This window comes from Jannaschia donghaensis, assembly GCF_001403795.1.
Classification (GTDB): Bacteria; Pseudomonadota; Alphaproteobacteria; order Rhodobacterales; family Rhodobacteraceae; genus Jannaschia; species Jannaschia donghaensis.
In genome coordinates, this window is sequence record NZ_CXSU01000012.1 from 1526114 (window position 1) to 1581911 (window position 55798).

General features: G+C 64.4%; 57 protein-coding genes. 21 read left to right on the forward strand and 36 right to left on the reverse strand.

Annotation, left to right across the window (positions count from 1 at the left end):
• Positions 1-93: 93 nt before the first annotated feature.
• The 4 genes from JDO7802_RS16740 to JDO7802_RS16755 form a co-directional block, all read right to left on the reverse strand.
• Entirely contained in the window at positions 94-990 is an 897-nt protein-coding gene (locus tag JDO7802_RS16740; RefSeq protein WP_055087052.1) for a DMT family transporter, read from the reverse strand.
• Between the two features lie 40 nt (positions 991-1030).
• On the reverse strand, positions 1031-1624 hold the full coding sequence (locus JDO7802_RS16745; RefSeq protein ID WP_055087053.1) for a LysE/ArgO family amino acid transporter: 594 nt from the start codon (positions 1622-1624) through the stop codon (positions 1031-1033).
• 38 nt (positions 1625-1662) lie between these two features.
• The gene (locus JDO7802_RS16750) at positions 1663-2334 is read right to left on the reverse strand and encodes a DUF998 domain-containing protein (protein WP_245624218.1); all 672 of its coding nucleotides are present in this window, start codon (positions 2332-2334) and stop codon (positions 1663-1665) included.
• Between the two features lie 120 nt (positions 2335-2454).
• Positions 2455-3201, reverse strand: coding sequence for a YebC/PmpR family DNA-binding transcriptional regulator (locus JDO7802_RS16755; protein WP_055087054.1), 747 nt, complete (start codon positions 3199-3201; stop codon positions 2455-2457).
• Positions 3202-3287: 86 nt separating this feature from the next.
• Between JDO7802_RS16755 and JDO7802_RS16760 the strand changes: the two genes are divergently transcribed.
• Complete coding sequence (locus tag JDO7802_RS16760; RefSeq protein ID WP_055087055.1) at positions 3288-3653, forward strand: VOC family protein; 366 nt, start codon at positions 3288-3290, stop codon at positions 3651-3653.
• An 11-nt stretch (positions 3654-3664) separates the two neighbouring features.
• On the opposite strand, the gene JDO7802_RS16765 is transcribed toward JDO7802_RS16760, so the two are convergent.
• Entirely contained in the window at positions 3665-4294 is a 630-nt protein-coding gene (locus JDO7802_RS16765; protein WP_144430665.1) for a tetratricopeptide repeat protein, read from the reverse strand.
• 231 nt (positions 4295-4525) lie between these two features.
• On the opposite strand from JDO7802_RS16765, the gene JDO7802_RS16770 reads away from it, so the two are divergent.
• Positions 4526-6304: an SLC13 family permease gene (locus tag JDO7802_RS16770; protein ID WP_055087057.1), complete on the forward strand. Its 1779-nt coding sequence runs from the start codon at positions 4526-4528 to the stop codon at positions 6302-6304.
• A gap of 9 nt (positions 6305-6313) precedes the next feature.
• Here JDO7802_RS16770 and JDO7802_RS16775 read toward each other — a convergent pair whose 3' ends face one another.
• Positions 6314-7168, reverse strand: coding sequence for an EamA family transporter (locus tag JDO7802_RS16775; RefSeq protein ID WP_055087058.1), 855 nt, complete (start codon positions 7166-7168; stop codon positions 6314-6316).
• A gap of 99 nt (positions 7169-7267) precedes the next feature.
• Between JDO7802_RS16775 and JDO7802_RS16780 the strand changes: the two genes are divergently transcribed.
• Both JDO7802_RS16780 and JDO7802_RS16785 read left to right on the forward strand, forming a co-directional pair.
• Positions 7268-8062: an MBL fold metallo-hydrolase gene (locus JDO7802_RS16780; RefSeq protein WP_055087059.1), complete on the forward strand. Its 795-nt coding sequence runs from the start codon at positions 7268-7270 to the stop codon at positions 8060-8062.
• Positions 8063-8067: 5 nt separating this feature from the next.
• On the forward strand, positions 8068-8994 hold the full coding sequence (locus tag JDO7802_RS16785; RefSeq protein ID WP_055087060.1) for an AEC family transporter: 927 nt from the start codon (positions 8068-8070) through the stop codon (positions 8992-8994).
• On the opposite strand, the gene JDO7802_RS16790 is transcribed toward JDO7802_RS16785, so the two are convergent.
• Both JDO7802_RS16790 and JDO7802_RS16795 read right to left on the reverse strand, forming a co-directional pair.
• A complete protein-coding gene (locus JDO7802_RS16790; protein WP_245624219.1) occupies positions 8991-9893 on the reverse strand; it encodes a transglycosylase SLT domain-containing protein in 903 nt (300 codons plus the stop codon). The genes JDO7802_RS16785 and JDO7802_RS16790 overlap by 4 nt on opposite strands.
• Before the next feature lie 183 nt (positions 9894-10076).
• Positions 10077-10586 (reverse strand): hypothetical protein, encoded by a 510-nt coding sequence (locus JDO7802_RS16795; RefSeq protein ID WP_055087061.1) that lies wholly within the window; start codon positions 10584-10586, stop codon positions 10077-10079.
• Positions 10587-10721: 135 nt separating this feature from the next.
• On the opposite strand from JDO7802_RS16795, the gene gatB reads away from it, so the two are divergent.
• From gatB to JDO7802_RS16810, 4 genes are read left to right on the forward strand one after another with little or no spacing between them, the layout of a single operon-like run.
• Positions 10722-12236 carry an Asp-tRNA(Asn)/Glu-tRNA(Gln) amidotransferase subunit GatB gene (gene gatB, locus JDO7802_RS16800; protein WP_055087062.1) on the forward strand — a complete coding sequence of 505 codons (1515 nt, stop codon included), beginning with the start codon at positions 10722-10724 and terminating at the stop codon, positions 12234-12236.
• Between the two features lie 3 nt (positions 12237-12239).
• Positions 12240-12476: a hypothetical protein gene (locus tag JDO7802_RS16805; RefSeq protein ID WP_055087063.1), complete on the forward strand. Its 237-nt coding sequence runs from the start codon at positions 12240-12242 to the stop codon at positions 12474-12476.
• A complete protein-coding gene (locus JDO7802_RS18350; RefSeq protein WP_187298170.1) occupies positions 12466-12615 on the forward strand; it encodes a hypothetical protein in 150 nt (49 codons plus the stop codon). The genes JDO7802_RS16805 and JDO7802_RS18350 overlap by 11 nt, the downstream gene beginning before the upstream one ends.
• Before the next feature lie 57 nt (positions 12616-12672).
• A complete protein-coding gene (locus tag JDO7802_RS16810) occupies positions 12673-12999 on the forward strand; it encodes a DUF4177 domain-containing protein (protein ID WP_144430667.1) in 327 nt (108 codons plus the stop codon).
• 15 nt (positions 13000-13014) lie between these two features.
• On the opposite strand, the gene JDO7802_RS16815 is transcribed toward JDO7802_RS16810, so the two are convergent.
• A complete protein-coding gene (locus tag JDO7802_RS16815) occupies positions 13015-13851 on the reverse strand; it encodes a LysR family transcriptional regulator (protein WP_055087065.1) in 837 nt (278 codons plus the stop codon).
• Between the two features lie 347 nt (positions 13852-14198).
• On the opposite strand from JDO7802_RS16815, the gene JDO7802_RS16820 reads away from it, so the two are divergent.
• Positions 14199-15059 (forward strand): alpha/beta hydrolase, encoded by an 861-nt coding sequence (locus JDO7802_RS16820; RefSeq protein WP_055087066.1) that lies wholly within the window; start codon positions 14199-14201, stop codon positions 15057-15059.
• 20 nt (positions 15060-15079) lie between these two features.
• On the opposite strand, the gene JDO7802_RS16825 is transcribed toward JDO7802_RS16820, so the two are convergent.
• Complete coding sequence (locus JDO7802_RS16825) at positions 15080-15346, reverse strand: BolA family protein (protein ID WP_055087067.1); 267 nt, start codon at positions 15344-15346, stop codon at positions 15080-15082.
• Between the two features lie 88 nt (positions 15347-15434).
• Between JDO7802_RS16825 and JDO7802_RS16830 the strand changes: the two genes are divergently transcribed.
• Positions 15435-16049, forward strand: a complete 615-nt coding sequence (locus JDO7802_RS16830; protein WP_055087068.1) for a J domain-containing protein — start codon at positions 15435-15437, stop codon at positions 16047-16049.
• A gap of 13 nt (positions 16050-16062) precedes the next feature.
• Here the strand turns inward: JDO7802_RS16830 and JDO7802_RS16835 are convergent, their stop codons facing one another.
• Entirely contained in the window at positions 16063-17232 is a 1170-nt protein-coding gene (locus JDO7802_RS16835; protein WP_055087069.1) for a T6SS phospholipase effector Tle1-like catalytic domain-containing protein, read from the reverse strand.
• A 137-nt stretch (positions 17233-17369) separates the two neighbouring features.
• Here JDO7802_RS16835 and JDO7802_RS16840 point away from each other — a divergent pair, with 137 nt between their 5' ends.
• Positions 17370-17654 carry a DUF2188 domain-containing protein gene (locus tag JDO7802_RS16840; RefSeq protein WP_055087070.1) on the forward strand — a complete coding sequence of 95 codons (285 nt, stop codon included), beginning with the start codon at positions 17370-17372 and terminating at the stop codon, positions 17652-17654.
• Positions 17655-17698: 44 nt separating this feature from the next.
• Here the strand turns inward: JDO7802_RS16840 and JDO7802_RS16845 are convergent, their stop codons facing one another.
• Positions 17699-18115, reverse strand: coding sequence for a YbaB/EbfC family nucleoid-associated protein (locus JDO7802_RS16845; protein ID WP_055087071.1), 417 nt, complete (start codon positions 18113-18115; stop codon positions 17699-17701).
• 140 nt (positions 18116-18255) lie between these two features.
• Between JDO7802_RS16845 and cobS the strand changes: the two genes are divergently transcribed.
• A complete protein-coding gene (cobS, locus tag JDO7802_RS16850; RefSeq protein ID WP_055087072.1) occupies positions 18256-19242 on the forward strand; it encodes a cobaltochelatase subunit CobS in 987 nt (328 codons plus the stop codon).
• Positions 19243-19284: 42 nt separating this feature from the next.
• Here cobS and JDO7802_RS18735 read toward each other — a convergent pair whose 3' ends face one another.
• Positions 19285-19419: a hypothetical protein gene (locus JDO7802_RS18735; protein WP_275934865.1), complete on the reverse strand. Its 135-nt coding sequence runs from the start codon at positions 19417-19419 to the stop codon at positions 19285-19287.
• 252 nt (positions 19420-19671) lie between these two features.
• Between JDO7802_RS18735 and cobT the strand changes: the two genes are divergently transcribed.
• From cobT to JDO7802_RS16865, 3 genes are all read left to right on the forward strand, one after another.
• Positions 19672-21546 (forward strand): cobaltochelatase subunit CobT, encoded by a 1875-nt coding sequence (gene cobT, locus JDO7802_RS16855; RefSeq protein WP_055087073.1) that lies wholly within the window; start codon positions 19672-19674, stop codon positions 21544-21546.
• Between the two features lie 236 nt (positions 21547-21782).
• Positions 21783-23561 carry an aminopeptidase P family protein gene (locus JDO7802_RS16860; protein WP_055087074.1) on the forward strand — a complete coding sequence of 593 codons (1779 nt, stop codon included), beginning with the start codon at positions 21783-21785 and terminating at the stop codon, positions 23559-23561.
• A gap of 58 nt (positions 23562-23619) precedes the next feature.
• Positions 23620-23961 (forward strand): DUF427 domain-containing protein, encoded by a 342-nt coding sequence (locus JDO7802_RS16865; RefSeq protein WP_055087075.1) that lies wholly within the window; start codon positions 23620-23622, stop codon positions 23959-23961.
• Between the two features lie 103 nt (positions 23962-24064).
• Here the strand turns inward: JDO7802_RS16865 and JDO7802_RS16870 are convergent, their stop codons facing one another.
• Positions 24065-25438: an FAD-binding oxidoreductase gene (locus JDO7802_RS16870; RefSeq protein ID WP_055087076.1), complete on the reverse strand. Its 1374-nt coding sequence runs from the start codon at positions 25436-25438 to the stop codon at positions 24065-24067.
• Positions 25439-25648: 210 nt separating this feature from the next.
• On the opposite strand from JDO7802_RS16870, the gene JDO7802_RS16875 reads away from it, so the two are divergent.
• The gene (locus tag JDO7802_RS16875; protein ID WP_083481270.1) at positions 25649-27211 is read left to right on the forward strand and encodes a chloride channel protein; all 1563 of its coding nucleotides are present in this window, start codon (positions 25649-25651) and stop codon (positions 27209-27211) included.
• Positions 27208-27852 carry an NAD(P)H-binding protein gene (locus JDO7802_RS16880; RefSeq protein WP_222836417.1) on the forward strand — a complete coding sequence of 215 codons (645 nt, stop codon included), beginning with the start codon at positions 27208-27210 and terminating at the stop codon, positions 27850-27852. Before JDO7802_RS16875 ends, JDO7802_RS16880 begins: the two co-directional genes overlap by 4 nt.
• 19 nt (positions 27853-27871) lie before the next feature.
• Here the strand turns inward: JDO7802_RS16880 and JDO7802_RS16885 are convergent, their stop codons facing one another.
• The 19 genes from JDO7802_RS16885 to JDO7802_RS16975 all read right to left on the reverse strand — a co-directional run bounded on the left by JDO7802_RS16885 (position 27872) and on the right by JDO7802_RS16975 (position 49179).
• Entirely contained in the window at positions 27872-29089 is a 1218-nt protein-coding gene (locus JDO7802_RS16885) for an acyl-CoA dehydrogenase (protein ID WP_055087077.1), read from the reverse strand.
• 10 nt (positions 29090-29099) lie between these two features.
• Entirely contained in the window at positions 29100-30593 is a 1494-nt protein-coding gene (locus tag JDO7802_RS16890) for a class I adenylate-forming enzyme family protein (RefSeq protein ID WP_055087078.1), read from the reverse strand.
• The gene (locus JDO7802_RS16895) at positions 30590-31600 is read right to left on the reverse strand and encodes an NAD(P)H-dependent flavin oxidoreductase (protein ID WP_055087079.1); all 1011 of its coding nucleotides are present in this window, start codon (positions 31598-31600) and stop codon (positions 30590-30592) included. Before JDO7802_RS16895 ends, JDO7802_RS16890 begins: the two co-directional genes overlap by 4 nt.
• Positions 31597-32064, reverse strand: coding sequence for a PaaI family thioesterase (locus tag JDO7802_RS16900; protein ID WP_245624220.1), 468 nt, complete (start codon positions 32062-32064; stop codon positions 31597-31599). The genes JDO7802_RS16895 and JDO7802_RS16900 overlap by 4 nt, the downstream gene beginning before the upstream one ends.
• Positions 32061-33167: an acyl-CoA dehydrogenase family protein gene (locus tag JDO7802_RS16905; protein ID WP_055087080.1), complete on the reverse strand. Its 1107-nt coding sequence runs from the start codon at positions 33165-33167 to the stop codon at positions 32061-32063. The genes JDO7802_RS16900 and JDO7802_RS16905 overlap by 4 nt, the downstream gene beginning before the upstream one ends.
• Before the next feature lies 1 nt (position 33168).
• Entirely contained in the window at positions 33169-34362 is a 1194-nt protein-coding gene (locus JDO7802_RS16910; protein WP_055087081.1) for an acyl-CoA dehydrogenase family protein, read from the reverse strand.
• Positions 34363-34371: 9 nt separating this feature from the next.
• Positions 34372-35550, reverse strand: coding sequence for an acetyl-CoA C-acyltransferase (locus tag JDO7802_RS16915; RefSeq protein ID WP_055087082.1), 1179 nt, complete (start codon positions 35548-35550; stop codon positions 34372-34374).
• Positions 35543-37630 (reverse strand): 3-hydroxyacyl-CoA dehydrogenase NAD-binding domain-containing protein, encoded by a 2088-nt coding sequence (locus tag JDO7802_RS16920; RefSeq protein ID WP_055087083.1) that lies wholly within the window; start codon positions 37628-37630, stop codon positions 35543-35545. Before JDO7802_RS16920 ends, JDO7802_RS16915 begins: the two co-directional genes overlap by 8 nt.
• 9 nt (positions 37631-37639) lie before the next feature.
• Positions 37640-38458: an IclR family transcriptional regulator gene (locus tag JDO7802_RS16925; RefSeq protein ID WP_055087084.1), complete on the reverse strand. Its 819-nt coding sequence runs from the start codon at positions 38456-38458 to the stop codon at positions 37640-37642.
• Positions 38458-39795 (reverse strand): TRAP transporter large permease, encoded by a 1338-nt coding sequence (locus tag JDO7802_RS16930; RefSeq protein WP_055087085.1) that lies wholly within the window; start codon positions 39793-39795, stop codon positions 38458-38460. Before JDO7802_RS16930 ends, JDO7802_RS16925 begins: the two co-directional genes overlap by 1 nt.
• Positions 39795-40322, reverse strand: a complete 528-nt coding sequence (locus JDO7802_RS16935) for a TRAP transporter small permease (RefSeq protein ID WP_055087086.1) — start codon at positions 40320-40322, stop codon at positions 39795-39797. The genes JDO7802_RS16930 and JDO7802_RS16935 overlap by 1 nt, the downstream gene beginning before the upstream one ends.
• A gap of 54 nt (positions 40323-40376) precedes the next feature.
• Positions 40377-41435: a C4-dicarboxylate TRAP transporter substrate-binding protein gene (locus JDO7802_RS16940; protein WP_055087087.1), complete on the reverse strand. Its 1059-nt coding sequence runs from the start codon at positions 41433-41435 to the stop codon at positions 40377-40379.
• A gap of 184 nt (positions 41436-41619) precedes the next feature.
• On the reverse strand, positions 41620-43098 hold the full coding sequence (locus JDO7802_RS16945) for a mannitol dehydrogenase family protein (RefSeq protein ID WP_055087312.1): 1479 nt from the start codon (positions 43096-43098) through the stop codon (positions 41620-41622).
• Positions 43098-43871: an L-iditol 2-dehydrogenase gene (locus tag JDO7802_RS16950; RefSeq protein WP_055087088.1), complete on the reverse strand. Its 774-nt coding sequence runs from the start codon at positions 43869-43871 to the stop codon at positions 43098-43100. The genes JDO7802_RS16945 and JDO7802_RS16950 overlap by 1 nt, the downstream gene beginning before the upstream one ends.
• Positions 43868-44872 (reverse strand): ABC transporter ATP-binding protein, encoded by a 1005-nt coding sequence (locus JDO7802_RS16955; RefSeq protein ID WP_055087089.1) that lies wholly within the window; start codon positions 44870-44872, stop codon positions 43868-43870. The genes JDO7802_RS16950 and JDO7802_RS16955 overlap by 4 nt, the downstream gene beginning before the upstream one ends.
• Positions 44872-45702, reverse strand: coding sequence for a carbohydrate ABC transporter permease (locus JDO7802_RS16960; protein ID WP_055087090.1), 831 nt, complete (start codon positions 45700-45702; stop codon positions 44872-44874). Before JDO7802_RS16960 ends, JDO7802_RS16955 begins: the two co-directional genes overlap by 1 nt.
• A 13-nt stretch (positions 45703-45715) precedes the next feature.
• Positions 45716-46582: a carbohydrate ABC transporter permease gene (locus JDO7802_RS16965; RefSeq protein WP_055087091.1), complete on the reverse strand. Its 867-nt coding sequence runs from the start codon at positions 46580-46582 to the stop codon at positions 45716-45718.
• A gap of 144 nt (positions 46583-46726) precedes the next feature.
• Positions 46727-48040, reverse strand: coding sequence for an ABC transporter substrate-binding protein (locus JDO7802_RS16970; RefSeq protein ID WP_055087092.1), 1314 nt, complete (start codon positions 48038-48040; stop codon positions 46727-46729).
• 101 nt (positions 48041-48141) lie between these two features.
• Positions 48142-49179 carry a LacI family DNA-binding transcriptional regulator gene (locus JDO7802_RS16975; RefSeq protein ID WP_055087093.1) on the reverse strand — a complete coding sequence of 346 codons (1038 nt, stop codon included), beginning with the start codon at positions 49177-49179 and terminating at the stop codon, positions 48142-48144.
• 375 nt (positions 49180-49554) lie between these two features.
• On the opposite strand from JDO7802_RS16975, the gene JDO7802_RS16980 reads away from it, so the two are divergent.
• Both JDO7802_RS16980 and JDO7802_RS18755 read left to right on the forward strand, forming a co-directional pair.
• A complete protein-coding gene (locus tag JDO7802_RS16980) occupies positions 49555-50352 on the forward strand; it encodes a tyrosine-type recombinase/integrase (RefSeq protein WP_306455369.1) in 798 nt (265 codons plus the stop codon).
• Positions 50353-50405: 53 nt separating this feature from the next.
• Positions 50406-50717: a site-specific integrase gene (locus tag JDO7802_RS18755; RefSeq protein WP_306455370.1), complete on the forward strand. Its 312-nt coding sequence runs from the start codon at positions 50406-50408 to the stop codon at positions 50715-50717.
• Between the two features lie 62 nt (positions 50718-50779).
• Here JDO7802_RS18755 and JDO7802_RS17790 read toward each other — a convergent pair whose 3' ends face one another.
• Both JDO7802_RS17790 and JDO7802_RS18630 read right to left on the reverse strand, forming a co-directional pair.
• On the reverse strand, positions 50780-51001 hold the full coding sequence (locus JDO7802_RS17790; protein ID WP_083481214.1) for a conjugal transfer protein TraD: 222 nt from the start codon (positions 50999-51001) through the stop codon (positions 50780-50782).
• A 134-nt stretch (positions 51002-51135) separates the two neighbouring features.
• A complete protein-coding gene (locus JDO7802_RS18630) occupies positions 51136-51330 on the reverse strand; it encodes a conjugal transfer protein TraD (protein ID WP_245624221.1) in 195 nt (64 codons plus the stop codon).
• Positions 51331-51502: 172 nt separating this feature from the next.
• Here JDO7802_RS18630 and traA point away from each other — a divergent pair, with 172 nt between their 5' ends.
• Positions 51503-54496 (forward strand): Ti-type conjugative transfer relaxase TraA, encoded by a 2994-nt coding sequence (gene traA / locus JDO7802_RS16995; RefSeq protein WP_055087095.1) that lies wholly within the window; start codon positions 51503-51505, stop codon positions 54494-54496.
• Positions 54497-54616: 120 nt separating this feature from the next.
• Positions 54617-54784, forward strand: a complete 168-nt coding sequence (locus tag JDO7802_RS17000; protein ID WP_245624223.1) for a helix-turn-helix transcriptional regulator — start codon at positions 54617-54619, stop codon at positions 54782-54784.
• A gap of 321 nt (positions 54785-55105) precedes the next feature.
• Here the strand turns inward: JDO7802_RS17000 and JDO7802_RS18095 are convergent, their stop codons facing one another.
• Positions 55106-55657, reverse strand: coding sequence for a hypothetical protein (locus tag JDO7802_RS18095; protein ID WP_144430668.1), 552 nt, complete (start codon positions 55655-55657; stop codon positions 55106-55108).
• Positions 55658-55798: the final 141 nt, after the last annotated feature.

Sequence of the window (55798 nt, forward strand, 5' to 3'; positions counted from 1 at the left end):
GAATAGAACAAAGTCTGAACATGGCCGTCAGATGGAGCCATCTCGAGCCCTTCGCAACGCCTAATCTTAATGAAGGTTAACGATCCGTTAAGATCAGTGCTTCGTCGCCACGTAGTTTGGCGTCATGCCACGTTTCAGCCGTGCTTCGCGCCAAGCGATGAAACTGACCGAGGCAATGATGATCGCGGCCCCCAGGATGACGAAGGCATCGGGCGGCTCCGCAAAGACTGCCCAGCCCAGCAGAACCGCCCAGACCATCTGAAGGAAGGTCACCGGTTGCGTCACCGAAATCGGGGCGGACGCGAAGGCCCGTGTCATGGCGTAGTGGCCGGCCTGCGCGAACGCCGCGACCAAGAACATCCACGCCAGGTCGACACCGGTCGGCGTGACCCACACCGCCCAGGCAAACGGAGCCAACCCGACCGTGACCGTGATCGACAGCATCGCGACGACGACGGGGGCGGAATGACGGTCCGACAGCGGCTTGGCGAACAGATAGCTCGCCCCGAACAGCGCGGCCGTAACCAGCATCGCGACATGCCCGGTCTCGACCTCCCGAAAGCCGGGTCGCAGGATCACGACGACCCCGCAAAGCGCCGCAAGGACCGCAAGGATCCGGCGCAATGCCAGCCGTTCGCCCAAGAAAACCGCGGCCCCCAGCGTGACATAAACCGGGTTGAGGTAGTTCATCGCCGTCACCTCGGCGATGGGGATCTGCGTCATGGCATAGAACCACAGCATCACGGCAATCGTATGCGCCACCCCCCGTCCAGCGAACAGCCCAAGGTCGCGCGCGCCGATCCGCGCCGCCCTGAGGTGCCGCATGAAAGGGATCAGAAAGACGAGGCCCAGAAGATAGCGCAAGAACGCCGCTTCGGCCGCGGGCAGGTCTTGGCCCGCGTGTTTCACGACCGCCGTCACCGCAATGAAGCACAGGCCAGTGGCCATCATCCAGAGAATACCCTGAAGCGGGCGCGTCGGTGCGGTCATGCCCCAGCCTTGAGGTGGTTCGGGGCCGTTCGCAAGCCTCTCATCCCAGCATGAGGCCCGCCGCGATGACCCACATCACCACCGCGATCCCCGCATCCAGCACCCGCCACGCCGCTGGCCGCGCAAACAGGGGTCGCAACAAAGCCGCGCCATACCCCAGCGAGAAGAAGAATGTGAACGAGGCGATCACCGCGCCGGCACCGAAAAGCTGGGAGGATGCCGCCTGCGTCGAGATCGAGCCGAGCAACAGGAGCGTATCGAGGTAGACATGCGGGTTGAGCCAAGTCAGCGCCAGGCACGTCGCGACCGCGCGTCCAAGACTGCCTGCTGCCGCACCGGGATCCAGGGCAGTCGCGCCGCGCCAGGCGGACAGGGCGGCGCGGGCACCATAGACGAGCAGGAACGCCGCCCCGCCCCACCGAAAGACCGGCACGATCCACGGGACCGTGTCGACCAACACACCGAAGCCCGCCACCCCCGCCACGATCAGCACCGCGTCGGACAGCGCGCAGGTCAGCACGACGGCCAGGACATGATGCCCCCGAAGGCCCTGTCGCAGGACGAAGGCGTTCTGGGCCCCGATCGCGAGGATCAGCGAGACGCCGAGGGTAAAGCCGGAGAGAGCGGATAGCATCCGTGCAGATGGACCCAAGCCGGTCCGATTGGCAATCGTCAGCTGTGGCCGTACTCTTCCTTCACCGCATGCGCCCGGCACAGGAAGGTCCACGCCAGCGCATAGACGAAGATGAAGGTCTGCAGCCCCAGAAACCGCTCATAGAGGCCGTCGATCTCGGTGGACATGAACAAGAACACCGGGGCGGTCGGAACCCAGATTATGGTGACGCCCTTGGCGATGCGCCCCGCGAGGGGTCGGATCGCCGCCATGCCGGCGGACATGCTCCACGGGATGACCGCGAAGATCACGTAGAGCCCGAGGACGAGGTAGATGTGGATATGCCACGTGCTGTCGTCACCGTCGCCATATTCGTTGCGCGCCCCGATCAGGAAAACGATCAGACCGGCGGCAATCAGGCCGTAGATCCCAAGGCTCCACCCCCGACCGCCCAGATGCGCGTGGGATGCGGCCACCGCGCAGGCGATCAATGTCGCGGAATAGGCGTAGATGCCGATGTCGACGATGAATTCGTACCGGCCCGCGCCCAGGTCGCTGATCGTGTCGGCGATCCAGTCGTGGTCGGGCACCACGAAATCGGCGATCAGGATCGAGATCGCGAAGATGACGGGTCCGGCGAAGGCGATCACGGCCATTCCGCGCAGGATGTGCGGATGCTCCATCAGCGGTGCGCCGGGGCTGTCGGGGGTTTCGTGTGGGGATCTGGCCATGGGACGCTCCATCTGTGCGGAGCCAACGGCGGGTGCCGCTGCCGGGTTCCCAAAGCTAAAGGATCGACCGATGGAGCCGATCCAAAAACACTTTAATTACAGTGAATTACGACGCGACGTTCATTCGTCCAATTGTGCCATCACATCATCGCTGGCTTCGAAATTGGCGGTGACGTTCTGGACATCGTCGTCGTCTTCCAGCGCGTCCAACAGCTTCATCAGCGATTGCATCCCCGACAGGTCCAGCTCGGTCGTGGTGGTCGGTCGCCAGACCAGCTTGGACGTTTCCGACTCCCCCAGCTGTTCTTCCAGCGCGTTGCTGACGACCGACAGGTCGGTGTCGGCACACCAGACGACGTGGCTTTCTTCATCCGACTCCACGTCTTCGGCCCCGGCTTCGATGGCGGCCATCATCAGGTCGTCGGCGCTGCCGGTCGCGGCGGGATAGATCACCTGCCCCTTGCGATCGAACATGAAGGCGACGCTTCCCGTCTCCCCCAGGTTGCCGCCGCTTTTTGCAAAGATGGACCTGACGGAAGATGCGGTGCGATTGCGGTTGTCGGTCATCGCCTCGACGATGACGGCCACGCCGCCGGGGCCGTACCCTTCATAGCGGATTTCGTCGTAATTCTCGGTGTCGCCGCCCGTGGCCTTGTCGATGGCGCGCGTGATCACGTCCTTGGGGACGGACGACGATTTCGCCTCCTTCACGGCAAGACGCAGGCGCGGGTTCTTTTCGGGGTCGGGGTCGCCCATCTTGGCGGCGACCGTGATCTCTTTGGCCATCTTGGAGAAGAGCTTGGCCCGCAGTTTGTCTTGCCGGCCCTTCCGGTGCTGGATGTTCGCCCATTTGGAGTGTCCGGCCATGTTTCTCGCCCCCATTTCGTGCTATGCTCGCGGTGTCGCGGTATATGTCGGGCCGCCCCGCGCCCGCAAGCCCGGAGGTCTCACGGATGCGCATCGAACGGATCACACCTTTCGTCATGACCGCCGATCTGGATGCCAGCATCGCCTTTCTGGAAGGTCTGGGCTTCGACTGCGGGTTCCGCGGGGACGATCCAGGCTATGCTTTCATGCGGTGCGACGCTGGGGCGATCCGCCTGCTGGAAACGGATGCGGACCTGACGGATACGCGACGCGAACAGATGGTCTATCTCGACGTCGACGACATCGACGCCTTCTGGTCGCAACGCCGCGCTTTCATCGAGACCCTGCCCCCGGCCCAGTGGCGCGCGCCCCTCGATCAGGCCTACGGCCAGCGCGAGGTGCATGTGATCCACGGGCCGACCCTGTTCCTTTTTGGACAGGCGATTGGCTGACGCGTCTGACCTCAGCCCTCCGGCAGGTATTTGACGAAGATGGCCTTCATCCATCGTGTCCTCGGGCTATCGGGCTGCAGCGTCAGGATGTGGTCCATATCAGCGATGGCCCGCACGATATAGTCGCGGTCCCCACGTTTCTCGAAAAGGGTCCCGTAAATCATGGCGCGGCGTTCGAAATAATAGGGCCTGGGCCGAGCGGCGGTCGCTTCGATAATTTCGATCGCCCGAGTGATATCGGCCAACGCCAGGTCAAGTTCGCTGCGCGACAGATCGAGCCTATTCTTTCTTTTGAAAGTCACGAATGCCCTGTTGGCATAAACGGACGGGGACGCATCGCCCCTCGCCTCGATCACTTCGGTAAAGTCGGTGAACGCTTGGGCACGATGGTCGTCCGTCGTTCCGATATCATAGAGCGTGAGACCGCGTATGCCGACGGCCCCGATGCGATCTTCGGCCAATGTCACATGATCGTCGCAGGCGGCCAACTGCGCTTCGGTCGTCAGGTCCAGCTCAGAGGGATGCGCCACCCCTTCGATACATCCGCGCATCGCCACGATTTCCGGCGTGACTTCGAAGGGCGGTATGATGTTCAACTCCGCATGGGCCGGGTTATGCGACACGATCAGAAGGCAGGACACTAGGCGAAGACGGCGTAGGCAGGGCAAATGGTCGAGGATTGGGACCCTGCGGCGAAAATCGTTCTGTTCCATGTGCCAACCCTTATCCGGTCCGTGCGGCGAGATCCGGGCCAAACCGTGATATTGTTCAGACATCGCCGACCGGGCCCCTTCTACGCCATATCGATCACCAGCGTTTGCGCGCCGCGCACGGGCGGCATAGACCGAATGCATTCCGCAGCCGGAGCCGTCATGACCACCGATCAGATCATCCTCTTCACGCTCTTCGGGGGCGTCTTCGTGATGCTTCTGTGGGGACGGTTCCGATACGATATCGTGGCCTTTTCCGCCCTTCTGCTGGGCGTCATCCTGGGCGTCGTGCCCAAGGCCGACGCATTTTCCGGGTTCGGGCATCCGGCCACGCTGGTCGTCGCCCTGGTTCTCGTCGTCTCGGCCGGTTTGGTGCGGTCGGGGGCGGTCATGCTGATCACGCGCACCATGATCGACAGCTCCCGCAAGTTGGGCGCGCATATCACGATCATGGGGGCCATCGGCGGCGTCCTGTCTGCCTTTATGAACAACGTCGCGGCGCTGGCCCTGCTGATGCCGGTCGATATCGCCACCGCACGCAAGGCCGGGCGCAAGCCGGCGGCCACGCTGATGCCGCTGTCGTTCGCGACGATCCTGGGCGGCATGATCACACTGATCGGGACGCCGCCGAACATTATCATTGCGGGCATCCGGCAAGATCAACTGGGTGAGAGTTTCGGCATGTTCGACTTCGCGCCCGTCGGCCTGGTGACGGCCGGGGCCGGTCTGGCGTTCGTGGCGCTGATCGGTTGGCGGCTGATTCCGCGCGTCGACGATGGCGCGCAGTCGGGCGTCACGTCCGAGACGGCGAACTTCGTCGCCGAATTGACCGTGCCCAAGGATCATCCCCGTATCGGCGACACGCTGAGCGACCTTTACGATGTCGGCGACGAGACGGGGGTGCAGGTCATGGGTCTGATCCGCGACGGAAGGCGCATGTTCGGCAGCGGGCGCAACGTGTCGATCCGGGAAGGCGACGCGCTGATCCTGGAAGCCTCGCCCGAGGCGCTGGACGAATTCCGCGCATCAGAAAACCTCGATTTCGCCGACGGCCGCCGCATGACCCTGCTGGAGGCGGCGGAACACGGTCTGTCGCTGATCGAGGTCGTCGTGACCGAGAATAGCCGCATCAACGGCAAATCGGCGCAAAGCATCGGTCTGGCGTGGCGACAGCGCACCGTGCTGATGGGGATTTCGCGGCGCGGGCGCCGGATCACCGATCGGCTGCGCCGCGAAAAAGTCCGCACCGGCGATATTCTTTTGCTGCTGACACCCGCCGATTGCTCGGAAGAAGTGGTCACCTGGCTGAACGCCCTGCCGCTGGCCGACCGGGGCCTTGCCGTGACCGAAAACAAAAAGATCTGGCCTGCCGCCCTGCTGTTCGGCGGCGCGGTCCTTCTGGCCAGTTTCGGGTTGATCGACCTGACCGTGGCGCTTGGCGTGGTCGTCGTCGGCTATGTCGTCACCCGTATCGTGCCGCTGGCCGAACTCTACGACCACATCGAATGGCCCGTGGTGGTTCTTCTGGGGTCGATGATCCCGCTGGGTGCCGCGCTGGAAACCTCGGGCGGCACGCAACTCATCGCCAATCTGCTGACCGATCTGACGACGGGTCGCCCGCCCTGGGTCGCGCTGCTGGTGCTGATGGTGGTCACCATGACGCTGTCGGATGTGCTCAACAATACGGCAACGGCCATCGTCGCCGCCCCGGTCGGCATCCAGATGGCGGCGACGCTGGGCGTGAACCCCGATCCGTTCCTGATGGCTGTCGCGGTCGCCGCGTCCTGCGCGTTTCTGACGCCCATCGGGCACAAGAACAACACGCTGATCCTTGGCCCCGGTGGGTACAATTTCGGTGACTACTGGCGCATGGGCCTGCCGCTGGAGATCATCGTGATCGCAGTCGCCGTTCCGTCGATCCTGTTTTTCTGGCCGCTTTGACCCGGTGGGTCAGGGCCGCACCAGACGCAGGAGCGCGGCCCCCGCGATCGTGACCAGTGTCGACGCGACCTTGGCAAGGTCCAACCGTTCGCCCAGCAGGCCGACCCCGATCAAAAGTGCAAAGACGATCGATGTCTCCCGCAGGGCCGTGACCAGCGCGATCGGCGCCTGGGTAAAGGCCCAGACGACGATGCCATAGGCCACATAAGACGCGGTCCCGCCCAGCAGACCGTGGGTCATCGTCCGCCGGTCGCGCGACAGACGGCGCAACAGGCCGGGCTTGGTCGCGGCCGTCCAGACGACGAACAGAACGGCATTGCCCAGCGCAGCCCAGGTCCAGTACCCCAGCGCCGTGCCCGCGACCCGCGCGCCGATTCCGTCGACCAGCGAATAGGCCGCGATGAAGCATCCGGTGCCCAGCGCCATCGCCACCGCCCGCGGGTTGCGCCCACCGTCCGCCCGGCGCACCAGTGCGATCGACAGGATGCCCGCCGCGATCAAACCGACCGCCAGCATCTCGGCCCCGGTCAACACAACGCCCAGCGCGCCAATGGACACCAGCGCGACGATCAGCGGCGCGGAGCCCCGCGCGATGGGATAGACCTGCGTCAGATCGCCCACGTGGTACCCCGCGATCAGGAAAAGCTGATAGCCAAGATGCAGAGCGATGCCCGCCAAAAGCCATGTCAAGGCCGCCGCGTCCGGCAGCGGCACGAACGGCAGTACGATGAGGACGATCGGCAGATGGCCCAGAACCACGCCCGTCATCGCGGCGTGCTTGTCCGATCCGCCCTTGACCAGGGCATTCCAGACCGCGTGGAGCAGGGCCGCCAAAAGAACGGCAAGGAAGACCGGGGTCGTCATCGGCGCAGCCTAGCCGAGCCGCGCCGCGCGCCACAAGCGCCATCGGCGATGCGCCCGCGCCCCCTTGCCCCCGCCCGCCCGCCCGCGCATGAAGTGCCCATGACGCTACGCTTCACCATCCTCGGCTGCGGGTCGTCCGGCGGGGTCCCGCGCTTGGGCGGTCACTGGGGCGATTGCGATCCTTCGGAGCCGAAGAACCGCCGCCGCCGGTGTTCGATGCTGGTCGAGCGCAGCGGGCCGGACGGCCTGACCCGCGTCCTGATCGACGCGTCCCCCGATATGCGCGCGCAGCTGCTGGATGCGGGGGTCGGCGCGCTGGACGGTGTGGTCTTTACCCACGCACACGCCGATCACTGCCACGGCATCGACGATTTGCGAATGATCGTCTTCAACCAGCGGGCGCGCCTGAACATCTGGGCGGACGATCCGACCTGGGCCGACCTGGCGCAACGCTTCCGCTATGTGTTCGAGACGCCGCAGGGGTCATCCTATCCTCCGATCCTGACGCGCCACGCCATCGATGGCCCGGTGCGCATCGATGGGGCGGGCGGCGCGATCACCCTGCATCCGGTCGAAGTCGGGCACGGCGACATTCGGGCCCTTGGATTCCGGATCGCGGGACTGTGCTATATGCCCGACGTCAACACCATTCCGCCGGAGGCGGAGCTGCTGATCTCTGGCCTCGATGTGTGGGTCCTCGACGCGCTGCGCCGCACGCCGCACCCCTCGCATTTGTCTTACGCCGAAGCGCTGGCCTGGTTCGACAAGATGACGCCCGCGCGTGGCGTGCTGACAAACATGCACATCGACCTCGACTGGGCCACGGTCCAGGCGGAAACCGCGGCTCACATCGACGCCGCCTACGACGGTATGGTGATCGAGCTGGAGGACTAGGGCCGATGCTCGATGTTCTTGCCGTCACGGTCCCGGTCTTTCTGATCATCGGGGCGGGGTATCTAGCGGTCTGGCGGTCGCTGTTCACTCAGAGCCAGGTCGACGGACTGATGGTCTTCACGCAGCGCTTCGCGATCCCGTGCCTGCTGTTCGGCGCGATGGTTCGGCTGGACCTGAGCGAGGGCTTCGATTGGCGGCTTCTGGTCAGCTATTATTCCGGGTCGCTGGTCTGCTTTGTCGCCGGCATCCTCGGCACGCTTCTGTGGCTCAGGCGCGGAGCGGAGGATGCGGTGGCCGTCGGCTTCGCGGCGATGTTCGCCAACACCGTCCTGCTGGGCTTGCCCATCGCCGAGCGTGCCTATGGCAGCGACAGCCTGGCACCGAACTTCACCATAATCGCGTTCAACGCGGCCTTTTGCTACCTGATCGGCATTTCCGCGATGGAAGCGGTGCGCGCGGGGGGCAGCGGGTTCCTGGGCGGGATGCGGACCGTCGCACGCAAGATGTCGACCAATTCGCTGATGATCGGGGTGGCCCTCGGGTTGGCGGTGAACCTGACTGGCCTGTCCCTGCCTGACCCGCTGGCAGAGGCCATCGACCTGATCGCCCGCGCGGCCCTTCCCGCGGCCCTGTTCGGGCTTGGCGGCGTCCTTGTGCAATACAGGCCCGAAGGCGACGCGCGCGGTATCGTGCTGTGTTGCGGGATCGCGCTGATCCTGCATCCGGCCTGGACCTGGGGCATCGGGACGGTTCTGGGGTTGGGCGAAGGCCCGTTCCGCGCGGCCGTTTTGACGGCGGCGATGGCCCCCGGCGTCAATTCCTACCTTTTCGCGGCAATGCACGGCCGCGCCGTTCGCATCAGCGCATCGTCGGTCCTGATCGGGACTGCGGCATCGGTCGTGACGGTGTCGGGCTGGCTTTTGCTGCTCTAGCCGTCGATCGGGGCAGCGGTGACGCGGTCGGATGCGAAGTTGGCCGGATGGGTCCGCGTCAGGAAATCCTTGTCGAGCTCCCAACTGACGAACAGCGGCACCTCGTCGGCGGCACCCGCAGGCTCGCCCAGCCATTCGGGCCGTTCGACGGGCCGCATCGACGCGTGCAGGCCGTTGCAGAACGGCTGGCTCACCAGCCAGCGACGCATATCCTCGCGCTTGCGCGACGAATGAAACGGACCCCAGTCGGCGGCCACGCCCCGCATCCCCTGGCTAACGACACCGTCGCGCGGCACGGTCCGGTTCAGGATACGCACCGCACAGGCCATGTTGAGCGCGCCGTCCTTGAGCGCATCCCCGGTCCGCGCCTCGCAGCCATAGCCGCGCGCCGTCGCGGGCAGGATTTGGACCAGACCGTACCACAGCCCGCCGCCGCCCACGGCCGTGGGCCGATAGGTGCTTTCGTGCTTGGACAACGTGGACAGAAGACCGGCCCAGAACGCCTTCCGCTCCCATTCGCCGCTGTCGGCATAGGCGGGACACCACTGCTGAATGTCGCGCGGGACGGTTTCGACCAACCGTTCGCCATGATTATCCAAGGCCCGCATCGCCGCCGCCGTCCAGCGGGAGGAGCCGCGGATGTGATCCCAGCGAAGATCGGGAAGGTCCTGGACCTGCGGCCGCGATCTGGGCAGGGCGGAGGTCGTCGGCGCAAGGCCGGATTTCCGCGGCGTGGCCAGCGACATCGTGCTGAGCGTCGTGGTCAGCGCGGCGCTTTGCGTTGTCGGGACCGCGATCTCGGGTGTCGGACGAATGTCGGCACTTGCGACACCTGCGGCAAGACCAAAAATCGTGGCGAACGCGGTCACACGCGTCAGCCGCGTAGATCGATTCGTCATATATGCACCCCCCGGAGCGGACTTGAATTCACTGAAACGAACCATGCCTTGTGGGACAAAGCCGTTTCAACACTAGATATAGCGGTCCTGAACACTTGGGACAGGTGGCAGCCGATCCCGGACCTCGGGTTTCGTATCACTTCGGTCCAAATCGGCAAAGCGCCCGCCCGGCGGGGCGCGACATCACGCCGATAGAAGCGATCGTCCGGCGGCGCGAAGAAGCGCTTGGGCATAAATTTGATGCAGCGGCAGCAGCGCCCGCGCGGCGATCGGCAAATGACCGTTCCGCGCCACGACGACCGATCCGAAATGAAGGCGCGTGCCCCGTTCGAGCGACACAACCGCCAGCCACGACATCGTGTATCCACCCAGATCGGTCAGCCAGATCTGGTTCGCCGACCGCCCCGAGACCGACCAGGCGGCGAACCTGTCCGACTGGTTATCGGCCAGACGCGCGACGTCTTCGTCGGTGATCTTGCGCCACAGGGCTAGTCGAAGCACGCCGCGTTCCGCACGGAACAGGCGTGTCGCGTAGAAGGCCGCGATGAACGCCTCCAGGCGCACCGTCCGCGCAATATCCAAGGTATAGCAATCGGTATAGGTCCCCGGCACGTCCGCCGCCCGTGCGATCAGGCTCCAATCCGGCAGATCGGTCTTGCGCAACCGTCCATGCACTGTGTCGGAATCGACCACGACAAATCCTCCTACAGGTCTTTGCAACCCTGCCCCGCATCGCGGGACCCCGTCGCCGGCCACGGTGACGCACCCGCGTCTTGCCCCGCAGGCGGGCGGGGCGTAAACCGCCCCTGTTCCAGACCGGAGGCCCCCATGCTCGACACCCAACTGCCCACCCCGAAGCCCCGCGTCATCGCCGGCGAGACGCACGACTGGGAATTGGTCATCGGGATGGAGGTGCACGCGCAGGTGGCATCGAAGGCCAAGCTCTTCTCGGGCGCCTCCACCACCTTCGGGGCAGAGCCGAATTCCAACGTGGCGTTCGTGGATGCGGGCATGCCCGGAATGCTTCCCGTCATCAACGAATTCTGCGTCGAGCAGGCGGTGCGCACGGGTCTTGGCCTGCACGCCGAAATCCATCTGAAGTCGGCCTTCGACCGCAAGAATTACTTCTATCCCGACTTGCCGCAAGGCTATCAGATTTCGCAACTCTACGAGCCGATCGTGGGTGAAGGCGAAGTTTTGGTGGAGCTGGGCGACGGAACCGCGCGCCGTGTCCGCATCGAGCGCATTCATCTGGAACAGGACGCGGGCAAGTCGATCCACGATATGGATCCGTCGATGTCCTTCGTCGACCTCAACCGCACGGGCGTTGCGCTGATGGAAATCGTGTCGCGCCCCGACATTCGCGGCCCCGAAGAGGCGGCCGCTTATGTCACCAAGCTGCGTCAGATCATGCGCTATCTGGGAACCTGCGACGGCAACATGCAGAACGGCAACCTGCGCGCGGATGTGAATGTCTCGGTCTGTCGCCCCGGCCAGTACGAAAAATACTGGGAGACCCAGGATTTCGACCACTTGGGGACCCGCTGCGAAATCAAGAACATGAACTCCATGCGGTTCATCCAGGCCGCCATCGATGTGGAGGCCCGGCGCCAGATCGCGATCCTGGAGTCCGGTGGCTCCGTCACGCAGGAAACCCGGCTCTACGACGTCGAGAAGAACGAGACGCGGTCCATGCGGAGCAAGGAGGAGGCGCATGACTATCGCTACTTCCCCGACCCCGATCTGATGCCCCTGGAGATCGAGCAGGCCTGGGTCGACGACATCGCCGCCACCCTGCCCGAACTGCCCGACGCCAAGAAGGCGCGTTTCGTCGCCGATTTCGGCCTATCGGATTACGACGCCAGCGTGCTGACCGCCGACACGGACGCCGCGAAATACTTCGAGGCGGTGGCCGCGACGTCCGGCAACGGCAAAGCGTCGGCGAACTGGGTCATCAACAACCTCTTCGGCAAGCTCAAGGAAGACGAGAAGGACATCGAGGAGAGCCCGATGACGCCAGCCCAGTTGGGCGGGATCCTCAAGCTGATCGAGGCGGGCGACATTTCCGGCAAGATCGCCAAGGACCTGTTCGAGATCGTCTATGTCGAAGGCGGCGATCCGGCGCAGGTGGTCGAGGCGCGCGGCATGAAGCAGGTCACCGACACCGGTGCCATCGAAACGGCGGTGGACGAGATCATCGCCGCCAATCCCGCGCAGGTCGAAAAGGCACGGGAAAACCCCAAGTTGGCGGGATGGTTCGTCGGACAGGTGATGAAGGCGACCGGCGGCAAGGCGAACCCGGCCGTGGTCAACCAGGTCGTGAGCGCCAAGCTGGGCCTTTGAGCGGTGCGCCAGCGCGACACACTGCTGGTCTGGAACGAAAGGGTACGGCTTTTCGCGGGCTTTCTCAACGCGCTTGCCCTGGGTCTGGTGGGCTTTGCGGTGCTGCGCCCCTTGACCGAAGACGTCGCCCTGCTTTCGGGCCTGTCGGCAGGCTGGGCGGCGGTCGGGCTGGCAATTCACGTCGCGGCACACTATGTTATGGGACAGTTGAAGAAGGAGGACGTACCCGATGACTTATGAAATCGCCGTGCCGATCTTCGCACTGGCCATCGCCATCATCGGAGCCGGCTACTTCAAATGGGCCGGTGACCGGCTGGAGGCACGCCTCGACGCGCGCGATGCCGAACGCCGCAACAAGCGGGATCATCCTGCCGAATAGGGTGTGACGTCGTCAAACCTCCGGGCTTTGACCACATTGCTGCCACGACTACGGTTCATGCCACGTAGTATGAGCCAAATGCCGCAAATCTCCGATGTCATATACGAATACGACGTCATTCCCGCGCCCAAAAAGCCGCAGCGCATCGCTGGCCTGACCCGCGAGGATGACCGCGTCGCCCACGAACTCAGCGAACTCTTCAATGATATGGCCGTCGAAGGCTGGGAATACGTGCGCGCCGATACCATCAACATCGACGACGTGACCGGGATCGCCGGCAACGTGCCCAAGGCCCACACACTTCTGGTCTTTCGCCGCCCGCTGATCCTGCCTGCCGTGCCGACGCAGCGCGACGCCCTTGTGCTGGCGGATCGCATCGCCTGATCGAACGGCGACGGCTCAGGCCCCGGCGCGGGTTTCCAGATATCCCCCGATCGCATCCAGCGCCGCCCGGATCGGCGGTTCATTGCGTGCGTCGTGGTGGGCGACCAGCCACTGCGCGCTGCGCAACTCCGCAATCGGGTCGGACAGGCGCATCAACCCCTCCATTCGATCCCCGGCAAAGGTCGGCAGGACGATGCGCCCGATCCCCGCGCGGGCAAGTGCCGCGGCAAGATGCGGCACGTTTGCGCGCGTCACGATCTGCCCGCTGTGATGATCCGCGACCCAGCGGCTCGACGGGGTGACGGGCGCGGTTTCCGCAGGACCGATCCAGCCTTCGATCGTCGCATCGCGGCCATAGACGGCGTAGTCGACCGTGCCGATCTGACGCCCCGCCAGCCATGGCTGATCCGGGCGTCGGTTGCGCACGCCGATGTCGACCTCGCGCCGCGCGATATCCAGGTCGAGGTCGCAATAGATGAATTCTGGCAGCCAGGTCGCTTCGGGTGTCCAGAACCGTGCCAGCCGTTCCGCCAGATCGGCCGCGGTCCAGGTGCCCGCCGAAATCCGCACCGGGACCGGCCCCTGATCGCGGGTGCGCCACTGGTCGAGTTGCCGCGCCGCCTCCTCCATGTCGCGGGCCCTGTCGGCCAAAGCACGGCCCTCTGCGGTCAGCGCATAGCCCTCGGCCCCATGCCGGAACAGATGCCGGCCCATCGACGCCTCGAAGGCCTTCATCCGGCGGCTCAGGGTCGCAGGGCTGACGCCCAGGGCTTCGGCCGCACGGGCCAAGCCCCCGGCCCGCGCGATGGCCGAGAAATAAGCGATGTCGTTCCAGTCAGGTCCGGTTTTCATTTTTGAAACCCTACTCCCGGTTCCGGGCGGTGAACAGCGGGCGGTCGGGACGATACTTTCGACGTGTTCGCAAAAGGAGCAATTCGATGACACCGATCCTTCGTCCCCTCCACCTGCCCGACCAGCCACGGACCGGCTATGCCATGGAACGTGCTCGCGTCGACGCCCGCCTGCGCCAGATGCGTCGCCGCGCGCGACGGTGCCGCGCCATGCGGTTGCGTCGGGCCTTCCTTCGTGCAGGCACCAATAAGCTAGCGGGTCTTCGGACTGTCCTATCCGTCCGCAGGTCCCGATTTCGCGATCTGCTTCATCCGCGCTAGACTGGCTCCCCACAACTGGAGGATGCCATGATCACCGTCGTATCACACCGCCTTGATCCCGCGAACGGGAAGCCGCCGTTCCACGGCACGCTGACCGCCGGCAGCGCCCCGACCCTCGGCCTGATCCGCCGTGAACGCTGGCTTCCGACCGTCGCGGACCATAGCGGCGACGGCTCTGTCCTGATCCTCGTGCATGGTTACAACACGCCGCGAGAGCGCTTCTACGAGCGTCTGCTGGACCTCGCGCCTCGGATGCGGGCGGAAGGCTTCACGGGGGCTTTCGTGGGATTTGACTGGCCCGCCGGTGGAAATCCGTTCGGCTATGACGGCGACCGGACGCGCGCCATCGCGGCCGCACCGCGTCTGATGAACGATGTAATCCGCCCCCTGGCCCGCCAGTTCGGCGCGGCGCAAACCCACCTGCTGGCCCATTCCATGGGGAGCTTTCTTACCATCCGCGCCCTGCGCAGCGGCGCGCCGGGCGGACAGCTGCTGGGGCACGCCATAATGACTGCGTCCGATGTCGACCGGGATGCGCTGGCACCGGGCCGGTCCGCGGGCGACGTCCTCGCCGCCCGCGCCCGCCGCCTGACGCATTATCACAATACGCAGGACGAGGTGCTGGCTGTGCCCGGCACGGTGGTCAACGGCTTGCGTCAACGCTCGGGGCGCCGTGGCCTGCCGGCCCGCCGCTACTCGACCCATCAGGATGTGCATTGCACCGACCACTACGCCGAACAAAGGCGCGGATCCGGGCTTACGGATGCGGCTCTGTTTCAGTTTTCGCATGGCTGGTGGTTCGAGGACGACACATGGGTCGCCGACGCGGCCCAGACACTACGCCGCGACCCGGCCGCCGACCAACCGCACAGCCGCGAGTTGGCCTGACCGACCCGCGACAGCCCGGCCTAGCCCGCCTCCCCCGTCGACAAATCCATCGACAGCGCATGGATGGTCTGCATCACATCCCCCAACGCCGCATGGACCATGCGATGCCTTGCCAGCCGCGATTTGCCAGCGAAGGCATCCGACGCGATGACGACGTGCCAGTGGCTTTCCCCGGTGCCGTCGTCGCCCGCGTGGCCCGCGTGTTTACCGCTCTCGTTGCGGACTTCCAATGCAGTCGGAGACAGCGCCCGTGACAGCCGCTCGTGGATGGTCGTTTCCATGGTCATGGATTTTTCCTCTCATTTGGGCGTCAAGCCCTTCCCTCTGCCGCTGCAATGACTAATCTCTGACGCCTCAGGACGTAAGGGGTGTGCCATGACCAAGAACGACCCGTTCAACTTCGACATGCGGGTGTCGACGGCGAAGAAGCGCAACCCACGCGGCAAGCGCGGCATGTCGGGCGCGGTCGATACGTCGACGCGCGTGTGCGAACATGAGGGCTGCGAAGAGGGCGGCAAATACCGCGCGCCCAAGTCGCGCGACACGAAGGATGACTACTACTGGTTCTGCAAGGATCACGTGCGCGAATACAATTCCAAGTGGTCCTTTTTCGACGGCGCGACCGAAGCCGAGTTGGCCCGGCAAGCCGGGGCAGACGAACGTCCGACCCAGCCATTCAAGAAGACCATCGAGGAACGGGCCTGGTCCCGACTGGGGATCGAAGACGCGCATCAGGTGCTGGGCGGCAATGCCACGCGCAATCCGGGTCGCGGCGTCGTGGGTCGCAAGCTGCCCCCGACCGAGCGCAAGGCCCTGGATATCCTGGAGGCGAAGGACGATTGGGACAAGGCCGCGCTGCGCAAGGCCTACAAATCGCTCATCAAGGTGCTGCATCCCGACATGAATGGCGGCGATCGCAGTCAGGAGGAGCAGCTGGGCGAGGTCGTCTGGGCCTGGGATCAGCTGAAGGACAGCCGCAACTTCAAGTGATGCGGCGCGCCATTCAGCGGCGTCCCGGATCCTGCCATTCGTTCAAATAGGATGCCACCGGCTTCAAGGGTTCAGGCCGGTAAGGCTTGAACCCGTCGCCTTTGGCCTCGAACGCCCAGCGTTGGCGGGCCGGCAGGCTGACATCCTCAAACCGACCGACCGGGTCGCGCGGCGCGCCGTATTTGCGCATCAGCCCCGCGACCAGGCCGCCGCTGGGAACGGTATGATTGTGCAGCGGGGCCATCGGATCGCCTTCGGTCCGGATCGTCTTCGCCACCATCGGGTCGAATCCCAACCCGCTGGCCCGCGCGCCGTCCATCATCCAAGTCAGGGCATTGGCGCTCAGCCCCGTCAGGTCGCCGCCCCCGCCGACCGACCCGTGATCGCCCGCGAAATACTGTTGCAGATATGGCGGATCGTCATGACCCGCGTTCAGCGTTTCCAGATTGGTCCAAAGCGTCGGGCGGAACGACTTGCGCGTCTCGTCCAAAGCCACTGCATGGCGGGCGGCGCGGACCATCGATGTAAGACCCGTATCGTGGAAGGCGTATTTGCGATTGAGAAGCGGGGCGGCGGTGAAATGCCCCGGCACGCCCAGCGCGCCCACCGTGTCCCAGACCCCCAGATAAGTGATGTCGAATGGCACCGCCGATGTGGCACCGAATTCGGCGTAGACGGCCGCGTCGTCCGGATCGACAAGGAACCACGGCGCGAACCGGGCCCGCCATTCCGCATTGCGCCGCTGCCGCCGCTCCGCCGTTTCGATCCGTTTCTGGGAATAACGGCGCACGGCTTCGGGAATACGGTCGAGGTCGGCGCGCGCCAGAAGCCCGGTAAAGCGGATGAATCCCACAAGCGACCGGGCCGTGAACGCCCCCCGCGAAAAGCCGAAGACATAGACCTCATCGCCCGGCTCATAAAGGAACACGAGGTGGCGATAGGCCTCCATCACGTTGGCCATCAGCCCGAACCCCAGCGCGCCGCCCAGCCAGCGGTCCATTGCCTTGGACAGGCCGGTGACGCCGCGTCGCCCGGTTCCCACGCCTTCGACATAGATCGGGACCTGCACGCGCCCGTCGTCCCCCTGCGGCGACAGCGCCTGACCCAGCCGGACCACGTTGGTGGGAAACGGCGCCTCGGCCGCGTTCCATGTGCCGTCGCACAGAATGACGATGCGTTTCATGACGTCATCATATCACGGAATCGGTCGCCGTGGTCGCGCAGTTTTCACGATGCCCACCGGAATCGGTTCGCAAATTCTTGGAACCGTCCCGATGCCCCGGGGCTTCAATTGTACAGATCCAGACAGGAGACCTGCAAATGTCCGAGAATTATCACCTGACCTACAGCGCCGAAAACCAACAATGGACGGTCAAGAAGGAAGGCGGCAGTCGCCCGTCGGATCAGTTCGAGAGCCACTCCAAGGCCCTGAAGCGTGCACGCGAACTGGCGCGCAACAATTCTGTGAACCTCATCTTGCATGACGAAGATGGCAAGATCACCGGAACCGAGACGGCCGAAGACCTTGAGAGCACCGTCATGTCGCGCCTTGCCGACAAGGCGGAAGGCGCGATCAAGACGGTGACCGGCGCGCTCAAGCGCTGACCCGATCCAGGAGCCCCCGGCGTCAACCGGGGGCATCCACATCTTCAGCGGTCGGGCAGCAGCGACCCGATCAGGTCCATCAAACTGCGCGGCGGAGGCAGATCCCCGGTGAGACCCTTCAGTCGCGCGCTCGTCTGCGCCTTGACCTGCAAACGGGCGTCTTCCACCGCCGTCAGGATCATCTCCTCCAGAACAGCGACCGGTCCATCGGTCAACTGCGGGTCGATCTTGACCGACCGCAGCCGCCCCGTCCCGTCGCAGGTCGCCTTGACCAGACCATCCGCGGCCTGCCCCTCGGCTTCCAAAGCGGCAAGATCCTCCTGAAACTGCGAGGCTTTGTTTTTCATATCCGTCGCCCGTGCGACCAACTGATCGACGCGTGCGCCGGCGGGCGTCCCCGCTTCGCTCCCATCGCCTGTTTCGGGGCTGTCTACGGCTTTTGGCGTGTCTTTGTCGGCCATGTCGTTCTCTCCTGTTCGGGACAGAGGCCAACTCGGCGTTCGGGGCGGGGGTTCCGGCGGGCAGCCCCCGCGACACCCTTTCCCTTGCGACCCGAAAGGATATGTTGCAAGCGGGCGGGCGGACACGAAGGAGACATCGGATGGCTGACGGAACGACCGACATGAACGCACTTCCGACCAAGGACCTATCCGTCCGCGAGTTGTTCGGCATCGACAGCGACATGACCGTCAAGGCGTTCGAGGCCCCGTCCGAACGGACGCCCGCAATCGACCCGACCTACAAATTCGATCCCGATACCACATTGGCCATTCTGGCCGGGTTCGGCTGGAACCGTCGCGTGATGATCCAAGGCTATCACGGCACGGGCAAATCGACCCACATCGAGCAGGTCGCCGCCCGGCTCAACTGGCCCTGCGTGCGCGTCAACCTCGACAGCCACATCAGCCGGATCGACCTGATCGGCAAGGACGCGATCCGTCTGAAGGACGGTGTGCAAGTTACTGAATTCCATGAAGGCATTTTGCCCTGGGCGCTGCGCAATCCGGTTGCCATCGTGTTCGACGAATACGATGCGGGCCGCGCCGATGTGATGTTCGTGATCCAGCGCGTGCTGGAAACCGACGGCAAGCTGACCCTAATGGATCAAAATACGATTATCGAGCCGCACCCCAGCTTCCGCCTGTTCGCGACGGCCAACACCGTGGGTCTGGGCGATACGACCGGGCTTTATCATGGCACCCAGCAGATCAACCAGGCGCAGATGGACCGCTGGTCCCTGGTCGCGACGCTCAACTATCTTGAGCATGACGCCGAGGCGGCCATCGTCATCGCCAAGAACCTGTCCTACGACACGACCGAGGGCCGCCAGACCATATCGCGCATGGTCACCGTCGCCGACCTGACGCGCACGGCCTTCATGAACGGGGACCTGTCGACCGTCATGTCGCCGCGCACCGTGCTGGCCTGGGCCCAGAACGCCGAAATCTTTCACGACGTCGGCTATGCCTTCCGCCTGACGTTCCTGAACAAATGCGACGAGCTGGAGCGCCAGACCGTCGCCGAATTCTACCAGCGGTGCTTCGACGAGGAATTGCCGGAAAGTGCGGCAAGCCTGAGCCTGGGGTGATGATGGGCACCCCTGCCGACACGTCGGCAGGGGACGTCCGGTTTATTTGACCTTCTTGCCCGACACGACGACGGCCCCGCGAATGGCACCCGCCTCACCGACAAAGGGCCCCTTGGGCTTTTCCTTCTTCGGCTTCTTCACTTCCTTGTTGCTTTTCTTGTTGTCGCCCTTGCCCATGGTCGTCCTTTCGACGCGGTCCCGGGCGCAAGACGCCACCGCCGCATCACGATGTGAATAGATGAATCAGGGTTGCCCGGATCCCGTGGGTCTGGGGCGATGATCCCGGCCCCGTGTCCCGATTTTGCAGGGGTCGAGGCGTGAAAGAACGCTACGCCGCCCCGAATTGAACGACAAGCGGCATCAACCGACGCGACATCACGGCGCGCCAGCACCATTGCTCCCGTTCCTTCCGAATGGTTTATCACTGATATGAACAAGCCCACCGACAACCCCGCCGATCCGTTCAAGAAAGCCTTGGCCGAAGCGACCAAGACCATGGCTGACGACACCGATCTGGCCGTCACCTATTCCGTCGACCCGCCGGGGCAGACGAACGACAGCCTGCGCCTGCCGCAGGTGTCGCGCCGAATGACACGCGACGAGGTTCTGCTGGCGCGCGGGACGGCGGACGCCTTCGCCCTGCGCCACCGCCACCACGACACCGGCGTGTCCGCCAAGTACATGCCGCAGGGCAACATGGCGCGCGACCTTTACGATGCGATGGAAACGGCCCGCTGCGAGGCGGTGGGCGCGCGCGCCATGCCTGGCACCGCGGGTAACATCGACGCCAAGATCGCGACCGAAACGTCGCGCAAGGGATACGGCGACGTGACCGACAAGGCGCAGATCCCGTTGGCCGCCGCGATGGGATATTGGCTGCGCCAACAGGCGACAGGGCGTGATCTCCCAAATGGGGCAGCGAATGCCGTCGACCTGTGGCGCGGGTTCATCGAAGAATCCACCGGCGACCGATGCGACAGCCTTGCGGACGTCTTGTCCGATCAGGCCGCCTTCGCACGCTTGGCCCGCCAGCTTATCCAGGATCTCGGCTACGGCGATCAGCTGGGCGATGACCCGGATATGGAGGACGAGGATCAGGAGGACGAGGGCGAGACTGACGAGGAGGAGCAGGACGCCGATTCCACCGGCGATGACGAGGAGAACGAGCAGGACGACGAAGCCTCCCCCGAGCAGTCGCAGGATCAGCAGGACGACCCGTCGCAGGCCCAGGTGTCGATGGACGACATGGCCGACGAAGAGATGGGCGAAGAGGCCGAGATGCCCGACAGCGATGAGCACGGGGACCCGCCTGCCCCGCAGCCCGTGTCCGACGCCGACCCGAACTACACCGTCTATTCCGACGCCAACGACGAGATCGTCGGGGCCGAGGAGCTGGCCGAACCGGCCGAGCTGGAACGCCTACGCGCCTATCTCGACCAACAGTTGGAGCCGCTCAAGGGGGCCGTGTCGCGTCTGGCCAACAAGTTGCAGCGCCGCCTTCAGGCGCAACAGAACCGATCGTGGGAGTTCGACCTGGAGGAAGGTATTCTCGACGCCGGGCGCCTGGCCCGCGTCGTCGCCAACCCGACCACGCCGCTGTCGTTCAAGATGGAGCGTGACACCGAATTCCGCGACACCTGCGTCACGCTGCTGCTCGACAATTCCGGCTCCATGCGCGGGCGGCCCATCTCCATCGCCGCAATCTGCGCCGACGTGCTGGCGCGCACGTTGGAACGGTGCGGCGTCAAGGTGGAAATCCTGGGCTTCACCACCCGTGCCTGGAAGGGCGGGCTGGCGCGTGAAGCCTGGCTCAAGGACGGCCGGCCCGCCACGCCGGGCCGCCTGAACGATTTGCGCCACATCGTGTATAAATCCGCCGATGCGCCCTGGCGCCGGGTGCGCCCGAACCTCGGCTTGATGATGAAGGAAGGCCTCTTGAAGGAAAATATCGACGGCGAGGCCCTCGAATGGGCCCACCGCCGCGCGATTGCCCGGCCCGAGGCGCGCAAGATCCTGATGGTCATTTCCGATGGTGCCCCGGTGGACGATTCCACGCTTTCGGTGAACCCCGCCAACTACCTCGAGAAGCATCTGCGCGACGTGATCGCCATGGTCGAGAAGCGCCGCGCCGTCGAACTTCTTGCGATCGGCATCGGCCACGACGTCACGCGGTACTACGACCGGGCCGTCACGATCACGGACGTGGAGCAATTGGCCGGCGCTATGACCGAACAGCTTGCCGCGTTGTTCGACAGCGATCCGCGCAAGCGCGCGCGGGTGATGGGGATGCGCCGGGCGTCGTGACGGGGCACGTCTGGCAACGGCAGATGCCTCCGGCGGGGATATTTGAGAAACGGAGAATCGGATCCGCCCCGTCCCCCGCCGGAAGACCGGGAAGGGATGGGGCTTCTTCGTTTACGATCATCGGCTTCCCAGCCTGTACCGCTCCAGCCTTCTGACGGAAACGTCCTAAGAAACGGTTTCCCGCTTCTCCGTTTTCCAAATATCCAAGACACACCGTTTCCCCGCACGAGGCCCCCATGTTCCAGACCTTCGACGTCACCGCCCGCCCCGAAGCCGCCGCCCCCCGCGTGGCCAAGCTGCGCGATTGGATGGCAGATCAGAATCTCGACGCCTTCCTCGTGCCCCGCGCCGACGCGCATCAGGGTGAATACGTCGCCCCCCGCGACGAGAGGATGGCCTGGATCTCCGGCTTTACCGGATCCGCCGGCTTCGTCGTCGTGCTACGCGACCGGGCGGCCGTGTTCACGGACGGGCGCTACACCGTGCAGGTCAAGGCGCAGACTGACTCCGACGTGTTCGAAACCGTGAATTGGCCCGCGACCGGTCTGGCCGATTGGCTTCCGGACGCGCTGCCCGATGGGGGGCGTGTCGGCTTCGACGCGATGCTGCATCCGGTCGATCAGATGAAGTCCCTTTCTGATCTGCCGGGGATCGACTTCGTGCCCTGCGCCAACGGTGTCGATGCGGTATGGGACGACCGGCCGGACGCCCCCGCCGCCCCGATGACGGTCTACCCCGAGGCGCTGGCCGGTCGGTCCGCCGCCGACAAGCGGGCGGACATCGCGGCCACATTGCCCGGCCATGGTGTGGACGCGGTGCTGACCAACGCACCCGAAGCGGTCGCCTGGCTGCTGAACATTCGCGGCGGGGACATTGCGCGCACGCCGATCCCGCAGTGTTTCGCCGTCCTGCACGCCGATGCCTCCGTCGACCTTATCTGCGACCCGCCCAAATCCGAGCCTGTCCGCGACCATCTCGGCCCCGACGTCCGCATCTGCGCCCCGTCCGATATGCCGTCGCTGCTCGCGGGGTTGACCGGACCGGTCGGTTACGATGCGGCCAGCTGTCCCGTCGGTCTGGCAGAAATGCTGTCGGAGGGGCGCGCCATCTCCGACCCGTTCGCCCTGCCCCGTGCAATCAAGACCGACGCGGAGATCACCGCCACGACCGAAGCGCACCTGCGCGACGCTGCCGCAATGGTCCGTTTCCTGCGCTGGCTGGATCAGGATTGCACCCCACAGACGACCGAAATCGACGTCGTTACCGCCCTAGAAGGGTTTCGCCGCGAAACCAACCAACTGCGTGACATCAGCTTCGAGACGATTGCCGGGTCCGGTCCGAACGGAGCCATCGTCCATTACCGCGTGAACACGGAGACGAACCGCACCCTCGACACCGACAGCGTCCTCCTGGTGGATTCCGGTGGCCAATACCTCGATGGCACGACCGACATCACCCGCACCATTCCGCTGGGTCAGCCGCCGCAAGACATCGCCCGCGCCTTCACCCGCGTCCTGCAGGGCATGATCGCCGTCAGCCGGGCACGGTTTCCCGTCGGCGTCGCCGGCGCGCATCTGGACGCGCTGGCCCGCGCGCCGCTGTGGATGGAGCATCGGGACTATGACCACGGCACCGGGCACGGCGTCGGCGTGTATCTGGGTGTCCACGATGGTCCGGCCCGTATCAGCCGGGCCAGCACGGTGCCGTTGAAGGCCGGCATGATCCTGTCGAACGAGCCTGGATATTATCGCCCTGGCGAATACGGCATTCGGATCGAAAACCTGATCGTCTGCACGCCCGCCCCGCGCCCCGACGGCGGCGACGACCGCGACATGCTGCGGTTCGAAACGCTGACCCTCGTGCCCATCGACCGGCGTCTTATCCAGACCGATCTTCTGTCGGGCGACGAACGCAACTGGATCGACACCTATCATGCGACAGTCGCCGCGCGGATCGGGCCCCGCGTCGACGGATCGGACCGCACGTGGCTGGATAATATGTGCGCGCCGCTGTGACCTTCCCAACCGACAGCGGTCGGGTTACGGTCCGCGCCTACCCACGAGGAGTGCCGAAATGACCAAGATCACCGTGACGCCCGCCACCGGCACATGGACCGTCCGCAGCGACGATGGCGTCATCGTCGAAAGCAAGAACGCCCTGTCCCTGGTCGAAGGCGACCGCCCGTTCGTCATCTATTTTCCACGCGAAGACATCGCGATGGCCCTGTTCGAGCGGACCCAGACGACCACCACCTGCCCGCACAAGGGCACGGCCGCCTATTACAGCTATGTCGGCCAGTCGGGCACGCTCAAGGACGTGGCCTGGACCTATGAAAACGTCATCAACGACGACGCAAAAGCTGTCGAAGGGCACATGGCGTTCTATGCCGGCAAGGTGACGGTCGAGCAGATCTGATATCCGGTGCGGCAGGCGTGGGGATAATTGTCTCTGAACGACGAGATTACGGACTCTGTCGGTCGGGGTCAGATTCGCAACCGGTTGGTCACGACCACACCCCTCAGTTCTGCCGCACCAGCTTGCCGGGGTTCATCAGGCCATCGGGGTCCAGCGCGCGTTTGAGCGCGCCCATGACGTCCCAGGCCGCGCCGTGTTCCGCCTCCATCAGATGCAGCTTGCCGAAGCCCACGCCGTGTTCCCCCGTCGCCGTCCCGCCCAGATCCAGCGCGTGCGCGACCATCGCGTCCGACAGCCGTTTCGCCTCTGCGATCTCGTCCGGATCATCGCGGTCCACCAACAGGATCGCGTGATAGTTGCCGTCGCCGACATGCCCCAGGATCGGACCATCCAGACCCGAAGCATGGATATCCGCTGCGGCCCGCATGATCGCCTCGCCCAGCTTCGAGATTGGCACGCAGACGTCCGTCACCACCGCCGTCGCGCCGGGGCGGGTCGCCAGAATGGTGTGATACGCCCGGTGCCGCATCGACCAGAGTCGGCTGCGATCCTCGGCTTGCGTGGCCCAGGCGTAGGCTCCGCCGCCATGCTCCGCGGCGATGTCGCCGAACCGCGCGGCCTCTGCCGCGACCGCCTCCTCCGTGCCGTGAAATTCCAGCAGAAGATGCGGGCGTTCGGGCAGGGCCGCGCCGTCGGCGGCGTTCAGGATGCGCACGGTCGCCACGTCGACGTATTCGATCCGCGCGGGCGTCAGGCCCATCTGCATCGCCGTGATCACTGCGTCGATCGCGCCATCGGTGGTGTCGAACCCGCAGACGGCCGCCGACACGGCCTCGGGCTGACCCCACAAGCGCAGCGTCAGTTCCGTCATCAGACCCAGCGTCCCCTCCGACCCGACGAAAAGCCGGGTGAGGTCGTAACCGGCCGACGATTTGCGCGCCCGCGTTCCCGTGTGGATGATGCGACCGTCGGCCAGCACCACCTCTAGCGCGCGCACCTGATCGGCCATCGTGCCGTAGCGGACGGCGGTCGTCCCCGACGCCCGCGTCGCCGCCATGCCGCCGAGACTGGCATTCGCCCCCGGATCGACCGGAAAGAAGAGACCTGTCGCGCGCAATTCGGTATTCAGCGACTCGCGCGTTACACCGGGCTGGACGCGCACCAGCATGTCTTCGGGGACCACCTCCAGCACCTTGTCCATGCGCCTGAAATCGATGGTGACGCCCCCGCGCGGCGCGCTGCCATGCCCTTCCAGCGCGGTGCCCGTGCCCCAGCCGACAACCGGAACGCCGTGGCGCGCGCAGATGGCGACGATGCGCGACACCTCCTCGGTGGTGTCGGGATAGACGACGGCCTCCGGCGGCATCGGGGCGTGATAGGTCTCGGACCGACCATGCAAATCCAGATCGCTCTTTCCCGTGGATAGCCGTTCGCCTAGCATCGAGGCGAGTTCACTTAGCGCGTCTTGCGGGATCATCGGCCCTTCCCCTCCATCGGACGCCCCTTGGTGCGGTAGGGCCGCGGGAAGGACAAGTGCGATGAAAGGGTGGCGCCGTTGACCGACACGCCGGCCCCCCGTCGCCCGCGCGACCCGGCCGCATCCGGCCTGCCCGCCCCGTTGCGCCGCACCTGGGCCGTGATCCGCGACCGGGGCCCGTCCAAGATACAGTTCTGGTTCATCGCCCTGATGGTCGGCATCGCATCGGGATATGCCGCCGTCGGGTTCATGCGGGCGATCGAATTCCTGCAGACCTCGCTTTACGGCACGGACGATCCGCGCACCCTGCACAGCTTTGCCGCGACGCTGCCGTGGTACTGGATTCTGATGCTGCCCTGCATCGGCGGGTTGATCGTAGGATGGATCCTGACGCGGTTCACCCCCGACGGGCGGGTGCGTGGCCCGGCCGAAGTGATTCAGGCCTCGGCCATGAAGGAGGGCCGGGTCGAACGTCGCGCGGGCCTTGCCTCCATGGCGGCATCGCTGATCACATTGTCGTCGGGCGGCTCCACCGGGCGGGAAGGTCCGGTCGTCCACCTGGTCGGCATGATCGCGGGCTGGGTGTCCAACAAGATGAACGCCGACGGGGTGACGGGCCGCGACCTGTTGGGCTGCGCGGTTGCCGCCGGGGTCGCGGCCAGCTTCAACGCACCGCTGGCCGGCGCCTTGTTCGCGATGGAGGTGGTGCTGCGCCACTTCGCCGTCCACGCTTTCGCCCCCATCACCATCGCAGCTGTCTCGGGGTCGGTCATCAGCCGGACGCATTTCGGCGACGTTACCGAATTCATCCTGCCCGAAGCCAGCGCGCTGGCCTTCTATATCGAACTGCCGGCGTTCCTGCTGCTTGGGCTGACGTCGGGCCTGATCGCTTTCGTGTTGATGCGGTCGGTGTTCTTTGCCGAAGACGTCGCCAACGAATTGCAGGCGCGCCTGAGGATGCCCGCCATGCTGCGCCCCGCGCTGGCAGGTCTGATGCTGGGCGGATTCGCGATCTTCTTTCCGCATATCATCGGCGTCGGGTACGAGACGACCTCGGCCGCGCTGTCGGGCGATCTGTTGCTGCGCGAAGCGGTGATCTTCGCCGTCCTCAAGGTCGTCGCTGTGTCGATCACGATGGGCGGACGCATGGGCGGCGGCATCTTTTCCCCGGCGCTGATGATCGGCGCATTGGTGGGACTGGCCTTCGGGGCCATCGCGACGTCGTTCTTCCCCGACATCTCCGGCTCCGAGACGCTCTATGCGCTGGCCGGAATGGGGGCCGTGGCCGGGGCCGTGCTGGGGGCACCGATTTCCACGACGCTGATCGTTTTCGAACTGACGGGCGACTGGCAGACCGGTCTTGCGGTGATGATCGCCGTGTCGATCGCCTCGGCCCTGTCGGGGCGGTTGGTGGATCGGTCATTCTTCCTGACGCAACTGGAACGACGCGGCATCCATCTGGCCGCCGGTCCGCAGGCCTATCTTCTGGCGATGTTCAAGGTTTCGGCCGTGATGAAGTCACCCGACCATCCCAAGGCTCCCAAGGAAGACCGCATCCGACGCGCCATGAACGAAGGTCTGTTCGTGGCCCCCGGCGACACGTTGGAGGCGGCGATGCCCCTGTTCGAGCGGTCGAACTCCGACTTCCTGGCCGTCACACGCCTGACCGAGAAAGACGGCGCGCCCGACGTCCTGGGTGTCTTGCTACATGTCGATGCGCTGCGCGTGTACAACCGCGCGTTGGCCGCCACAGCGGCGGAGGAGCATTCGTGAACATCGTTATGATCGGGGCCACAGGTGCCGTCGGCGGGCATTGCGCCGGCGTTTTGGCGCGCGACGCGACGCTGACCACTTTGGGTCGCCGAACGGTCGATGGGCTTGCGGCCACGCAGCACACCATCGACCTGGCAGACCCCGCCAGCTATGCCGCGCACCTTGCGGGGCAAGACGCGGCAATCTGCTGTCTGGGCGTGGGGGAGCCGTCGAAGGTGTCGCGCGACACCCTTCGCCGGATCGACCACGACATTCCCTTGGCCTTCGCCATCGCCTGTCAGGCGGCCGGCGTACGGGGGTTTTCGATTTTATCGTCGGTCGGCGCGCATGCGGGATCACGCAATTTCATACTGCGCACCAAGGGTCAGCTGGAGGACGGTTTGCGCGATCTGGCGTTCGAGCGGATTTCGCTGTTTCATCCGTCGATGATCCTGACGCCGACGAACCGATATGGTTTCACGCAGGCGGTGACCCTTGCGGTCTGGCCGTGGCTCACCCCGATCCTGCGCGGCCCGCTGGAGAAGCTTCGGGGGATCCCCGTTGACCGTCTGGGCCGCGCGATCGCGCGCGACGCCCTGGAGGGCCCACCCGGAGAGCATGTCTATGAATGGGCCCGGATCGATCGCCTCGGCGCGGCCTGAACCGCGCCGGTCGCGTCGATCAGAAGAACGCCTGCAATCCGGTCTGCGCCCGACCCAGGATCAGCGCGTGAACGTCGTGCGTGCCCTCGTAGGTGTTCACCGTTTCCAGGTTCATCATGTGGCGGATGACCTGATATTCCTCGGAAATGCCGTTGCCACCGTGCATGTCGCGGGCCAGTCGGGCCACGTCCAGCGCCTTGCCGCAATTGTTGCGCTTGATCATGGAGATCATCTCGGGCGCGGCGTTACCCTCGTCCATCAAACGCCCGACCCGCAGAACGCCCTGTAGGCCCAGCGTGATTTCGGTCTGCATGTCGGCCAGTTTCTTCTGAAACAGCTGCGTCTGCGCCAGCGGTTTGCCGAACTGCTTGCGGTCCAACCCGTATTGCCGCGCCGCATGCCAGCAGAATTCGGCAGCCCCCATTACGCCCCAACCGATGCCGTAGCGCGCGCGGTTCAAACATCCGAACGGCCCCTTGAGCCCCTGGACATTCGGCAGCAGCGCATCCTCGCCCACCTCCACGTCCTCCATGACGATTTCGCCGGTGGTCGATGCGCGCAGCGACTGCTTGCCCTTGATCGTGGGCGCCGACAGACCCTTCATCCCCTTTTCCAGAACGAAGCCCCGGATCTTGCCGTCGTGGTCGTCAGACTTGGCCCAGATGACGAAGACATCCGCGAAGGGCGCGTTGGAGATCCACATCTTCGCGCCGGAAATCCGGTAGCCATTCGCCGTTTTCACCGCTCGCGTCTTCATGCCCGCGGGGTCGGATCCGGCATCGGGTTCGGTCAGCCCGAAACACCCAATCAGGTCGCCCGCCGCCAGGCCGGGAAGATATTTCTTGCGCTGTTCTTCCGATCCGTAGGCGTGGATCGGATACATCACGAGGCTGGATTGCACCGACATCATACTGCGATAGCCCGAGTCGATCCGCTCCACCTCCCGCGCGACAAGGCCGTAGGTGACGTAATTTCCACCCAGACCGCCATATTCTTCGGGGATGGTCACGCCCAGCAGGCCAGCGTCGCCCATCTTCTTGAAGAGACCGGGGTTCGATGTCTCCTCGGCATAGGCTTGGCGCACCACCGGGGCCAGTTCCGCATCGGCGAAGGCACGGGCCGCGTCGCGAAGCATCCGCTCCTCCTCGTTCAGCTGATCCTCCAACCGGAAGGCATCCGCCCAGTCGAAAGTTCCGAGGTCGGGCCCGAAACCGGGCAGTTGAATGTCCTTGGGCATGGTCGTCTCCTCAGGTCAGGCGGTCGGCAAACACCGACGCGAGCTTGTGTTTCAGTATCTTCCCCGACGGGGCCGCAGGCAAGGTGCGGGCGGCCACGATCCGCGAAGGGCGCTTGTATGCCGCAAGGCTGCGCGCGGCGAAGGCCCGCAAATCGTCAAGGTCCAGGGTGTCGGGGTCGGCGCATTGCACGAAGGCCAGCACCTCCTCGTCACCGGCAATCGCGCGTCCGATGACGGCGCATTGGATGACGTCCGGATGGTCGTTGAACGCGGCCTCTACCTCGGGCGGATAGACGTTGAAACCGCCGCGAATGATCAACTCCTTCGCGCGACCGACGATATGCAGGAACCCGTCCCCATCCAGCCGGCCCAGATCGCCCGTTCGAAGCCAACCGTCCGCCTGCAGGACCGATTTCGTCGCCTCCGCATTGCGATAATATCCATCCATCACGTGCGGTCCCCGGGTCAGCACCTCCCCGACGCCTGCGTCCGCGCTGTCACCGACGGACGTATCCAGCATGATTTCGACCCCCGGCAGCGGCGGGCCGCAGCTGACATCGGGCGTGCCGATCGGGTTCTTGGTGGCGCAGATGCCAGCCGTCGTTTCGGTCATGCCGTAGCCGTTCTGAAGCGCCAGTCCGTAAAACGCCTCCGCCTTGCGCTTCCACGCCATGTCGAGCGGGGCACCGCCCGAACTGACGTAATGCAGGGGCGTGTCGCTCAGGCCCGCCAACCCATTCTCGGCGACGTGGCTCATCAACAGGGCGTGCATCTGTGGCACGCCTGGAAATACAGTCGCGCCGCCTTTGAGCGCCGCGTACAGCCGATCGGGCCTGAACCGCGCCTCGAACCGAATGCAGGCTCCCTTGGTGCTGGCCGCCATCAGCATGGATGCCAGACCGAAGACATGCGTCATCGGCAGCGCGCCATAGATGATGTCATGCGCCTCGATATCGCGCAACTCGGCAGAGGTGCGGCCGGCGAAGATCAGATTGCCGTGCGTCAGCATCACACCCTTGGGCGCGCCGGTCGTGCCGGTCGTATAAAGGATGACTGCGGTGTCCGGCGTGGCCGCTTCGCCGACGTCACCGTCAGGGGCGCACAGCGCGATGGTGCCGCTTGCGGTGTCGTGCCGCGTGGCCGCCCACCGCTCTGCGTGACGACCGGCGTCGGGCGACACGCCGGTCGTGAAGATGATCAGGCGCGGCGTGGCATGCTCCACGATCCGCGCAATCTCCCCTTCGGTCATGCGTGCGTTGACGGGGACGGCGACACCGCCGGCCAGGCTGGCCGCGAAGATCAGGGCGGCGGTGGCATGGCAATTCTCGGCTACGATCAGCAGGCGATCGCCCGGCGCAAACCCTCTGGCCGTCAGCAGCCCGGCCAATTCAGCGATGGCAGCGGCGTGGTCCGCATAGGGGACGGCGCGACCGTCGACATCCAGCAGCGCGGTGGCGTCCGGTGTCGCGGCGGTGGCGCGGTGGATGAGGTCGTGGATCTTCATGCCGTCATCGCCTTTTTCGGTAGCGGCGGTCGCAAGCGGCCCAATGCGGTCATCGCCTCCGCCTCGATCCGCGCGACGATTTGGGCCATCGGGGCCACGGCGTCCGTCAGGCCCAGAACCTGCCCGGCCGAAAGCATTCCGCGCGACACGTCCCCGGTTGCATAGGCGCGTCGTCCGATCGCGCCGGAAACATGGGGCATCAGCGCTTCGATCCCGATCTCGGGATTCTCACGCTCCATCCGGGCGACCTGCGCCGACGTCTCGTTGGCCAGCGTGCGGATCGTGTTGCGCACGGAGGTCATCGACAATTGCGTGTCCCGCTCGGTCGCGGCGACCAGCGCGTCCTTGTAGGCGCGGTGCGCATTCAACTCCTCGGCGATCAGCAGCCGGGTGCCCATCACGACCCCCGATGCACCGCAGGCCAGCGCGCCGATCATCTGCGACCCCGTCCCGATCCCACCGCCGATCAGAAACGGGATCGTCAGGTCCCGCTCGGCCAACGCCTGATTGACGATCGTGCCGACCATGTCGAGGCCGGGATGACCACCGCATTCGGCACCCACGATGCTGACCGCGTCGACACCGATCGCCTGCGCCTTGCGCGCGAAGCGGACCGACGGGACCTTGTGCAGAATGTGGATGCCACCATCCCTCAGGATGGGCAGAAACGCCTCGGGGTTGCGGCCCGACGTCTCGACGAAGCGGACGCCTTCGCCCGCGATGATGCGAAACGTCTCGGCGATCGTCTCCCCTTCGACCAGCTTGGGCAGCATCGATACGTTGACGCCGAAGGGTCGTTCGCAGCAGGCCCCGCGGGCGCGTGCGATCTCGGCCTGCAGCGCCCCCGGCTCCTTGAAACTGGCGGCGGTGATGAACCCGATGATGCCGGCACGGGCGCAGGCCGCGACGTAGTCGGCATCCGACAACCACATCAACCCGCCCGCGACGATCGGCAGGCGCATGCCATAGACGCGGGTCAGCGCGGTGTCGAACACGGGGTCGGTCATCGGGCGGGGTCCAGTCTGTTCGACGGCACCTTGCGGAACACACCTGTGGCGGTGGCGATCACGGTGCCGTCCGCCGCCTCCAAGATGCCGTCGATGAACACGGTCGACCGCCCGCCGCCCGTCCTGCGCCCCGTGCCGACAAGGATCTGACCATCGCGCGCGGGGGCAAGGAAATTCACCGTCATGGAAATGGTGAGAAACGGGGCCGTTCCCGTGTCATCGACCGTCAGGCTGGCCGTGGCCCCCATCGCATTGTCCAGGATCGACGTGGTGATCCCGCCATGCAGAACGCCGTGACGGTTGGTGTGATCGGACGTGATCGCCATGTGACAGCGTGCTGAGCTGCCCTGCCCCCCGCGCACATCCAGCACGTAACCCAGCAGACGCTGGGTTCCCGTCTCCCCCCGGATGATCCCGGGCCCCGCCCCGGGTAAACCGATGCCATCCGACGGCAGGTCGGTCACGCGGCGCGCAGCGCGATGAAACGCTCCAAATGGTACAGGGCATCGCCGAAGCGGTGGTCCACCATCGTCAGGCGTTTCGCCAGATGGCCCAAATCGTATTCCTCGGTCACGCCAATGCCGCCGTGCATCTGGATCGATTCCTCCACCACCAGTTTCGCGACTTCCCCGATCAGGTTCTTCGTGGCGTGCAGGTGCAGGTCGCGGTCGTCGCCGTCGAGGTTGCCGGCCAGGTTGATGACCGCTGACCGCGCCTGCTCGATCTCGATCAGGACGTCGGCCATGCGATGCTGCAGGACCTGAAACTTGCCGATCGGCTGACCGAACTGCTTGCGGGTCTTCAGGTAATCGACGGTCAGCGCGCGGATCGCTTCCATCAGGCCCAAAGCTTCGGCACAGACGGCAAGGGTCGCGCGGGCCTGAACCTCCACCAGCATCGCAAGGCCGTCACCGGCGCCGCCCAGCAGGGCATCGGCAGGCAGTTTCACATCATCCAGCACGATCTCCGAGGCCATGCCGCCCCCGACCAGCGGATAGGGCGCAAGTGTCAGGTGCGACGCGTCCACCAGGAACAGGGCGATCCCGTCCGCGTCTCCGGTGCTGCCGGACGTGCGGGCCGAAACGACGATCATGTCGGCCGCCGGGGCATTCACCACGACGGCCTTGCGCCCGGCCAGAACCCAACCCTCCCCATCCTGGGTGGCTGTGGTCGTCACGCGCGACAGGTCGTAGCGCCCGCCCGGCTCAGTGTGGGCCAGCGCCAGCTGCATCTCTCCCGCGATCACCGTCTCCAACAGATCGTCGCGGCCCGCTTTCGCCAGAAGGCCACCCCCCAGAAGGCCGGTGTCGATCAGCGGGTCGACGGCCCCCGCGCGGCCCATTTCCTCGAACACCAGCGCGATATCGAAGCCGGTGCCGCCGAAGCCGCCCTGTGCCTCGGTAAAAAGCGCCCCGATCACGCCCATTTCGGCCAGACCGGACCAGATGTCAGCCGAGAAACCATCGGCCACCGCCGCCCTGCGCGCGTCCGGCGTGTAGGCGTCGGTCAGATAGCGGCGCAGCCCGTCTTGCAGCATCCGGCCTTCGTCGGAGAGGTCGAAGTTCATGTCACAGCTCCAGCATGGTCTTGGCGATGATCGTGCGCTGCACCTCGTTCGATCCGCCGTAGATCGAGAGTTTGCGATTGTTCAGATACGCGCCCGTGGCCTTCGCCGCGTGGTCGGGGCCGACTGGTGCCTCGTTCGCGCCGTCGACCGCTTCGGATTGGAACGGCATGGCATAGGGGCCGACGGCGGTCTTGGTCAGGGCGTTGATCTCCTGCCGGATGATGGTGCCTTTTACCTTGAGCATCGACGATTCCGCGCCCGGCGCCTGTCTGGCGGCAGCGGCGGACACCACGCGCAGATTGGTCGTCTCCATCGCCATCAGGTCGATTTCCAGCCGTGCGAGCCGTGCGGCGAAGTGAGGATTTTCGATCAGCTTGCGATCGCCGTCATCTTCCAGCCGCGCGATGCGCTTGAGACTATCGAGGCCGGCATTGGCAAAGCCCACGCCTGCGATGTTGGTCCGCTCGTGCGTCAGCAGGTACTTGGCATAGGTCCAGCCCTTATTCTCCTCGCCGACCAGGTTTTCGACGGGCACGCGCACGTCCGAGAACCAGACCTCGTTCACCTCCGCGCCACCGTCGATAAGAACGATGGGACGCACTTCAACGCCCGGCGTGTCCATGTCGATCAGAAGGAAGCTGATGCCCGCCTGCGGTTTCCCCTCCTTGCTGGTGCGCACCAGGCAGAAGATCATGTTCGCGTGCTGACCCAGCGTGGTCCACGTCTTCTGCCCGTTGACGATATAGTGGTCGCCGTCGCGCACGGCTTCGCACCGCAGCGACGCGAGGTCGGACCCGGCACCGGGTTCGGAATACCCCTGGCACCACCAATCGTCGCCGTTCAGGATGCGTGGCAGATAGCGATCCTGCTGTTCCTTTGATCCGAACTTCTGCAAGACCGGGCCCAACATCGCGATGCCGAAGGGTACGATGCGCGGCGCGCCGGCGCGCGTCATCTCATCCTCCAGAATGTGCCGCTGGATGGCGTCGAACGCCGCCCCGCCGTGTTCCTTGGGCCAGTTGGCCGCAAGCCAACCCTTCTTGTGCAAAATGGCGTGCCATTCTTCGTGATCGGCTTTGGTCAGGCCGCGCATGCCACGGCCCTTGTCGGTCAGACGTTCGGGCAGATTGTCGGCCAGAAACGCCCGGACCTCATCGCGGAAAGCCTTCTGCGCGTCGCTGTATTCGAGGTTCATGACACTCTCCTATCGGTAGATTTCAAAGAGGCCAGCGGCCCCCTGGCCGCCGCCGATACACATGGTCACGACGCCGAAGCGTGCGCCCCGCCGCTTGCCTTCGATCATCAGGTGCCCGGTCATCCGCGCGCCCGTCATGCCGAACGGATGCCCCACCGAAATGGAGCCCCCGTCGACATTGCAGATACCGGGATCGATGCCGAGCGTATCGCGACAATAGAGCGCCTGCGACGCAAAGGCTTCGTTCAGTTCCCACAGGTCGATATCCGCGACCTTCAATCCGTGCCGTTCCAGCAGTCGGGGCACGGCAAAGACCGGTCCGATCCCCATCTCGTCGGGCGCGCATCCGGCGACGGCGAAGCCGCGGAAGGCCCCCAGCGGCGTCAGGTTCTGGCGCGCGGCCTCCTCAGCCTCCATCATCACCAGGGCCGCCGCCCCGTCGGACAGCTGCGATGCGTTGCCGGCGGTGATGAACTGATCCGGGCCGCGCACGGGTTGCAGGCTTTCAAGCCCCGCAAAGTCAGTGGAGGGGCGGTTGCATTCGTCACGCTCCAGCGTGACATGTTGTTGCGAGACGTCCCCGGTTTCGCGGTCCTTCACGTCCTTGGTCACCGTGATCGGCACGATTTCGGCGTCGAAGCGGCCCGCCTCCTGCGCCGCCGCCGTCCGCCGCTGACTTTCCAGCGCAAGCTCGTCCTGTGCCGCGCGCGTCACGTCATAGCGTTTCGCCACGATATCTGCCGTCTCGATCATCGGCAGATAAAGGTCGGGGCGGTGCTCTTGCAGCCAGGCCTCGGGCGACGGGCGGGCGGGCGGCTGGACCATCGAAATACTCTCCACCCCACCGACGAGAACGGCTTTCGCCCCCTCGGCGGAGATCATGTGGCCGCCCATGGCGACGGCCTGCAACCCGCTGGCGCAGAACCGGTTGACGGTCGCCCCCGCAATGCTGTCAGGCAGGCCCGCGCGCAGGACGATCTGGCGCGCGATGTTGCCGCCCGTGACGTATTCCGGATAGCCGCAGCCCCAGATGCTGTCTTCGATCAGCGCGGGGTCGATGCCCGCACGCTCCACCGCCGCCGCGGCGACATGACCGCCCATGACGGCCCCGTGGGTTCGGTTGAACGCACCGCGCCCGGCCTTGCCGATGGCCGTCCGGGCAAGCGAGACGATGACGGGTTCACGCATGGTCTTCCCTCCGGGTCTTGTTCAGGTCGGCGAAGGAGCGCCCCTCCTCCACCAAACGGGTCAGCAGCGGTGCCGGTTGCCAGAAATGATCGTCGGTGCGGGCGAATTCCGCGATGTCCGCCAGAATACGGTCGAGGCCATAGGCATCCGCCCAATGCATTGGGCCGCCGCGATAGCGGGGAAAGCCGTAGCCCTGCAAGAAGACGACATCGACATCGAGCGGTCGGAGCGCAATCCCCTCGTCCACGACGCGTGCGGCCTCGTTGACCATGGCGGCCATGTAGCGGCGGACGATTTCTTCATCGGTGAAGTCGCGCGTGGTTCCGCTGCGCGCACTGGCCACAATGGCGTCGACCGCCGGATCGGGCATGCCCTGACGGCTTTCGCTATAATCGTAGTAACCCGACCCCGTCTTCTGACCCAACCGGCCCGCATGATACAGCGCGTCGGCAAAGGTCGGGCGGCGGTCACGGGGATGGGCGGTGGCGGCCTTGCGTTCGCGGGTGGCGAACCCGATGTCGAGGCCCGCAAGATCGCTGACCTGATAGGGACCCATCGCGAACCCGAAGTCGCGCAGCGCGCGGTCCACGTCGTAAGGGCTGGCCCCGTCCAGAACCATGTGATCGGCGGCCGCGCGGTACTGCGACAGGATGCGGTTGCCGATGAACCCGTCACACACACCGGCGCGCACCGGTGTCTTGCCCAGCCGCTTCGCCAGCGCAAAGGCCGTGGCGGTGACGTCGGGCGCGGTGGCGTCGGCGACGACCACCTCCAGTAGTTTCATGATGTGGGCCGGCGAAAAGAAGTGCAGTCCGATCACATCGGACGGGCGTGCCGTCGCCTGAGCGATCTTGTTCACGTCCAGGTACGACGTGTTCGTCGCCAGTACGGCACCCGGTTTGGCCACGGCGTCCAGACGGGCGAAGACCTCCCGCTTGACGTCCATACTCTCGAACACCGCTTCGACGACGATATCGGCATCCGACAGCGCGTCGATGTCCGTCACCGTGGCAAGGCTTTCAAGGGCCGTGTCCCGTCGCGCCCCGTCCAGCTTGCCCCGTTTCACCGCCCCGTCGAGATTGCGGGTGATCGTCGCGCGCGCCGCGTCGGCAGAGGTCGCGTCGCGTTCGATCAGTGTCACGATCAACCCCGCCAGAAGCGCGGAAGTCGCGATCCCGGCCCCCATCGTGCCCCCCCCGATGACCCCGATCCGAGAAATATGCCGCGGTTCGACGCCTGCGATTTCGGGCAGCTTGGCGACGGCCCGTTCGGCGAAGAAGGCGTGGATCAATCCGGCGCGCTGCGGGGTCTGCATCAGGGTCTGAAACAGGCGTCGTTCCTCGGCGATGCCGTCGTCGAACGACATCGTCATGCCGGCGGCAATCGCGTCCAGGGCGGTCACCTGTGCGATCTGGCCGGGGTATTTCGCTTCGGCCTTGGCGCGGTGGGTCGCGATATCGCCCTTGGGCGCGGGCATGTCGCGGGTCGGTCGGGGGGCCGCCCCGTCGGACAGAAGCGTGCGGGCGTAGTCCACCGCTTCGGCCTCCGGGTCTGTCCCCTGCCCCAGCCTGTCGATCAGGCCGGCGGATAGGGCATCGGCGGCCGAGATGGGTTTGGCCCCCACGATCATATCCGCCGCAATGTCGAGACCGACGAGCCGGGGCGTGCGCTGCGTGCCACCCGCACCGGGCAGGATGCCGAGCGTCGTTTCCGGCAGGCCAAGTTTGGTGCCGGGCATGGCGATGCGGTAATGACAGCCCAGCGCCACCTCTAGCCCGCCACCCAAAGCCGCCCCGTGGATCGCGGCGATGATGGGTTTGGCGCATGTCTCGATCGCATCGATCACCGCTGGAAGCGACGGATCGGCCAATGGCTTGCCGAATTCGGAAATATCCGCGCCCCCCAGGAACAGCCGCCCCGCGCCGCACAGGACGGCGATCCGCGCAGTTTCGTCACCCGCAAAATCCGCGACGGCGCGGGCAAGTCCCTGCCGCACGGCATGGCCCAGCGCATTGACCGGCGGATTGTCGATCGTGATGACGGCGATGCCGTCCGAGACGCGGGTGGTGACGGGGTTCATCGATATCTCCTAAAGGTCGCCGCGGGCGGAACCGGGCGCATGGCCCAGAATACGCTCCAACTCGGACACGGTGGCGCGCAGTTTCGGACCGACGTCAGCCTCCATCCGCTCTACGCTCAGCATTTCGGGCATGGCACCGCAGGTGAAGATCACCGGCTCCGACAGGTCGCGGGGGTGGAACGGGGTCGCGACCGCGTGGATCTGCGATGCGAAATATTGCGCCGGGTCGGCAATCGCGAAACCCCGCGTCAGAAGCTGCCCGCCCATGTCGCGCCGGATTTCTTCGGCGCGTGCATGGGTCAGATCGCGATCGCCGTCCGCCTCGGTCACGATCCGCTCGAACGCCTCCGACGACAGGGCGGCCAGCAGGGTCTGGCCCGATGATGAACCGTTGAACGGCAGGCGGTGACCGACCTCCAACCAGAGGGAGGCGACGGCGCGGGGCCGCCAGGTTTTCACGATGAGCATCTTGGCCCCATCGCGCACCAGCAGCAGCGAGAGCGTCCCCGTCTCGTCCGCAAGCCGCTGCATCAACGGCGCGGCCATGTCGACGAAACTGATCGAGGCAGAGGCCGTGTTGCCCAGCACCAGAAGGGCCGGACCGGGGCGATAGCGGTCGTGGTGACGCGCATGGGTCAGATAGCCAAGCGTCTGCAACGTGAAGGTCAGGCGCGACACGGTGGATTTCGGCAGGCCGGTGCGTTCGGCGATTTCAGCGTTGCTTAGACCGTCGTCGGAGGGGCGAAACGCGCGCAACACGCTAAGGCCGCGCGCCAGCGTCGTGGCGAAGCGCCGGTCCGTCGTGTCGATCTGGGTGCTCTGGTTCATCACATACTCCCCGGTATCAGAAGCGAGATGATGGGGAAGGACATGATGAGGATGAGGACCAGCACGTCGATCGTCAGGAACCGCAGGATGCCCGCGAAGATGCGATCGATCGGCACCTCCCGCCCCACGACGCCGGAAATGACGAAGACGTTGAGGCCGACAGGCGGCGTGATCAGCCCAATCTCGAGCAGCTTGATGACGACGACGCCGAACCAGATCAGATCGAAGCCGTAGCCTTCGACCAGCGGGATCATCAGCGGCAGGGTCAGGACCATGATGCCGATGGGATCGAGGAACATCCCGAGCAGCAGATAGATCGCGGCGATCGCGATCAGCAGGACGACGGGCGACAGCTGCGCGTCCGTCACCGCATTCACGATGGCCGGGGCCACGCCGGTCAGGGCGATGAAAGCCACGAAGATCTTGGCGGCGGCGGCGATGAGGAAGATGCTTGCCGTCTGGATGCAGGTTTCGCGCAACGACTCCCACAGGGCCTTGAGCGTCAGCTTGCGCTGCAAAAAGCCGATGACGACGGCGGCGGATACGCAGATTGCGGCGGCTTCGGTCGCTGTGAAGATACCGCCATAGATCCCCCCCACGATAATCGCGAAAAGCGCGACGGCGGGCCAGGCGTCGATCGCCGCCTGCACCTTGTCGCGCCCCGTGATCGTGCCGGTGAAGGCCGGCGCTGCCGACGGATCGCGCCAGACCCACAGGTAGATGACGAGGATGAACCCCAGCAAGGAGATGAGACCCGGCAGGATGCCAGCCAGAAACAGCGCGGAAATGCTGGTTTCCGTAAAGATGCCGTAGATGATGAACAGGACCGACGGCGGGATCAGCGACCCCAGTGTGCCGCCCGCCGCGACGGATGCCGTGGCCAGCCGCTTGTCGTAGCCCATGCGCAACATCTCGGGCGAGCAGATGCGGCCCATGGTCGAGGCGCAGGCGATGGACGACCCGGTGATGGCCGAAAAACCGCCGCAGCCCACCACGCTGGCCATGGCGACGCCGCCGGGCACACGCGCCAGCCAGACGCGCGCGGCGTGATAGATCTTGGTGGTGATGTCCGCGCGGTAGGCGATATGGCCCAAGGCCACGAACAGCGGAATCATCGACAGGTCGTAGGAATGGATCAGGTCGAAGGAATTCGAGAACACCATCGACGTCGTCGGACGGATCGCGCGCAATGGCGTGAAGTCCCCAGTGCGAAAGGCAAACATCACGAAGCTGCCCACGGCCGCGACCAGGGCCAGCGCGAAGGCGATGGGCACGCGGATCGCCAGCAAGCCGATAACGCTGCCGAAGGCGACCAGACCGACGAGGGTGCCGTCCATCAATCCCGCTCCGCCATCAGGTCGACGGTCTTACCACCGTCGGCATCGATGTGGCCACCCGCGCGGATCGTGCGGATGTCATCCACGGCCATCAATAACAGGCGCAGCCAGCAGAACGACAGACCCACGAGGAAGATGATCCGGCCCGGCCATTTGGGCAGGCTGAGTTCCCCGAAGTAGAAGGATCCCGATGCGATATTCTTGGCCGCTTCGTTCCACCCGGCATAGAGCAGCGGCATCAGCGCAAGAACGCCGACCAGACTGCCCAAGACGATCAAGCGGTCCTGCGCGCCCGGCGACAGCATGTTGGAAAGGAATTCCACCACGATATGCGCTCGCGCTGTGGTGGCGGCCGCCAAGGGCAGCACGATCGCCGCGACCATCAATTCGGCCACCATCACGATGGTGTCGGGAATGCCGCCGTTCACCGTTGCCCGCAGCACGACGCTGACGGTGATGAGCAGGCACAGACCGGCAACGGCAAAGGCCGCGAGGTCCAGCAGCAGGCGTTCGATGCGGTGGAGCATTGGATATCCTAGCAAGGTCGGCACGCCGCACGGGGGCGGCGTGCCGTCGGCCAATCAGCGGGTCCAGGGATAGCCCTGGTCGTCCCGCTCGGCCGCGTATTTGGCCAGAAGCGCATCGTATTCCGCCAGCAGCGCGGTGCCGTCGATGCCGACGCCGCTGGCCCGTTCGGCCCAGGCGTCGACGTATTGCGCGCCCGTCTCGACCAGCTTGTCGCGTTCGACCGCGTCCAACTCGATGATCTCGACACCGACGGCGCGCATCTTCTCGACCGCCGCTTCGTTGTCGGCGGTGATCAACTCGCCCAGTTTGTCGGCCATGGCGACGCCCGCATCGGCCATTGCGGTCTGGATACCCTCGTCAAGGCCGTCGTAGACGTCCTTGTTCATGAAGATGCCCAGTGCGCCGACCTGCCCCCAGTTCAGCAGGGTGTAGGAGGTCATCACCTCCTCCTGCTTGAGCGCGCCGACGGCGTAGGAATACCCCTGCGAGCAATCAAGCAATCCTGTGTCGAGCCCCTGATAGGCATCGTAGATCGACATGGGCACCATGTTCGCGCCGAAGTCTTTGAATGTGTCGCCATAAGCGCCGACGCCGCGAACCTTCAGCCCTTCGATGTCAGCAACGGAGCGGATCGCAGCGTCCTTGCAACCGATGTTGACGGCAGACGTGGTGAAAGTGCCCAGATAGACAAGGTTCTGATCAGCCAGATTGGCCTGGATTTCCTCGGATCCGCGCATCAGGTCATCGGTCGCGCGCATGCCGACCCAGGCGTCTGAATTCACCACCGGCAGGTCCGCGATGCCGTAGCCGACCATCTCCTGCGGGAAATAGACGCTGATGATCGTGCCAAGGTCGGCCACGCCGTCGGCGATGGACCCGGCGGCGGCGTTCGCCTTGAACAATGCGCCGCCCCACTGGACGTCGATCACGACCTCTCCGTCGGTGCGCGCGGTCACTTCGTCGACGAAGTGCTGCAACGCCGCGGCCCGCGCGCCGCGGTTCGGGCCCGCCTCGCCAAGGATCAACCTGGTCTCGGCGGCGACGGATGTGGCCGTCGCCAGACACAAGGCGGCGGTGGTCAGGGCCACCTGTTTGATGCTCAGGGGTTTCATCGAATCTCCTCCCTAGAAATTCCACTATGCAGAACGATGTTCCGATACCTGACGGTAACGGCATCGGACATGCCAATGCAAGCGTTCAGAGCGGCGCGCCGTGGCACGCCGCTTTTACACGGTAGGAGGAAGGCAGAGGCGCGATGGGCTCGATACGATCCGAGCGGATCACCGGCGCCGAAGGCTAGGTGCCTTGGATGTAGCGCTCTAGCACTTTCGCGGTGCCGTCGGTGCGCAGGGACGTCAGATGCCGGGCAAACGCGTCAGCGAAGCTCGACCTGTCGGCCAAGTTTCCGAACACGATGTCGAGTGACAGAAACGCGGCCGGGTCTTTCAACGACGCATCTGCCGCCACCTTGAGACGAGTCGCGGACGGATCGTCGATCTCGATCTTGCGACCGCTTTCGCTGACGCCCGACAGATAGTGGCACCAGAGCGCGGACACGAGAGACAGCCCCTCGACCGATCCGCCGCCGTCCAAACGGTCGCGGACCGTCGGCAGAATGAATTTCGGCTGCCGGTTCGATCCATCCTGACACAGACGCGGGATGGTATCCGCCACGCCCGGATTTTCCAGCCGCCTGCCGATCAGCCCGTAATATGCATTCAGATCCGTGTTCGGCACCGGCGGCACCGTCGGGATGATTTCCTCGCGCTCCAGCTTGTCCAGAAACCCGCGCACCAACGGATGCACGGCGGCGTCGTGCACGAAATGGATGTCCAGAAGGGCCGCCGGATAGGCCAGGGCCGCATGGCCGCCGTTCAGAATGCGGATCTTCATCAACTCATACGGTGCCACATCCGGCGTCAGCGTGACGCCGACATCTTCGAATGCGGGGCGTCCATTGCTGAAGCGGTCTTCCAGAACCCACTGTCGAAAGCTCTCGCAGGTGATCGGGCGACGGTCTTCGATGCCAAAGCGCTCCGCGATCATCTTGCGTTCGCGGTCGGAGGTGGCAGGCGTGATCCGGTCGACCATGGCGCAAGGAAAGGCGACGTTGGCGGAAATCCAGTCGGCAAGTTCCGCGTCCATCAGGCGGGCCAGTCCGGTCACCGTCCCCCGCGCGACATGGCCGTTTTCCGGCAGGTTGTCGCACGACATGACGGTAAAGGGAGCGACGCCATCGGCCCGGCGCGTGCGCAAGGCCGCGATGATCGCGCCGAACACGGTGCGGGGCGCATCGGGGTTTTCCGCGTCATGCCGGATGTCGGCGTGTTCGGCGTCGAAAGCCCCCTTGGCATCGACGTAATATCCGCCTTCGGTCACGGTCAGCGATACGATACGGATGTCCGGTTTCGTCATGCGGGCGATCAGCGGGCCGTTGCCCTCCTCCACCGGCAGAAAGTCGATCATCGGGCCGGTCACGACCGCACGGTCGCCAGCGGGGTCGAGTTCGCAGACCGTCGTCAGCCAGTCCTGCGCCGCCAGATCGTCGCGGACGCGTGCATCCGGCGCGCGGACCCCTGCCCCGACGATGGCCCAATCAAGGTCGCGCCCCATCTGGAACAGGTCGTGCAGATACAGCGCCATATGCGCACGGTGAAAATTGCCCAAACCAACGTGAACGATACCCGCGCTCAGCTGATCGCGGCGATACGTCGGACGCTCCACATCTGCGGGAAAGCCGTCGAGGTTAGAGAGGGACAGTTCGGTCAGGGGCATCAGCTCATCCATTGCCCACCGTCCACATTATAGGTCTGCGAGACGATGTAATCCGCGTCCGAAGACGCAAGGAAGACCGCCATGCCGGTCAGATCGGCGGGGACGGCAAAGCGACCGGCGGGGACGCCGGCGGCGACTTCCGCCTTTTTCTGGCCGGGGGCCTTGCCCTCCAGCTTGGCGAACATCGCGTCGACGTGGTCCCAATGCTCGCCATCGACGACGCCAGGCGCGATCGCGTTGACGTTGATCCCATGGGAAATCAGGTTCAGCCCGGCGGATTGCGTCATGGAAATCACCGCAGCCTTGGTCGAACAATAGACGAGAACCAAAGGTTCGCCGCGCCGCCCCGCCTGCGACGCCATGTTGATTATCTTGCCGCCGTGCCCTTGGGCGATCATCTGCCGCGCCGCGGCCTGCATGGTGAAAAGCGTTCCGGCGACGTTCACGGCCATCAATCTGTCGAAGCTGTCGCGCGTGATGTCGACCGTTTCGGCGGCATCGAACAGGGCGGCATTGTTGATCACGATGTCGAGCTTGCCCATCCTGTCCACGACCGTTTCGATCGCGGCGTCGATACTGTCCTGTCGGGTCACATCCATGGTGACGGCATAGGCTGCGTCGCCCAGATCGCTGGCCGTTTTGGCGGCCGCGTCCGGATCGACGTCGGCGATGGCCACCGTCGCGCCCTCGGCCAGGTAGGCTTCCGCGAAGCCGCGCCCGATGCCGCGGGCCGATCCGGTGATCAGCGCCGATTTTCCGTCCAGTCGATTCATGCGATCCGCAATCCGTTCGCATCGAATTTGTGGATCTGCGTGGCGTCGGGTGTCAGATAGATCGTATCGCCATGCCGCGCTTCGATGTCGCCGGTGATGCGGACGGTCATCATGTCCATCAGCCCCGTTTTGTGGACGTGGATGAAGGTGTCGGAGCCCAGATGCTCGGCCACGCCGACCGTGCCCTTCCACAGACCGTCTGTCTTGGACACGCCCAGATGTTCGGGCCGGATGCCGATGGTCGTGGCGTTGTGCTTGGCCGCCTCCTCCCCCTCGATCAGGTTCATCTTGGGGCTGCCGATGAAGCCTGCGACGAACTTGTTGCGCGGCGTATGGTAAAGTTCGAGCGGGCTGCCGACCTGTTCGATCACACCGGCCTGGAGGACCACGATCTTGTCGGCCATGGTCATGGCCTCCACCTGGTCATGGGTGACGTAGATCATCGTGGTGCTGAGCTTCTTGTGAAGCTCCATGATTTCTAGGCGCATGCCAACGCGCAGGGCGGCGTCCAGGTTCGACAAAGGCTCGTCGAAGAGGAACGCGGCGGGTTCGCGCACGATGGCGCGGCCGATGGCGACCCGCTGCCGCTGCCCGCCCGAAAGCTGACCGGGACGCCGGTCGAGGTAGTCGGTCAGGTTCAGAGCCTTGGCGGCCGCTTCGATCTTTGTGTTCTGCTCCGCCTCGTCGATGCCGGCCATGCGCATCGGGAAGGCAATGTTCTTGCGCACCGACATATGCGGATAAAGAGCGTATGACTGGAAGACCATGGCCAGGCCGCGCTTGGCGGGCGGCAGTTCGGTGGCGTCCTGACCGTCGATGCTGATGTTGCCGGAGCTTGTATCCTCCAGCCCCGCGATCAGCCGCAGCAGCGTGGACTTGCCGCAGCCCGACGGGCCGACGAAGACGACGAACTCCCCTTCGTGAATGTCGAGATCCAGCGGCGGGATGACTTGGACGTCACCGAAGCTCTTGGTGACTTGGTTGAGACTGATGTTGCCCATTACTTGACTGCTCCGAATGTGAGGCCCCGAACGAGCTGTTTCTGAGAGAACCACCCCATGATGAGGATCGGCGCGATGGCCATCATCGAAGCGGCGGAAAGTTTTGCGTAGAACAGACCCTCGGGGGCCGAGAAGCTGGCGATGAACGCCGTCAATGGCGCGGCGTTCACGGTCGTCAGCAGGATGGTCCAGAACGCCTCGTTCCACGCAAGGATGATATTGAGAAGGATGGTGGAGGCGATGCCCGGCAGGGCCATCGGCGTAAGCACATAGATGATTTCCGACTTCAGCGATGCGCCGTCCATGCGGGACGCTTCCAGGATCTCGCCCGGAATTTCGCGGAAGTACGTATAGAGCATCCAGACGATGATCGGCAGATTGATCAGCATCAGCACCACGACCAACAGGATGCGACTGTCGATCACGCCCAGCCATTTGGCCAGCAGTACCAGCGGATAGAGGACGCCGACGGCCGGCAGCATCTTGGTCGACAGCATCCAAAGCAGGACATCCTTGGTATACTTGCCCGGCACGAAGGCCATGGCCCATGCGGCCGGCACGGCGATCACGATCCCAAGCAGGGTGGAGCCGACGGCGATGACGATCGAGTTCATCAGCGCCTTGGGATAGTTCGACCGCTCCTGCACGGCGGAGTAATTCTCCAGCGTCCAGTCGAAGAAGAACCAGACCGGCGGATCCGCGATGGCCTGTCCTTCGGTCTTGAACGACGTCAGGAAGGTCCAGAGGATCGGGAAGAACATCAGGAGGCCGAAGGTCCAGGCAAGGGCCGTCCAGATGACTTTCTGCTTGGTGCTGACTGCGCGAGCCATGTCTCTCTCCCCCTCAGTTATCGAGGTTCTTGCCGACGATCCGCATCAGGAAGATCGCGACGATGTTGGCAAGGATGACGGCGATGATGCCCCCGGCGGACCCGAGGCCGACGTTCTGGCTTTCCAGCACGCGCTGATACACGAGGTAGGTCAGCGTGCGAGTGCCAAAGGCACCGTTGGTGGTGACGAAGATCTCGGCGAAGATCGATAGCAGGAAAATAGTTTGAATCAGGATGACGACCGTGATCGCCCGGCTCAGATGCGGCAGGATGATGAACCGGAACCGCGAGACGGCGGGCGCGCCGTCCATCTCCGCGGCCTCGAGCTGTTCGCTGTCGAGCGATTGGACAGCCGTCAGCAGGATGAGCGTCGCGAAAGGCAGCCACTGCCACGCCACGATGATCACGATCGAGAAGACCGGGGCCTGACTGAGGAAGTCGTAGGGTTGCAACCCCATCCATTTGTAGAGGTAGGAAAACAAGCCATTGTCCACATTGAAGAACATGTTCTTCCAGACAAGCGCCGACACCGTGGGCATCACGAAGAACGGCGCGATCACCAGGATGCGCACGATGCCCTGCCCGAACATCTGCTTGTCCAGCAGCAGCGCCATGAACACGCCGCCGATGATGGTGATGAACAGGATGCCCCCCACCATCTGCAACGTGGTGCCGACGGCCGACAGGAACGATGAAGAGCTGAGGAAACGGACGTAGTTGTCGAAGCCGATCCACGCCTCGAACGTCGCCCGCAGCGGGCGGTAGTCGGCAAACGAGAAGTAGAGCGTCATGCAAAGCGGGATCAGCATCCACACCAGCAGGAGGAAGACGGCGGGCGCGATCATTATTCGCGCGGCGGACCGTGAATGCTGTGTCGCCATGACAACGCTCCTGATTTGGGATCGAGGCCGGACAGGGCCGAAACTTGCGAGAGGTCCCATGGAACTCACGGAAGGGCCGTCTGTCTAGAGCATAAAGGGTTGCAAGCGGCGCGACGGGCGCGCCGCTTGCGGATGTGGCGCGGCTTAGTAGCCCGCCGCTTCCATTGCTTCCTCGGTGATCGCCTGAGCTTTCTCGAGCGCTTCCTCAACGGTCTGCTGACCGGCATAGGCCGCGGAGAACTCCTGGCTCACTTCCGTCCAGAAGCCTGCCCACTCGGGGATCGCGGCGAACTGAACACCGACGTAGGGCACAGGGTCCACGGTCGGGTCGGTCGGATCTGCCGACAGGATCGAGTCCAGCGTCTTCTGCGCGAAAGCAACTTCCTGATACTCGGGGTTTTCGTACAGCGACGTACGTGCGCCCGGAGGAACATTGGCCCAGCCTTCGTTTTCGGCAACCAGCTCGATGTAGGCCTTCGACGTGGCCCATTCGATGAACTGCTTGGCTTCGGCTTCCTGCTGCGTCCCGGCGGGGATCGCCAGCGCCCAGGCCCAGAGCCAGTTCGACCGCTTGCCCAGACCGTTATCGGGGGCCAGCGTGAAGCCGACGCTATCGGCAACGGTCGACTCGTCGGGGTTCGTCACGAAGGACGCGGCGACGGTCGCGTCGATCCACATGCCGCACTTGCCCTGCTGGAACAACGACAGGTTCTCGTTAAAACCGTTGGTCGCGTAACCGGCGGGGCCGGACGCATCCATCATGTCCTTGTAGAAGTTCAGGGTGTTGGCCCATTCTTCCGAGTCGAGCTGCGGGGTCCAGTTCTCGTCGAACGGGCGCGCGCCGAAGGAGTTGGCCATCGCGGTGATGAACGCGCCACCTTCGCCCCAGCCGGCCTTGCCGCGCAGGCAGATGCCGTTGATTTCCGCATCGCGGTCCGTCATCGCGGCAGCAGCTTCGGCGATGAAATCCCAGGTCGGGGCATCGGGCATTTCCAGACCGGCCTCTTCCATGAGGTCGGTGCGGTACATGACCATGGAGCTCTCGCCGTAGAACGGCGCGGCATAGAGCGTGCCTTCGTAGCTCAGACCATTCGCCATGGCGGGCAGGATGTCAGCGGCATCGTAGTCGTCGGACAGATCGTCGAGCGGGAGCAGCCATTCGTTGGCGGCCCAGATCGGCGTCTCATACATTCCGATCGTCAGAATGTCGAAGGACCCCCCGTTCGTCGTGATATCCGTCGTGACGCGCTGGCGCAGGACGTTTTCTTCCAGGGTGACCCATTCGACCGCGATGCCGGACTCTTCGGTGAATTGATCCGTATAACCCTGCATGCGGATCATGTCGCCATTGTTCACAGTGGCGATGGTGATGGTCTTTGCGTGGCCGTCCGCGGCCGCGATGCCTGCGAACAGGCCAAGGCCGACCGTAGAGGTCAGCAGCATTTTGTTGATAGACATTATCGTCCTCCCTTTACACACGTAAACTGTGACGCCGGGGAACATTTCTGTCAAGCATGATTCTTAGGCAGGTCTGCGCCGCAATGCAGCATCGTTACGCGTCAGGCGGACTCGCGCAGTTTCAGACTACCCTCGAACAGGGTGATTTCCGGCTCATCTTGCAAACCATCGGACCCGATAATCTCCAGAAGTCGTGACACGGCCTTGCGTCCGATTGCATTCGTGTCCTGCGCGACCGTCGTCAGCGCCGGATTGAGATAGGGGCACAGCGGATAGTCGTCGTGGCCCGCGATCCGCAGGCCGCCTTCCGCCTGACGGCCCGGAACCAGACCATGCCGCGCTGCAGCGCGGATCGCCCCGATCGCCACTCTGTCATTGGCGCAGAGAATCGACCTGTCCAGAAGTCGCCCCGCCCCGAACTCCGCGCTCAGGACAGCTTCTCCGTGGTCCTCGAAATGCCAGTCGGAACTCAACAACTCCGTCCCGATGACCTCGGGCCGATGCCCCAGATGCGTCATCCGGGCAATGTAAGCCGCCTCCCGCTCGCGCGCGTTGAAGTTGACGCGCGGCATGGCCAGAAACACAGGCGGCCGCCCGACTCGGCACAGGTATTCGGTAATCAACCCCGTGCTCTGAACGTGATTTGTTCCAACGAAATCAACGTTCGACATGGTGGCAGGTCGCGAATCCATCAGCACGAACGGAAGCCGAGAGCGGAGCCGCAACTGCACGGCATCGTCGCTTTGATCGCCAAGCGGCGCGACCAATGCACCGTCCACGCTCATCGACATGAGCGTCTCGGCGGCGCGCGCCTCGATCACCGGGTCGGAGTGGGAACATTGCGTGATGACGGTCATCCCCGACGCCATCGCGGCCACCTCGATCGATTCCAGCAGTTTGGTAAAGAAGAGGTCGTTTAGATAAGGAATGATCACCCCGATCAAGCGGGTCGATTTCCGGTTCATCCGCGTCGCAAAGAAGTTCGGCACGTATTCGACGCGCGATAACCCTTCCTGGATCCGCTTGGCCGTATTCGGCTTGACCAAGGCCGGATCCTGGAAGAAGCGCGACAAGGTCGGACGCGACACGCCGATGGCGACAGACAACTCTAGCATCGTGTTGATCCGGGGTTTAGACATGATCGGCTCGACTCACGATGCTGCCAACCGGTAGACGGAAGTCTGGTCCAAGGTCACAGTAATATTTTGACACCCGGAAACTTCTCCGCTTGCGATTCTTTACAGGTTCATTGGATAATTGATGACGCCCGGTTTTGCGATAGTCTGGACCGGACAGTCATTTGTTGCCGTCGCCAAGACGCACGTCGTCCGACAGGGTGAACGGAACAATTCCGGCCATCGAGGAAAAGTGGTGCCCGGGGGCGGCATGGCGACCTAGTCTCAGACGACCCCATATCGTACTTTAAACTTTTGAGATAAATGTGTTTTCCTGGCACAGTGCTCTCAGGAGTTCTTGCGCCATCCCATCAAATCCCGTAGCCTGTGGGGGATAATTTGGGGGATACATTCTTGGGGAACCTAACAGCCCTCTTCATCAAATCCGCGCCACCCGGTAAGCACGAGGACGGCGGTGGTCTGCGACTGATCAAGCGTGAGGGCGGCGGCGGTCAATGGGTTTTCCGCTACACGCTTTACGGACGTCGTCGGGAGATGGGGCTTGGTGGCTTGAAGGCGCTCTCCCTGAAGGACGCCCGGGACCTCGCCTCTGGCTATCGGACTTTGGTCGCCAAAGGCAAAGACCCCATCGAACATCGGCGCCGACAACGCCAAGACGCCATGCCTAATCGGTATCTTCTAAAGGATGTCGCGTTGGACGCCTTCGAGAGCCGCAAAGCCGATCTCAATGGGGACGGGATTGCGGGACGATGGTATAGCCCGTTGGAACATCACGTGCTGCCCAAACTTGGACGCATGCCCGTCACCGAGATCACCCAAAGCGATGTCCGGGACGCCTTGGCACCGATCTGGCATGCCAAGGCTGCAACTGCCACGAAGGCCGCTAATCGCCTCAAGATCGTTCTGGATCACGCAGCCGCTCTGGGCCTCGATGTCGATTTGCAGGCGGTTGCCAAGGCGAAGCAACTCCTCGGTCGACAGCGGCACGAGGTCACGTCGATCCCGAGTATGCCGTGGGAGGATGTCCCGGCGTTCTACGCCTCCATTGATGAGCCAACGATCACGATCTTGCGCTGCGACTGCTCATCCTTACAGGGCTTCGCTCACGGCCCGTGCGGTTTGCGCGGCTGGACGAGATCGAAGGGGATATCTGGACCTTGCCCGCGAACAACATGAAAGCGCGGGTTGGCGATGCCGAAGCGTTTCGGGTGCCGCTAAGCGACTAGGCTTTGCATGTCATCGAGCTTGTGCGCCCCTACGAGCGTGATGGCTATCTGTTCCCGTCGGTTCGCAAGGGAGTCATCAGTGCCGCAACGATGGCGCGCCTGATGGAGCGGAGAGGGTTGGAAGCGCGCCCGCACGGCTTCCGGTCCAGCATGCGGACCTGGCTTGCCGAAGAGACGGACGCCGCGCATGAGGTGGCCGAGATGGTCTTGGCGCACCTGTCCGACAGCAAGGTTGTCCGCACCTATCGCAAGACCGACTTCTTGGATCAGCGGCGGCCGCTGCTGGAGAAGTGGGCGCAGTTGTGCGTGGGGTGACGCCATGGGCACGGCGCGGGCAGCAAACATCTTGAACGTAACCTTTCCGAGGGCAGGTCTGCTTATCGATCCACTTTGAGCGCGCTTTTCCACTTCTCGGCCCAGACCTTCCGCGCATGCGTACCTTGTTTGCTCTCAAGCTTTTCGGCCATCCAGAGCAACGCGCCGTAGATCAGGGCGCGGTCGTCACCGGTGAGGTCCACGACGCGCGACTTGACGAGGAGGCCTCCAAGTTCGATCAGATGGCGTATTCGTTTACGGCGTGCGACATGCCAGCTGCGCATGTCATGCCGCGCCCGGGCGGCCTGATGCCGATGGCGCGCTGCTAGATTGCGCAGCGGCGCTTTTTTGCGTCGCGGTCATCTGCTTTTGCAGCTCTCCGCCACCCGCCTTGAAAGAACGCGGCCCCGCGTTCTGCTCAGGCCTCCCTCTTGCCGGTGTCGGTGGTCTCCGCCAGGACGATCAGCGCACCAGCAAGTTCTTCGGCGCTGAATGCATCCGCCCGGGTGGCGATGACCAACTCGCCAAGTTGTTGCACCCTGCGGGTCTTCAGCACTTTCGCCTTCTCCTCCAGCGCTTCGAGTTCCGCGTCGTAATCCCGTGGTTTGCGCATAGCATCCTCCATAGAGTGTTGATACGTCGATGATAGCCAGGCACACTGTAGAAGGCTTCAGGGTTGCCGGGACGGTCCGATCCGTGCTGATCGCTCCCGAGATTTTATTGCGGAAGGGCGCGCTTATACGTCGTTCCGACGTCGACGTTCCGGTGTAGATGATTGCGCCATCATGGCAATCTATCATCTCCACGTGAAGGTCATCGGGCGCGCAGCTGGTTCCAGCGCGGTGGCGTCCGCAGCCTACCGCGCGGCGTCGCGGCTGCGGGATGAGCGGCTGGAACGTCCCCATAACTTCACCGCCAAGCGTGGCGTTGTGCACTCCGAGGTCCTGCTGCCCGAGACCACACCCGAAGGATGGTCCGACCGCGAACAGCTCTGGAATGCGGTCGAGGCGGTCGAAGTTCGCAAGGATGCGCAACTGGCGCGCGAGGTTGAGTTCGCGATCCCGCGCGAGATGAATGAGGCAGAGGGCATCGCGCTCGCCCGCGACTTCGTGCGAGCCGAGTTCGTCGACCGGGGCATGATCGCCGATCTCAATGTGCATTGGGACAGGGGTGCGGACGGCCTGCCCAAACCCCATGCCCATGTCATGCTGACGATGCGGTCCGTCGATGAAGATGGGTTCGGCAAAAAGGTGCGCGACTGGAACAGCACCGGGACGGTCGAGCGTTGGAGGGAACGCTGGGCGACGCTTGCCAACGAGCGCTTGGCTCAACTCGACATCGACGCACGCATCGATCACAGGAGGCTGGAAGACCAAGGCATCGCGCTGGAGCCGCAAAGCCAGATCGGCGCGTCCGCGCAGCGTATCGCGGGTGAAGGGAGCCCTGCCGACCGGGCCGAACTGCATCGTGAGATCGCACGCGACAACGGAGCGAGGATCATCGCGGAACCTTCGCTGGCACTGGACGCAATTACCCATCAGCAATCGACCTTCACACAGCGCGACATGGCACGCTTCGCACATCGGCACAGCGATGGGATCGATCAGTTCAACGCGTTGACCAACGCAATCCGAAGCGCGCCCGATCTGGTGGAGCTCGGTACGGACGGGCGCGGCGAGGCCCGCTTTACCACTCGCGCCATGATCGAGGCCGAGACGCGCCTGCATCGCGCCGCCAAAGTCTTGGCCGAAAAGCAACGTTATGAGGTGCGGGATGCGGACCGCAAAGCAGCCTTGGCGCGTGCTGAAGCGTGCGGTCTTGTTCTCTCGCGCGAGCAAGCCGACGCTCTGACGCACGTCACCGCCGAGCGCGATCTCGGCATCGTTGTTGGCCATGCCGGGACGGGGAAGAGCGCGATGCTGGGCGTGGCGCGGGAGGCCTGGGAGGCGTCGGGGTATCAGGTCCGATGCGTAGCCCTGTCCGGCATCGCGGCAGACGGTCTCCAGAGCGGATCAGGCATCGCGTCGCGGACCATCGACAGCCTGGAACACGGTTGGGCGCAGAACCGCGACCGGTTCACCGCGCGCGATGTCCTTGTCATCGACGAGGCGGGCATGGTCGGCACGCGGCAGCTGGAACGCGTGTTGTCTCATGCGGCAGATGCTGGAGCCAAGGTTGTGCTGGTCGGCGATCCGCAACAGCTGCAATCCATCGAGGCGGGCGCAGCCTTCCGGTCGCTCCACCAGCGTCACGGCGGCGCGGAGATCGGTGAGGTGCGTCGCCAACGCACGGACTGGCAGCGCAACGCCACCCGCGATCTGGCGACCGGTCGAACCGGGGCGGCGATCCAGGCCTATGAGGCAGAAGGTATGGTGCATGCCGCCGAGACACGTGAGCAGGCGCGCGCCGACCTGATCGACCGCTGGGACCGCGACCGTCAGGAGGCACCGGATCAGAGCCGGGTCATCCTGACCCACACCAACGCCGAAGTGTACGCCTTGAATGAATTGGCACGGGCGCGGAAACGCGCGGCGGGCGATCTGGGCGAGGCCGTCTCCTTGACGGTCGAGCGCGGTGACCGTTGCTTTGCCAGCGGCGATCGGGTGATGTTCCTGCAGAACGACCGCGGCCTTGGCGTAAAGAACGGCACGCTCGGGACCATCGAAGAGGTCGGCGCGCAGAGCATGGCGGTTCGGATCGACGAGGGAAGATCGGTGCAGTTCGACCTCAAGGACTACGACCGCCTCGACCAAGGCTATGCCGCGACCATCCACAAGGCCCAGGGCATGACGGTGGACCGAACCCATGTTCTCGCGACGCCGGGCCTGGACGCCCATGGCAGCTATGTCGCCCTGTCGCGGCATCGGGACGGACTGAACCTGCACTACGGTCACAACGACTTCGCCTCGCAAGATCAACTGATCCGCACCCTTTCGCGCGACCGGGCCAAGGATATGGCGCTCGACTACGTGGACGCCAATCCGGCGCAGGACTTTGCCGCGCGGCGCGGCATCACCTTCCGGGACCGTGTTGTTGAGGTGCTGCGCAAAGTCGTGCCCGAGAGGTTGCGCGACGGCATCAACGGGCCGGTGGATGGGGTGCAACCCGGGAGAGACGCTGCGCCTGGCGCGTCTGCCGTGCAGAGGCCGGGAGGGGAAGACGCAAGGAGGGATGTCCGGCCTGACGCGAAAACGCCGCAAAGGGCCGTGGTGGACGACCCAGAAGCGGCATTGCGAACGACCCGCACCGACGCCCTCAAGCGCCATGCCCGTGCGGTGGAAGCGATCTTCACGGCCAGGAAGCGGGGCGGCACGGGCACCCCCGACCAGTTGCGCCACCTCTCTGAGTCTCGCGCAACCTTCGACGAGGTGCGGCCCCATGGCTGGCGCGATGCCGAAGCGGCCTATGCAAAGGACCCGTCCCTTGCCTACGAGGCGAGATCGGGCCACGTCAATCGGACCATCCGGACGCTTCAACTTGAGACGCAGTTGCGCACCTCTCCAGAGCGCCGGGCCGCGCAGTTCGTGGAGCGCTGGCAGCACCTTGATCGGACCAGCTTGTACCAATACCAGGCGGGCAAGATGACGGCTTACGAGGCCACGCGAGCGGAGATGGGCGAGATGGCGAAAAGCCTGCAGCGCGATCCGCAACTGGAATCCGTCCTTGCCAACCGCAAGGCCGAGTTGGGTATTCGAATGGACTCGGGCCGCCGACTCGGTGCGGAGTTGGGTTATTGTCACGGCATCGGCATCACCCGGGTACGCGGACTCGGGCTCTGACACCTGTCCGATCTGCCGCCCATTCCACGCCCTGCTGCGACGATGGGCTGGGCGCTCTTGCGCTACCAGGTCGCCGCGTTCTGTCTGGTTCAAGAACATCCAGCAGGAGGCAATAGACCCATGTCCGACCCAGATCGTATCATCCGCCTGAACACCGTCCTCGACCGAACCGGCCTGTCCCGGTCCACCATCTATCGCAAGATTGCCGAAGGCACCTTCCCCGCCCAGCTCAGGATCAGCGTGCATGGCGGGAATCCGACATCAACCGGTGGGTTGAAAATCCAGTAATGTGGCGATTAGAGCGAGAGGATCGCTGACAGCCGCAGAGGGTTTTGCATTGTTGCCGGGTTGCCGCGCGCATCAGCCAGCGATGTCTGGCGAAGAACAAGCTGCAAGAAGAAACTGTTGCTTGCCGTGGTGCGGGCAACCGGCCCTAAGCTGACATCCGTCCCGCTGTCTCGATGCTGCATCTGCAGCCCACATACCGGCCATTCGCCGCACGCGCAAAATCTGGCGATGATCGAACTCACAGATCGCGGGACGTCGCTTTCGAAAGAGAAGTAGCCCAAACGAGTACCTGGGACGGTACGAAAGCGTGGCAGGTCCAGACTAGCTTGAACCGCTTTCCAGGTGTTTGATTTCCTTTTCTGCAAGGCTGATGAACTCTCGTGCCTGCGCGATCTCGCCTTTTAGAAAGGCAATGCGATTATTGTCGGGCTTCGGTTTTTGAATTGCACGTTGACGCTTGGCGACAACTTCTACCTGCACGGGGCCTGCGGTATTGCTCTTCCGTTTTGCTTTCGCTTGCTTCTTGTCCACCTTCGTTTTGACCAAATCGTTAAAGCCCGCTTGTTTGGATGCCCAAGCCTCGATCGTGCCAACGCGCGCCACATCTTGTTGAACTTCATCACAGATATTCTTTGGAAACTTCAGGCCTTGTTTCCTGTTCGATGCACGAGCGTCGGCTGCGATATTCAGCAACATCTTGCGTTGCGCGGCTAGCGGCAGTGGCTTGGATGGCTTGACCGCTTTCTTGGGTTTTTTGGCTTTGTTTTTCTGAGCCCGCTTTGGTTCGTATCTGGTTTCGGCCGGATCAATCGAGCCAAAGGAACCATCTGCTCTGATGATGGTGTGGCCTCCGCTATACGATCCTTTGCTCAAACCAAATTTCTCCCCAACAATCGCAACCGAGCGTAGTCCTGCATGGCCACCAACAACATTTGCAGATTTCTGCTCTCACGCTGAATCACTTCACCCAAATGCTTATGGGCTAGCTGGGACAATCGGTTTTGGTTCAAATTA

Excerpts from the sequence above, each read along its gene's own strand:
- JDO7802_RS16740 (WP_055087052.1), bottom strand. The coding sequence starts at position 990 with ATGACCGCACCGACGCGCCCGCTTCAGGGTATTCTCTGGATGATGGCC.
- JDO7802_RS16745 (WP_055087053.1), bottom strand. The coding sequence starts at position 1,624 with ATGCTATCCGCTCTCTCCGGCTTTACCCTCGGCGTCTCGCTGATCCTC.
- JDO7802_RS16750 (WP_245624218.1), bottom strand. The coding sequence starts at position 2,334 with ATGGCCAGATCCCCACACGAAACCCCCGACAGCCCCGGCGCACCGCTG.
- JDO7802_RS16755 (WP_055087054.1), bottom strand. The coding sequence starts at position 3,201 with ATGGCCGGACACTCCAAATGGGCGAACATCCAGCACCGGAAGGGCCGG.
- JDO7802_RS16760 (WP_055087055.1), top strand. The coding sequence starts at position 3,288 with ATGCGCATCGAACGGATCACACCTTTCGTCATGACCGCCGATCTGGAT.
- JDO7802_RS16770 (WP_055087057.1), top strand. The coding sequence starts at position 4,526 with ATGACCACCGATCAGATCATCCTCTTCACGCTCTTCGGGGGCGTCTTC.
- JDO7802_RS16775 (WP_055087058.1), bottom strand. The coding sequence starts at position 7,168 with ATGACGACCCCGGTCTTCCTTGCCGTTCTTTTGGCGGCCCTGCTCCAC.
- JDO7802_RS16780 (WP_055087059.1), top strand. The coding sequence starts at position 7,268 with ATGACGCTACGCTTCACCATCCTCGGCTGCGGGTCGTCCGGCGGGGTC.
- JDO7802_RS16785 (WP_055087060.1), top strand. The coding sequence starts at position 8,068 with ATGCTCGATGTTCTTGCCGTCACGGTCCCGGTCTTTCTGATCATCGGG.
- JDO7802_RS16790 (WP_245624219.1), bottom strand. The coding sequence starts at position 9,893 with ATGACGAATCGATCTACGCGGCTGACGCGTGTGACCGCGTTCGCCACG.
- gatB (WP_055087062.1), top strand. The coding sequence starts at position 10,722 with ATGCTCGACACCCAACTGCCCACCCCGAAGCCCCGCGTCATCGCCGGC.
- JDO7802_RS18350 (WP_187298170.1), top strand. The coding sequence starts at position 12,466 with ATGACTTATGAAATCGCCGTGCCGATCTTCGCACTGGCCATCGCCATC.
- JDO7802_RS16810 (WP_144430667.1), top strand. The coding sequence starts at position 12,673 with ATGCCACGTAGTATGAGCCAAATGCCGCAAATCTCCGATGTCATATAC.
- JDO7802_RS16815 (WP_055087065.1), bottom strand. The coding sequence starts at position 13,851 with ATGAAAACCGGACCTGACTGGAACGACATCGCTTATTTCTCGGCCATC.
- JDO7802_RS16820 (WP_055087066.1), top strand. The coding sequence starts at position 14,199 with ATGATCACCGTCGTATCACACCGCCTTGATCCCGCGAACGGGAAGCCG.
- JDO7802_RS16825 (WP_055087067.1), bottom strand. The coding sequence starts at position 15,346 with ATGACCATGGAAACGACCATCCACGAGCGGCTGTCACGGGCGCTGTCT.
- JDO7802_RS16830 (WP_055087068.1), top strand. The coding sequence starts at position 15,435 with ATGACCAAGAACGACCCGTTCAACTTCGACATGCGGGTGTCGACGGCG.
- JDO7802_RS16835 (WP_055087069.1), bottom strand. The coding sequence starts at position 17,232 with ATGAAACGCATCGTCATTCTGTGCGACGGCACATGGAACGCGGCCGAG.
- JDO7802_RS16840 (WP_055087070.1), top strand. The coding sequence starts at position 17,370 with ATGTCCGAGAATTATCACCTGACCTACAGCGCCGAAAACCAACAATGG.
- JDO7802_RS16845 (WP_055087071.1), bottom strand. The coding sequence starts at position 18,115 with ATGGCCGACAAAGACACGCCAAAAGCCGTAGACAGCCCCGAAACAGGC.
- cobS (WP_055087072.1), top strand. The coding sequence starts at position 18,256 with ATGGCTGACGGAACGACCGACATGAACGCACTTCCGACCAAGGACCTA.
- JDO7802_RS18735 (WP_275934865.1), bottom strand. The coding sequence starts at position 19,419 with ATGGGCAAGGGCGACAACAAGAAAAGCAACAAGGAAGTGAAGAAGCCG.
- cobT (WP_055087073.1), top strand. The coding sequence starts at position 19,672 with ATGAACAAGCCCACCGACAACCCCGCCGATCCGTTCAAGAAAGCCTTG.
- JDO7802_RS16860 (WP_055087074.1), top strand. The coding sequence starts at position 21,783 with ATGTTCCAGACCTTCGACGTCACCGCCCGCCCCGAAGCCGCCGCCCCC.
- JDO7802_RS16865 (WP_055087075.1), top strand. The coding sequence starts at position 23,620 with ATGACCAAGATCACCGTGACGCCCGCCACCGGCACATGGACCGTCCGC.
- JDO7802_RS16870 (WP_055087076.1), bottom strand. The coding sequence starts at position 25,438 with ATGATCCCGCAAGACGCGCTAAGTGAACTCGCCTCGATGCTAGGCGAA.
- JDO7802_RS16875 (WP_083481270.1), top strand. The coding sequence starts at position 25,649 with ATGGTCGGCATCGCATCGGGATATGCCGCCGTCGGGTTCATGCGGGCG.
- JDO7802_RS16885 (WP_055087077.1), bottom strand. The coding sequence starts at position 29,089 with ATGCCCAAGGACATTCAACTGCCCGGTTTCGGGCCCGACCTCGGAACT.
- JDO7802_RS16890 (WP_055087078.1), bottom strand. The coding sequence starts at position 30,593 with ATGAAGATCCACGACCTCATCCACCGCGCCACCGCCGCGACACCGGAC.
- JDO7802_RS16895 (WP_055087079.1), bottom strand. The coding sequence starts at position 31,600 with ATGACCGACCCCGTGTTCGACACCGCGCTGACCCGCGTCTATGGCATG.
- JDO7802_RS16905 (WP_055087080.1), bottom strand. The coding sequence starts at position 33,167 with ATGAACTTCGACCTCTCCGACGAAGGCCGGATGCTGCAAGACGGGCTG.
- JDO7802_RS16910 (WP_055087081.1), bottom strand. The coding sequence starts at position 34,362 with ATGAACCTCGAATACAGCGACGCGCAGAAGGCTTTCCGCGATGAGGTC.
- JDO7802_RS16915 (WP_055087082.1), bottom strand. The coding sequence starts at position 35,550 with ATGCGTGAACCCGTCATCGTCTCGCTTGCCCGGACGGCCATCGGCAAG.
- JDO7802_RS16920 (WP_055087083.1), bottom strand. The coding sequence starts at position 37,630 with ATGAACCCCGTCACCACCCGCGTCTCGGACGGCATCGCCGTCATCACG.
- JDO7802_RS16925 (WP_055087084.1), bottom strand. The coding sequence starts at position 38,458 with ATGAACCAGAGCACCCAGATCGACACGACGGACCGGCGCTTCGCCACG.
- JDO7802_RS16930 (WP_055087085.1), bottom strand. The coding sequence starts at position 39,795 with ATGGACGGCACCCTCGTCGGTCTGGTCGCCTTCGGCAGCGTTATCGGC.
- JDO7802_RS16935 (WP_055087086.1), bottom strand. The coding sequence starts at position 40,322 with ATGCTCCACCGCATCGAACGCCTGCTGCTGGACCTCGCGGCCTTTGCC.
- JDO7802_RS16940 (WP_055087087.1), bottom strand. The coding sequence starts at position 41,435 with ATGAAACCCCTGAGCATCAAACAGGTGGCCCTGACCACCGCCGCCTTG.
- JDO7802_RS16945 (WP_055087312.1), bottom strand. The coding sequence starts at position 43,098 with ATGCCCCTGACCGAACTGTCCCTCTCTAACCTCGACGGCTTTCCCGCA.
- JDO7802_RS16950 (WP_055087088.1), bottom strand. The coding sequence starts at position 43,871 with ATGAATCGACTGGACGGAAAATCGGCGCTGATCACCGGATCGGCCCGC.
- JDO7802_RS16955 (WP_055087089.1), bottom strand. The coding sequence starts at position 44,872 with ATGGGCAACATCAGTCTCAACCAAGTCACCAAGAGCTTCGGTGACGTC.
- JDO7802_RS16960 (WP_055087090.1), bottom strand. The coding sequence starts at position 45,702 with ATGGCTCGCGCAGTCAGCACCAAGCAGAAAGTCATCTGGACGGCCCTT.
- JDO7802_RS16965 (WP_055087091.1), bottom strand. The coding sequence starts at position 46,582 with ATGGCGACACAGCATTCACGGTCCGCCGCGCGAATAATGATCGCGCCC.
- JDO7802_RS16970 (WP_055087092.1), bottom strand. The coding sequence starts at position 48,040 with ATGTCTATCAACAAAATGCTGCTGACCTCTACGGTCGGCCTTGGCCTG.
- JDO7802_RS16975 (WP_055087093.1), bottom strand. The coding sequence starts at position 49,179 with ATGTCTAAACCCCGGATCAACACGATGCTAGAGTTGTCTGTCGCCATC.
- JDO7802_RS17790 (WP_083481214.1), bottom strand. The coding sequence starts at position 51,001 with ATGCGCAGCTGGCATGTCGCACGCCGTAAACGAATACGCCATCTGATC.
- JDO7802_RS18630 (WP_245624221.1), bottom strand. The coding sequence starts at position 51,330 with ATGCGCAAACCACGGGATTACGACGCGGAACTCGAAGCGCTGGAGGAG.
- traA (WP_055087095.1), top strand. The coding sequence starts at position 51,503 with ATGGCAATCTATCATCTCCACGTGAAGGTCATCGGGCGCGCAGCTGGT.
- JDO7802_RS17000 (WP_245624223.1), top strand. The coding sequence starts at position 54,617 with ATGTCCGACCCAGATCGTATCATCCGCCTGAACACCGTCCTCGACCGA.